59 protein-coding genes, 1 riboswitch and 1 other annotated feature (2 of these 61 cut by a window edge) are annotated in these 57671 nt (G+C 45.7%); of the genes, 7 read left to right on the forward strand and 52 right to left on the reverse strand.

What is annotated here, in order from left to right:
- The 3 genes from BK127_RS01085 to BK127_RS01095 all read right to left on the reverse strand — a co-directional run.
- Nucleotides 1-197: the beginning of a DnaB-like helicase C-terminal domain-containing protein gene (locus BK127_RS01085; RefSeq protein ID WP_076227661.1), read on the reverse strand. The gene continues 1303 nt to the left of window position 1, outside the view; only the first 197 of its 1500 coding nucleotides appear in the window; its start codon is at nt 195-197; the stop codon falls past the left edge of the window.
- A gap of 91 nt (nt 198-288) precedes the next feature.
- Complete coding sequence (locus BK127_RS01090; protein ID WP_076227663.1) at nt 289-891, reverse strand: genetic competence negative regulator; 603 nt, start codon at nt 889-891, stop codon at nt 289-291.
- Between the two features lie 200 nt (nt 892-1091).
- Nucleotides 1092-1397, reverse strand: a complete 306-nt coding sequence (locus tag BK127_RS01095) for a hypothetical protein (protein WP_076227665.1) — start codon at nt 1395-1397, stop codon at nt 1092-1094.
- Between the two features lie 114 nt (nt 1398-1511).
- On the opposite strand from BK127_RS01095, the gene BK127_RS01100 reads away from it, so the two are divergent.
- Complete coding sequence (locus BK127_RS01100) at nt 1512-2429, forward strand: polysaccharide deacetylase family protein (protein ID WP_076227667.1); 918 nt, start codon at nt 1512-1514, stop codon at nt 2427-2429.
- A 53-nt stretch (nt 2430-2482) separates the two neighbouring features.
- Here the strand turns inward: BK127_RS01100 and BK127_RS01105 are convergent, their stop codons facing one another.
- Together BK127_RS01105 and BK127_RS01110 are read right to left on the reverse strand one after the other, a co-directional pair.
- Nucleotides 2483-2704 carry a hypothetical protein gene (locus tag BK127_RS01105; protein ID WP_076227669.1) on the reverse strand — a complete coding sequence of 74 codons (222 nt, stop codon included), beginning with the start codon at nt 2702-2704 and terminating at the stop codon, nt 2483-2485.
- Complete coding sequence (locus tag BK127_RS01110) at nt 2704-3297, reverse strand: CPBP family intramembrane glutamic endopeptidase (RefSeq protein WP_076227671.1); 594 nt, start codon at nt 3295-3297, stop codon at nt 2704-2706. The genes BK127_RS01105 and BK127_RS01110 overlap by 1 nt, the downstream gene beginning before the upstream one ends.
- 66 nt (nt 3298-3363) lie before the next feature.
- Here BK127_RS01110 and BK127_RS01115 point away from each other — a divergent pair, with 66 nt between their 5' ends.
- Both BK127_RS01115 and serA read left to right on the forward strand, forming a co-directional pair.
- Nucleotides 3364-4281, forward strand: coding sequence for a hypothetical protein (locus tag BK127_RS01115; protein ID WP_076227673.1), 918 nt, complete (start codon nt 3364-3366; stop codon nt 4279-4281).
- A 106-nt stretch (nt 4282-4387) separates the two neighbouring features.
- Nucleotides 4388-4648: a binding site (T-box leader), on the forward strand.
- A gap of 66 nt (nt 4649-4714) precedes the next feature.
- Nucleotides 4715-6301, forward strand: a complete 1587-nt coding sequence (serA, locus tag BK127_RS01120) for a phosphoglycerate dehydrogenase (protein WP_076227676.1) — start codon at nt 4715-4717, stop codon at nt 6299-6301.
- A gap of 91 nt (nt 6302-6392) precedes the next feature.
- Here serA and BK127_RS01125 read toward each other — a convergent pair whose 3' ends face one another.
- The 18 genes from BK127_RS01125 to ribD form a co-directional block, all read right to left on the reverse strand.
- Entirely contained in the window at nt 6393-8246 is a 1854-nt protein-coding gene (locus BK127_RS01125; protein ID WP_076227678.1) for an ATP-binding protein, read from the reverse strand.
- A gap of 1 nt (nt 8247) precedes the next feature.
- The gene (locus BK127_RS01130; RefSeq protein ID WP_076227680.1) at nt 8248-8964 is read right to left on the reverse strand and encodes a response regulator transcription factor; all 717 of its coding nucleotides are present in this window, start codon (nt 8962-8964) and stop codon (nt 8248-8250) included.
- 371 nt (nt 8965-9335) lie between these two features.
- Nucleotides 9336-10583 carry a cytochrome c biogenesis protein CcsA gene (gene ccsA / locus BK127_RS01135; RefSeq protein ID WP_076227682.1) on the reverse strand — a complete coding sequence of 416 codons (1248 nt, stop codon included), beginning with the start codon at nt 10581-10583 and terminating at the stop codon, nt 9336-9338.
- Nucleotides 10583-12259, reverse strand: a complete 1677-nt coding sequence (gene resB / locus BK127_RS01140; protein ID WP_076227684.1) for a cytochrome c biogenesis protein ResB — start codon at nt 12257-12259, stop codon at nt 10583-10585. Before resB ends, ccsA begins: the two co-directional genes overlap by 1 nt.
- A gap of 61 nt (nt 12260-12320) precedes the next feature.
- Entirely contained in the window at nt 12321-12863 is a 543-nt protein-coding gene (gene resA, locus BK127_RS01145) for a thiol-disulfide oxidoreductase ResA (protein WP_076227686.1), read from the reverse strand.
- A gap of 71 nt (nt 12864-12934) precedes the next feature.
- On the reverse strand, nt 12935-13681 hold the full coding sequence (locus BK127_RS01150; protein ID WP_076227688.1) for a pseudouridine synthase: 747 nt from the start codon (nt 13679-13681) through the stop codon (nt 12935-12937).
- Nucleotides 13682-13762: 81 nt separating this feature from the next.
- Nucleotides 13763-14296: a spore maturation protein gene (locus tag BK127_RS01155; RefSeq protein WP_076227690.1), complete on the reverse strand. Its 534-nt coding sequence runs from the start codon at nt 14294-14296 to the stop codon at nt 13763-13765.
- Nucleotides 14297-14330: 34 nt separating this feature from the next.
- On the reverse strand, nt 14331-14918 hold the full coding sequence (locus BK127_RS01160; protein WP_076227692.1) for a nucleoside recognition domain-containing protein: 588 nt from the start codon (nt 14916-14918) through the stop codon (nt 14331-14333).
- 51 nt (nt 14919-14969) lie between these two features.
- Nucleotides 14970-16142, reverse strand: a complete 1173-nt coding sequence (locus BK127_RS01165; RefSeq protein WP_076227694.1) for a D-alanyl-D-alanine carboxypeptidase family protein — start codon at nt 16140-16142, stop codon at nt 14970-14972.
- A gap of 190 nt (nt 16143-16332) precedes the next feature.
- Nucleotides 16333-17385: an HD-GYP domain-containing protein gene (locus BK127_RS01170; RefSeq protein WP_305954275.1), complete on the reverse strand. Its 1053-nt coding sequence runs from the start codon at nt 17383-17385 to the stop codon at nt 16333-16335.
- Between the two features lie 227 nt (nt 17386-17612).
- Entirely contained in the window at nt 17613-18113 is a 501-nt protein-coding gene (ytfJ, locus tag BK127_RS01175) for a GerW family sporulation protein (RefSeq protein WP_076228361.1), read from the reverse strand.
- Nucleotides 18114-18221: 108 nt separating this feature from the next.
- Entirely contained in the window at nt 18222-18893 is a 672-nt protein-coding gene (locus BK127_RS01180; protein ID WP_083688959.1) for a DUF2953 domain-containing protein, read from the reverse strand.
- Nucleotides 18894-19028: 135 nt separating this feature from the next.
- A complete protein-coding gene (gene scpB, locus BK127_RS01185; protein WP_076227700.1) occupies nt 19029-19646 on the reverse strand; it encodes an SMC-Scp complex subunit ScpB in 618 nt (205 codons plus the stop codon).
- Complete coding sequence (locus tag BK127_RS01190; protein WP_076227702.1) at nt 19615-20406, reverse strand: segregation and condensation protein A; 792 nt, start codon at nt 20404-20406, stop codon at nt 19615-19617. The genes scpB and BK127_RS01190 overlap by 32 nt, the downstream gene beginning before the upstream one ends.
- A 63-nt stretch (nt 20407-20469) precedes the next feature.
- Nucleotides 20470-20937 carry a 6,7-dimethyl-8-ribityllumazine synthase gene (gene ribH, locus BK127_RS01195; protein ID WP_076227705.1) on the reverse strand — a complete coding sequence of 156 codons (468 nt, stop codon included), beginning with the start codon at nt 20935-20937 and terminating at the stop codon, nt 20470-20472.
- Between the two features lie 34 nt (nt 20938-20971).
- On the reverse strand, nt 20972-22186 hold the full coding sequence (locus BK127_RS01200) for a bifunctional 3,4-dihydroxy-2-butanone-4-phosphate synthase/GTP cyclohydrolase II (RefSeq protein WP_076227708.1): 1215 nt from the start codon (nt 22184-22186) through the stop codon (nt 20972-20974).
- A gap of 27 nt (nt 22187-22213) precedes the next feature.
- Nucleotides 22214-22879, reverse strand: a complete 666-nt coding sequence (gene ribE / locus BK127_RS01205) for a riboflavin synthase (RefSeq protein ID WP_076227710.1) — start codon at nt 22877-22879, stop codon at nt 22214-22216.
- A gap of 1 nt (nt 22880) precedes the next feature.
- Entirely contained in the window at nt 22881-23996 is a 1116-nt protein-coding gene (gene ribD / locus BK127_RS01210; protein ID WP_179097344.1) for a bifunctional diaminohydroxyphosphoribosylaminopyrimidine deaminase/5-amino-6-(5-phosphoribosylamino)uracil reductase RibD, read from the reverse strand.
- 220 nt (nt 23997-24216) lie between these two features.
- Nucleotides 24217-24383, reverse strand: a riboswitch (FMN riboswitch).
- A gap of 234 nt (nt 24384-24617) precedes the next feature.
- On the opposite strand from ribD, the gene BK127_RS01215 reads away from it, so the two are divergent.
- Nucleotides 24618-25487 (forward strand): sugar phosphate isomerase/epimerase family protein, encoded by an 870-nt coding sequence (locus BK127_RS01215; RefSeq protein WP_076227714.1) that lies wholly within the window; start codon nt 24618-24620, stop codon nt 25485-25487.
- Nucleotides 25488-25499: 12 nt separating this feature from the next.
- Nucleotides 25500-26588: a Gfo/Idh/MocA family protein gene (locus tag BK127_RS01220; protein ID WP_076227716.1), complete on the forward strand. Its 1089-nt coding sequence runs from the start codon at nt 25500-25502 to the stop codon at nt 26586-26588.
- A 172-nt stretch (nt 26589-26760) separates the two neighbouring features.
- Here BK127_RS01220 and BK127_RS01225 read toward each other — a convergent pair whose 3' ends face one another.
- From BK127_RS01225 to BK127_RS01300, 16 genes are all read right to left on the reverse strand, one after another.
- Nucleotides 26761-28056 (reverse strand): ABC transporter substrate-binding protein, encoded by a 1296-nt coding sequence (locus tag BK127_RS01225; RefSeq protein ID WP_076227719.1) that lies wholly within the window; start codon nt 28054-28056, stop codon nt 26761-26763.
- A 135-nt stretch (nt 28057-28191) separates the two neighbouring features.
- Entirely contained in the window at nt 28192-29025 is an 834-nt protein-coding gene (locus tag BK127_RS01230) for a carbohydrate ABC transporter permease (RefSeq protein ID WP_076227722.1), read from the reverse strand.
- Nucleotides 29025-29906, reverse strand: a complete 882-nt coding sequence (locus BK127_RS01235) for a carbohydrate ABC transporter permease (protein WP_076227724.1) — start codon at nt 29904-29906, stop codon at nt 29025-29027. Before BK127_RS01235 ends, BK127_RS01230 begins: the two co-directional genes overlap by 1 nt.
- Before the next feature lie 19 nt (nt 29907-29925).
- The gene (gene accC / locus BK127_RS01240) at nt 29926-31266 is read right to left on the reverse strand and encodes an acetyl-CoA carboxylase biotin carboxylase subunit (protein WP_076227727.1); all 1341 of its coding nucleotides are present in this window, start codon (nt 31264-31266) and stop codon (nt 29926-29928) included.
- 4 nt (nt 31267-31270) lie between these two features.
- Entirely contained in the window at nt 31271-31753 is a 483-nt protein-coding gene (gene accB, locus BK127_RS01245; RefSeq protein ID WP_076227730.1) for an acetyl-CoA carboxylase biotin carboxyl carrier protein, read from the reverse strand.
- Between the two features lie 82 nt (nt 31754-31835).
- Entirely contained in the window at nt 31836-32600 is a 765-nt protein-coding gene (locus tag BK127_RS01250; RefSeq protein WP_076227733.1) for a LamB/YcsF family protein, read from the reverse strand.
- A gap of 17 nt (nt 32601-32617) precedes the next feature.
- Nucleotides 32618-33571: a 5-oxoprolinase subunit C family protein gene (locus BK127_RS01255; protein ID WP_076227735.1), complete on the reverse strand. Its 954-nt coding sequence runs from the start codon at nt 33569-33571 to the stop codon at nt 32618-32620.
- Nucleotides 33559-34287 (reverse strand): 5-oxoprolinase subunit PxpB, encoded by a 729-nt coding sequence (gene pxpB, locus BK127_RS01260; protein ID WP_076227738.1) that lies wholly within the window; start codon nt 34285-34287, stop codon nt 33559-33561. The genes BK127_RS01255 and pxpB overlap by 13 nt, the downstream gene beginning before the upstream one ends.
- Before the next feature lie 185 nt (nt 34288-34472).
- Nucleotides 34473-36107, reverse strand: coding sequence for a response regulator (locus BK127_RS01265; protein WP_076227741.1), 1635 nt, complete (start codon nt 36105-36107; stop codon nt 34473-34475).
- Nucleotides 36108-37910 carry a cache domain-containing sensor histidine kinase gene (locus BK127_RS01270; RefSeq protein ID WP_076227744.1) on the reverse strand — a complete coding sequence of 601 codons (1803 nt, stop codon included), beginning with the start codon at nt 37908-37910 and terminating at the stop codon, nt 36108-36110.
- Between the two features lie 263 nt (nt 37911-38173).
- A complete protein-coding gene (locus BK127_RS01275; protein ID WP_076227746.1) occupies nt 38174-38443 on the reverse strand; it encodes a hypothetical protein in 270 nt (89 codons plus the stop codon).
- A gap of 181 nt (nt 38444-38624) precedes the next feature.
- Nucleotides 38625-39056 carry a peptidylprolyl isomerase gene (locus BK127_RS01280; protein ID WP_076227749.1) on the reverse strand — a complete coding sequence of 144 codons (432 nt, stop codon included), beginning with the start codon at nt 39054-39056 and terminating at the stop codon, nt 38625-38627.
- Nucleotides 39057-39137: 81 nt separating this feature from the next.
- Nucleotides 39138-40469, reverse strand: a complete 1332-nt coding sequence (gene lysA / locus BK127_RS01285; protein WP_076227752.1) for a diaminopimelate decarboxylase — start codon at nt 40467-40469, stop codon at nt 39138-39140.
- 85 nt (nt 40470-40554) lie between these two features.
- Nucleotides 40555-42228: a spore germination protein gene (locus tag BK127_RS01290; protein WP_076227754.1), complete on the reverse strand. Its 1674-nt coding sequence runs from the start codon at nt 42226-42228 to the stop codon at nt 40555-40557.
- A gap of 26 nt (nt 42229-42254) precedes the next feature.
- Nucleotides 42255-42680, reverse strand: a complete 426-nt coding sequence (locus BK127_RS01295; RefSeq protein ID WP_076227757.1) for a stage V sporulation protein AB — start codon at nt 42678-42680, stop codon at nt 42255-42257.
- Nucleotides 42677-43315, reverse strand: coding sequence for a stage V sporulation protein AA (locus BK127_RS01300; protein WP_076227760.1), 639 nt, complete (start codon nt 43313-43315; stop codon nt 42677-42679). The genes BK127_RS01295 and BK127_RS01300 overlap by 4 nt, the downstream gene beginning before the upstream one ends.
- Before the next feature lie 170 nt (nt 43316-43485).
- Between BK127_RS01300 and BK127_RS01305 the strand changes: the two genes are divergently transcribed.
- Nucleotides 43486-43698 carry a DUF378 domain-containing protein gene (locus BK127_RS01305; protein ID WP_076227762.1) on the forward strand — a complete coding sequence of 71 codons (213 nt, stop codon included), beginning with the start codon at nt 43486-43488 and terminating at the stop codon, nt 43696-43698.
- 114 nt (nt 43699-43812) lie between these two features.
- Here the strand turns inward: BK127_RS01305 and sigF are convergent, their stop codons facing one another.
- The 8 genes from sigF to BK127_RS01345 all read right to left on the reverse strand — a co-directional run bounded on the left by sigF (nt 43813) and on the right by BK127_RS01345 (nt 51197).
- Nucleotides 43813-44568 (reverse strand): RNA polymerase sporulation sigma factor SigF, encoded by a 756-nt coding sequence (gene sigF / locus BK127_RS01310; RefSeq protein ID WP_076227764.1) that lies wholly within the window; start codon nt 44566-44568, stop codon nt 43813-43815.
- Nucleotides 44569-44581: 13 nt separating this feature from the next.
- Complete coding sequence (spoIIAB, locus tag BK127_RS01315) at nt 44582-45028, reverse strand: anti-sigma F factor (RefSeq protein ID WP_076227766.1); 447 nt, start codon at nt 45026-45028, stop codon at nt 44582-44584.
- On the reverse strand, nt 45025-45378 hold the full coding sequence (gene spoIIAA, locus BK127_RS01320; protein WP_076227768.1) for an anti-sigma F factor antagonist: 354 nt from the start codon (nt 45376-45378) through the stop codon (nt 45025-45027). Before spoIIAA ends, spoIIAB begins: the two co-directional genes overlap by 4 nt.
- A gap of 168 nt (nt 45379-45546) precedes the next feature.
- On the reverse strand, nt 45547-46728 hold the full coding sequence (locus tag BK127_RS01325; protein WP_076227771.1) for a D-alanyl-D-alanine carboxypeptidase family protein: 1182 nt from the start codon (nt 46726-46728) through the stop codon (nt 45547-45549).
- 193 nt (nt 46729-46921) lie between these two features.
- Nucleotides 46922-48253, reverse strand: a complete 1332-nt coding sequence (locus tag BK127_RS01330) for a pyrimidine-nucleoside phosphorylase (RefSeq protein WP_076227773.1) — start codon at nt 48251-48253, stop codon at nt 46922-46924.
- 89 nt (nt 48254-48342) lie between these two features.
- Nucleotides 48343-50106: a methyl-accepting chemotaxis protein gene (locus BK127_RS01335; protein ID WP_256711132.1), complete on the reverse strand. Its 1764-nt coding sequence runs from the start codon at nt 50104-50106 to the stop codon at nt 48343-48345.
- An 87-nt stretch (nt 50107-50193) separates the two neighbouring features.
- Nucleotides 50194-50571 carry a cupredoxin domain-containing protein gene (locus BK127_RS01340; protein WP_076227776.1) on the reverse strand — a complete coding sequence of 126 codons (378 nt, stop codon included), beginning with the start codon at nt 50569-50571 and terminating at the stop codon, nt 50194-50196.
- A 221-nt stretch (nt 50572-50792) separates the two neighbouring features.
- Nucleotides 50793-51197: a flagellar protein gene (locus tag BK127_RS01345; RefSeq protein WP_076227778.1), complete on the reverse strand. Its 405-nt coding sequence runs from the start codon at nt 51195-51197 to the stop codon at nt 50793-50795.
- Between the two features lie 217 nt (nt 51198-51414).
- On the opposite strand from BK127_RS01345, the gene BK127_RS01350 reads away from it, so the two are divergent.
- The gene (locus BK127_RS01350) at nt 51415-52644 is read left to right on the forward strand and encodes an MFS transporter (protein ID WP_076227780.1); all 1230 of its coding nucleotides are present in this window, start codon (nt 51415-51417) and stop codon (nt 52642-52644) included.
- Nucleotides 52645-52749: 105 nt separating this feature from the next.
- On the opposite strand, the gene BK127_RS01355 is transcribed toward BK127_RS01350, so the two are convergent.
- From BK127_RS01355 to xerD, 5 genes are all read right to left on the reverse strand, one after another.
- Nucleotides 52750-53598 carry a purine-nucleoside phosphorylase gene (locus BK127_RS01355; RefSeq protein WP_076227782.1) on the reverse strand — a complete coding sequence of 283 codons (849 nt, stop codon included), beginning with the start codon at nt 53596-53598 and terminating at the stop codon, nt 52750-52752.
- Between the two features lie 42 nt (nt 53599-53640).
- On the reverse strand, nt 53641-54471 hold the full coding sequence (locus BK127_RS01360) for a purine-nucleoside phosphorylase (RefSeq protein WP_076227784.1): 831 nt from the start codon (nt 54469-54471) through the stop codon (nt 53641-53643).
- A gap of 61 nt (nt 54472-54532) precedes the next feature.
- Nucleotides 54533-55717: a phosphopentomutase gene (gene deoB / locus BK127_RS01365; RefSeq protein ID WP_076228366.1), complete on the reverse strand. Its 1185-nt coding sequence runs from the start codon at nt 55715-55717 to the stop codon at nt 54533-54535.
- A gap of 73 nt (nt 55718-55790) precedes the next feature.
- On the reverse strand, nt 55791-56873 hold the full coding sequence (locus BK127_RS01370; protein ID WP_076227787.1) for a GTPase domain-containing protein: 1083 nt from the start codon (nt 56871-56873) through the stop codon (nt 55791-55793).
- A 145-nt stretch (nt 56874-57018) separates the two neighbouring features.
- Nucleotides 57019-57671: the 3' portion of a site-specific tyrosine recombinase XerD gene (xerD, locus tag BK127_RS01375; protein WP_076227789.1), read on the reverse strand. Its footprint extends 259 nt past the window's final position; 653 of the gene's 912 nt are visible here — the last part of the coding sequence; its start codon lies off the right edge, out of view; its stop codon occupies nt 57019-57021.

Below are 57671 nucleotides of genomic sequence, written 5' to 3' on the forward strand. Positions count from 1 at the left end.
CCCCACTGATTGGGACTTACATAAAAGCCTATTTTGCCAGGATCAAAACCGATCCGAAACATTTCAATCGTTTCCTGCTCGATTCCTCTTTTGCCAAGATAATATAACGCATCCTCACGAAGCTGCTTTTGATAATACACGACCATTTCTTCCAGATTCAAGGTAGATTTGGACGTCCCCATTTGATTGATAGACATGTTGCCCTCCTGTGTTGTAAGCAATAAAAAAAGCACTCACAAAAACAATACTGTTTTTGAGAATGCCGCGTACAGCTTTAATACTTTGACACTATTTGAAATGCGTGCACAGCACATTGATGGCATCGGCCGCTATCACCGTTTTGCCATAAACCTCAAGAACAGATCGGGTTACCGAAGCAGCATCGCCATATTCGGACAAGACGGCGATAATGGATTGATACCCACTCTCTTCCATATCGACAGCATCAAGCTGCAAATACCATTTCTCTTTATAAGAAAATAAAATGCCTCCATCAGTGAGCAAGGGTTGAATAACCTTTGCCATACGCAGCAAATCTTCAAAATCGTGAAACACATAAGAGATCTGATCCGTTTGTTCAAGAGTCACTTCAAGCTCATACATTTCTTCTACTTCTTCATCAAACGATTCCGAAGTATGATGAAATTCCATCTTGCCGCGTGTCACAATGACGACCATCCCTTGAGCGGGTAGGGCAAGCACTTCAACAGCTAATGGCCCTGTAGGGTCAAAGCCCAGTTCAGCGTATGCTTGATCCATCATGTCACTGAACAACTCATGAACTCTGGGAATTTCTCTCCACATGTCGTCCTTTTGAATACCTCGCTCCGTCAAGTCGTCGAAAGTGAGAAAAATCCGTATCTTGTCCTGACTCAAACGCTCCATTTTCATACAGGATTCCTCCCTTGCCGCCACTATTAATAACAGCTTATGAAGTAAGCTTAAAAAGGTGAATAAGCTTCAAGCTTGTATTCAATTATATGAGTATTATATCACAACATAACAATAAATCTATTGTGGCTATAAAAAAAGAAAGGCATGAACAGGAAAATCCCCGTTCATGCCTTACAATCCCTTATTTAACGCCTGTTTTACTGCGTCTGATACTGCTCTTTATGCTTGCTATCGCGCAAAATTTCATCAACAGTTGCCTTCAAAGCAGGCTCTTTGTTAATGATTTCCTCAACGCGTCCTAACCCGGACCTCTCCGTGCTCCCGGATTTATTCGCATTATGACCGGCAGACTGATGGTTGCTGCCATTTTTATTTACGTTATTGCCTATAGACTGGTTATTGCTGCTAAAGGAGGACATCAACATCGACCTGCTCTTGCCGCTCAAATAGACAACTGCCGCTGCACCTACAAGTCCGCCAAGTAAAAAAGACCCTACTCTCATAGTCATCCCTCCATCTATTTAGTTACGATACTTATTTTTCACTATGTACTTGCGTTCCATGCATGATAAAATCAGGAAACACCCAAATTCACATAGAACAGGAGTACTTCTACCATGATAAAAAAAACGCTGATGGGCCTCACGGCAGCAGCACTACTGGCTTCAGCCACAGCTTGTCAGTCCACTACGCAGCCTGCTGCATCAGCCACCCCGCCAACCAGCAGTGTCAGCCCAGCCCCCACAACTCCCAAGCCTGCTGAGAATAGCAATACGCCACCAGTCACGCCAGCAGAGCCTGCTAAACCTATACAAACAGCACCAGGAGGCACGACGCCAGCACCACAGACACCTTCCACACCGCCTGCGGCAGTATTACCACAAGCAACTGCCAAGCTGTACAAATTAAATCCCAAATCCTATGATATTGTGCCGATTGATTCTGCCGCGGCAAATAAAAACGTTGTATTGTTAACCTTTGATGATGGCCCCAAGGACAAGGACATGCTTGAACCCTTGCTTGAAACATTGGACAAGCATCATGCCAAGGCGATTTTTTTTGTAAATGGATATAGGGTCAAGCAAAAGCCCGAGTTGATCAAGCTCATCACAGACCACGGACATATGATAGGCAATCATTCCTGGGATCATATTGATTTGAAAAAAGAAAATAAAGACAAGATCGATCAGCAAATCGGAGATGTGCAAAAGCAGATTACGGAGCTGACCGGAAACGCACCCCAATTTTTCCGACCCCCTTTTGGATCAGGTGGAGATCTGGTCCGGGAAAAGGTGAAGCAGGAGAATATGCTGTTCATGACATGGTCCAACGGCTCATTGGACTGGGAAATGACCACCAAGAACAACAATCCGGACAAAGTAGTCAGCAACGTGCTTGAGCAGCTGCGGCCAGGCAGCAATATTCTGATGCACGAGCTGCAATGGACCGTCCAAGCCATGGATAACCTGCTGACACAGCTGGAACAAAAAAATTATGGCTTTGTAGACCCCGCAACGATCGATACAACGTTATAAGCTTAACAAAAAGGTGAACCCTCAGCATCATCGCTGCTCGGTTCACCTTTTTGTTAAGACTCTCCTTTTACACGCTGCCAGCCCCATAACAATAAACCGGCTACTAACAATATAAACACCCACAACAATGACAAGTAAAAAATTCGCAGCCATCTGTCGCTTTCCGCCGGGTGAACCACTTTTCTAGGGGGCAGAAACGTTTCATCCTCGTCTGTCTCTGTTAGAGGTGTTGTATCCTCTTGGGCTTGCTGATTCGGTTTTATGCTGGAACTCATTATTTCTCTCTCCTATAACGAATGATACAACCCATAATCAAATCGATCATAAAATGCGCAATAATCGGCGTCCATAGCGAACCTGTTTGTATGTAAATCCATCCAAGTCCGTAGCTGATCCCGAATACCAGACCCGTCATCAGCCAGTGCTGCAGGTACCGTATATGAATCGCGGCAAATAAAATACTGGTCCAATAGGGCCCCCACGACGCTTGAATCGCACCCCTGAATAACCATTCTTCACAAAAAGCGACAACAAATGACAGCACGATAATATGCCACAAGGGTCGATTTTTAAATATCAGCTCATTGATGCCCCCATCATCCGTAACCTCCGGAGGAACCCAATTCGAAATCAGCACATCAACGATCAGGACAACAACAGCAAATGCAACCCCCCATACAAGCAAAAGCATTCCCTGATTTAGTGAAAACATTTGCTGAAACCAAGGTTTTTGAAAAAGCATGATGATACAACCCGCCGCAAATACGAGAAACTGCGTGATATATACATTGAGTACGACGGTACGTTCATCAATAGTCGTTATATCCAGCTTCTGAAACTTAAATTGCCTAAAATTAAATTTTTTCATCTATTATTCCCTTTTTCGACATTATCACCTATACTATCATTAGAAAATAAACGAGGTGCCTTGGCTATGAACAAACGATTGTCACGTTATGATTACTTGTTTGCATTAACCTTTATTTTTATGCTTGTTTTAGCTTTAGGGACTTTTTTCTTCGGTCTTCGAATGGGACAAGAACGTGCCACAGCCAAGTATGAGGAGCTTCTATTCAAAAAAACAGAAGTCCAGAATGGGTATTCCGCTTATCATCAACAGTATCTGGTGTCCTACTATCATACCATTTATCAGCCTTACAGGGAATTTCACATGAAATGGTTTGAAAAAATGAACGAGCTTGAGACCAACCGCTCTTCAGACGCTTCAGCAATTCTCAAGGACCTCGGCTTGCTTGCCAAAGAAAAGTATAGCGAGCTCAGCAATAAGTCAATGCCAGATTCTTCCCCACTATTGCAAGAAGGACTGCAAAATTATTTGAAAAGCTTAAAACTGTTCAGTGAGGCGCTGGGTAACATCCAAGGAAAAGCCAACAGTACTCCCAGTTATGATCTTGTTGCCGAAATGAATAAAGATGCTTATTTGGTTGAAGCCAAAAAATTCTCACTGTCTGCTCAAAAAGATTATTACGATTCCATCATCAAATGGAATTTGGCTGATAATCCGCAGCTGAAGCAGGTCGATGTTAGTAAACCTTTGTCTCTCAAGGATTGGACCCCTCTGAGTTTAAGCATGAAGAATGAATACATATCCAATGCATTATTGAATGGCAAGTTGTTCAAACTATATACACCTCAGGACCTTTCAAGCCGAATTGATGAAATGGTAAGCTCGGGCCAATCGAGCAAATTAAACCTGGCAGATGTTCAGCAGGTTATTGATCTCCTGAATGCTACAGATGCCGTCCGCTCTGGAGATTTTATTCGCAATAAAAACCGGTTATATCCGAATGAAACCTTACCGCAGCTCCCGTTCTTTTTTACACAAAATTAAAAAAAAGGACACCGATCTGAAAGCTTTTGAACAAGCTGTGACAACCCCATTACCCCTATTGACATCGCCTTTGGGGTCATGTTACGCTTATGAAAATTCAATTTGTTACAAAACGTTGACGGAGAACCTGTAACACCTTTAATGCACAGAGAGCCGATGAACAGGTGCAAATCGGACATTAGGGTTTACAAGAGAGCACTCCAGAGTTGCTGTTCTGAATGCCGCCTGAATCTCGTGATTCCAGACGTCTGTAGGTGCAGCCGGTTAGAAACCGTTACATTTCTGAGTCCTTGCGGCTCATGAGGCTGTTTGTGCAATCAGACAGTGAATTAGGGTGGTACCACGAAAGTAACTCTTCGTCCCTTGTATACGTTTAACGTACGAGGATGGAGAGTTTTTTAGTTTGTCTAGAAAAAAGTGGAGGTTGGCGTACATGTACAAAGTATTAGTAATGGATGGAATCAGTGATTTGGGAATTCAACTGCTTAATGATGCAGCAGACGTGACAGTGGACAAAAAAATCGGCTTATCGGAAAGCGAATTAATCGAGATTATTGCTGATTATGACGCATTGATGGTAAGAAGCCAAACCAAAGTGACCGATAACATTATGGCTGCTGCTCCTAAGCTGAAGGTTGTAGGACGCGCAGGCGTTGGTGTAGATAACATCGATCTTCAAGCAGCTACCAGCCGTGGTATTGTGGTCATCAATGCTCCTGATGGAAATACAATTGCAACTTGTGAATTGACATTTGCTATGATGATGTCTGTAGCACGCTCCATTCCACAAGCCTACAGAAAAACCGTCAGCGGTGAGTGGGATCGCAAAACTTTCGTTGGTGTTGAACTGCGTAATAAAACGCTGGGTATTCTTGGCATGGGCCGTATCGGAAGTGAAGTGGCCAAGCGCGCCAAAGTTTTTGGTATGAACGTGATTGGCTATGATCCTTTCCTGACTGAAGAACGTGCTGAACAAATGGGTGTTAAGCTCGGAAGCGTGAATGAAATCGCGGCGCAAGCTGATTTTATTACGGTGCATACACCATTGACTCCAGAGACGCGTCATATCATTGCCCGTCCTCAATTCGAACTGATGAGAAAAGGCGTACGCATTATTAACTGTGCGCGCGGCGGCATTATCGATGAAGCTGCTTTGGTTGAAGCTATTGATGCCGGTATCGTTGCTGGAGCTGCTTTTGACGTATATGAGCAAGAGCCGCCTCAAGCCGATCACCCATTCCTCAACAATCCCAAAATCATCGTGACCCCGCATTTGGGTGCATCTACAGTTGAAGCTCAAGAAAATGTAGCTATTGACGTATCCGAAGAAGTGCTTCATATTTTACGTGATGAGCCTTTCAAAAATGCTGTTAACATGTCTCCGGTTCCACCAGCGGTGTTAAGCAAACTACAGCCTTACTTCAACCTTGGTGACAAGCTTGGTAAATTTATCGGTCAAACTACAGAAGTTGCGATCAGAGAGATCGTGGTTAATTACTCCGGAGATTTGGCTGATGTAGACACAGCACCGTTAACTCGTTATATCGTACGCGGTATCCTGGCTAACCAACTGGAAGGTGTTAATATCGTCAATGCGATGCACCTTGCCAAAACTCGTGATGTGAATATCGTGATTCAAAAATCAGCAGCTACACAAACCTTCACTAATCTGGTTTCGGTTACGCTGAAAGCCAAAAACGAGGTGCGTGTTGTTGCTGGAACCCTGTTAGCCGGATATGGCGAACGAATCGTACAAATTGACCAGTACCCGGTCGATATCGCACCAAGCGGCAATTTGCTGCTCATTTCTCATAACGACAAACCCGGCATCATCGGTAAAGTAGGAACCCTGCTTGGCAGCAATGATGTCAACATCGCTACGATGCAGGTTGGCCGTAAGGTTATTGGTGGCTCGGCCATTATGGTCCTGTCAACGGATAAAAAGACGCCTAAGGAAGTTCTTCAACAGCTTATCCAATTGCCTGAGCTGACCCATGTGAATGAGCTCACACTGGATTAAGATCCTGTTCGACTGTTTCACGAACAACAAGAATAATCTTGTTCGTTCAACATAAAAAGAGAGCTTCCGATACGTTATCGGAGCTCTCTTTTTATGTTGTTATCATTTTAACGGGAAGCAGCACAGAAAATGTCGTTCCTTGCCCCACAGTGCTTTTAACCGCGACAGCGCCTTGATGCGCCTCTACCAGGTTACGAACAATCGATAAACCGAGTCCGGTTCCCCCTGTTGCACCGCGTGTACGGGCCTTGTCTGCTTTGTAAAAGCGTTCAAATACATAAGGCAGATCACCCGCAGGAATTCCGATACCTTGATCGATAATTTCGATCAGAACCGCAGCTTCATCCTTGTAAGTGTGCCGCTCAGCACGCATGACGATTTCTGCTTGAGCAGGCGTATGCCGTATGGCATTATCCAATAAATTCGTCAGCACCTGCTCTAACCGATCTTCATCGGCTTGGTACAGAATCAGCTCTTCTTCTGGCAGCTCATAGCTCATCAGAATGCCTTGTTCCTTTGATAACGCGGCAAACTTGCGATGCATGCGCTTGATAAAGCTCCGTACCTCCACCACCCGAAAATGCAGCTCGATATTACCGGTCTCCATCCGTGCCAAATCCAATAGGTCTCTGACCAGTCTGCCCATTCGAAGCGATTCCTCATGGATGACCTGAGCCAGCTCCTGTCGTTCTTCAGCGGAACCTGCGATATCATCAAGCAGCGCCTCGCTGTAGCCCTGCAGCATCGATAATGGCGTACGAAGCTCGTGAGATACATTGGCTACAAAATCCTTGCGCAGCTTGTCCAGCCTGAATTCCTCTGTAACATCCCGCAAAACCGCAACCACGCCGCGCACGGCTGCACGAGCATACAACGGGGTCATGACAACGGACCATACCTCGTTTTGAACATGCAGCTTGGAAGTAATTTCTTTGGCTCCTGTAATGACTTCGTCAAACAGCATTCTCATCGGCTCGGGAATGACCGAGCTGTGCTGTTGAAGCACAGGTAGCATGGATTGCTCTGATTCGCCATCGATCCAGTGGATCTGATTCCAGTCATTGACGATTTTATCGCCCTGAGGATTAGCCAGAATCACACTTCCATCCGAATCAAACGTAATAACAGCATCTGTCATACTGCGTAATATACTGGATAAATGCTCTTTTTCATGGCTGAGCGCCTTAATCGTATCCGATAATTCCTCACCCATGCGATTAAATGTTTTACCCAGCTCACCGATTTCATCTGATGAGGTGATAGGTACCCGGGTCCCATATTCCCCAAGCGAAATTAAATCGGCTGCTTTTTTGAGCTTAAGTAAAGGCTGAGTAATCTTCGTCAGCAGAAAAAAAGCAAAAAAAGTAGTCATTAAAAAACCGATCAAGGATACGTATGCAAATAATCGAATGACATAAGCCTGTGTCGCTTCTACTGATTGAGCCGCCTGATACAGAATCGCTGCTCCGATAATTTTTTGCTGTGTCGAGTCCATCAAGGGAACTGCTACAGCTGAGTATTGGCTATTCATCTGCTGTCTGCTTCCGGTACTGTTAACGGTTTGATTATCAATCGTTTCTCCAGCAAATACCCGCTTCAGCATGACAGCCGAAAAAAAATCATCATATTGCAAATTCATGGAGTTCGGCTTCTGGGACGATAACTTCATCGGCTTCAAGTCAACATCAACGACAAACACCGTTGCATCCTGGGCACTTAACAGGTCATTGACCAAATCGATATAACGCTCATCCTCATTGTGTAAAGCAATGCCGCTGGTCACCTTCTGGCCCAGCTTTCGTAAATTCTCGATCTGATCCTGAGATTTGGGAAAAGACGTTTCCAAATATTGACTGAGAAACAAACCAAGCACGAGCAGAACAACAGCAACAAGTCCGATTATAGTCAGCCATAGCTTACCTACGATACCTTTTAAGCTAAACACGTTACTTTGGCACCTCAAGCTTGTATCCGACGCCCCACACGGTTGTAATCATGGAAGCAGCTTCCGGCGACACTTTATTCAACTTTTCACGCAGCCTCTTGACATGCGTGTCCACCGTTCTCAGATCCCCAAAAAATTCATAATTCCATACGTCCTTCAACAACTCTTCCCGTGAAAATACTTTGTCTGGCGATACCGCCAAGTAATGAAGGAGCTCGTACTCCTTGGGAGTCAGTGCAACCTCTTGTCCACCCGCGCTTACCCGATGCGCATCATGCTCAATGATGAGGTTAGGAAATACAATATTGTTGCTCGAATTAACTTCCTTGGATAAATAAGCCGTCACCGAGGATCTTCTCAGGATCGCTTTGACCCGATAAATCACCTCACGAGGACTAAACGGTTTCACGACATAGTCGTCTGCACCCATCTCAAAGCCTTGTACCCGGTTCGTTTCCTCACCCTTGGCCGTAAGCATAATGACCGGAGTTGATTTAACTTGCCGCAGTCTTGCACACACCTCGTTACCATCAATACCCGGCAGCATGACATCAAGCAATATTAAATCGTAATCGGTTTCAAGTGCTTTTTTCAAAGCCGTTTCGCCATCTTCCGCTTCATCGATAATGAAATTTTCTTTCTCCAGATACATGCGCAGCAAGCGGCGAATCCGCTCTTCATCGTCGACTACCAAAATTGTCATTTTAACATCAGACATCGGCTTTTCAACCCTCTCTGTTCTATTGTTATATGTCCTTAATTGCGCGTCCTTCGCGGCTTGATTAATATTCTTTTTACTATGAAATGAGTTTACAAACATAGAGTTTTTTGAAGTTGGTTTACGTGAATTTTATTCATGCAGGTGTATGTAGGGAAAGGGAATGGTATGGAAAGTGTAACGGCCGCCTTTGAAGTTCAATTGGTTACCTCATAAAATAATATGCCTTTCACGGGGTCCCCGCAAAGTATTCGGAATTCGCTTCGAAGGCTTTTCTTCACTTTGTGGGGTGGAGCCGCGGTGGAATACCATCCCTTTCTCGGAATAACCGATAGCCTGAATGAAATCCACGGGTACTTTCAGAAAAACTTTTATGCTCCCGAATACGAATGCAATCCTGCGATAACCAGATTAACCCCAACCAGCGTGAACATAACGACCATAAAACCGATCACGGCGAGCCAGGCTGAACGTTTACCCTGCCATCCTTTTGAAAACCGTAAATGCAAATATGCAGCGTAATACAAGAAGACGATCAGCGCCCATACTTCCTTGGGATCCCAGCCCCAGAATCGGCCCCATGCCTCAGCCGCCCAGATCATAGCAAAAATCAAAGCACCCAGTGTGAAAATCGGATAACCTATCGCAATCGCCCGATAGCTGATTTCATCAATGTCTTCAAGATCAATGCCTTTCAGCAATGGACTGATTGCAGCCCCTAACGGCTTACGGGCAATCAGACGAAGTAATCCATAAAGAATCAAGCCTCCAGCAATGGACCAAACCACAGTATTGAGCTTGCGGCCGGCGTTCGATCCCTTCATCCATGATGGAGCCTCGAATGGCGCCTCAGTCATGCCAAGAAATGGCTTCATCTCCACCTGTTCCCCTTCAAAAGGCTTGAAGATCGGTGGCAGCACATAATCAACATTTTGCTTAATGGTCTGCTCCACGCCATCCTTACCCATGTATAGCACATCGTTAGCGAATCTGGCATGATAGCCGGATGCATTAAAACCAAATATGGAAATGACAAAAGCAATGATCATGACCAAGGAAAATATCGTAACCTCAACTCCACGCTGCTCCTTGCGATCACCTTTCTCCTTGCTATCAAAATTAACACAGCGCAGCAGATACATCAAACCAGCAGCAAAACCGACTGCAAAAAATGCTTCTCCAAATGCCGCTGTCGTGACATGAATCTTCAGCCAGTAGCTTTGCAGAGCCGGGATAAGCGGTTGTACGTCCTTGGGAAATACAGATGCGTAACCAATGATAATGATTCCGATCGGCACTGCAAATACCCCGAGCACAGGCGCACGATATATAAAGTACACCACGATAAAAGCAACAATGATCATCATTCCAAGAAATGTCATAAACTCATACATGTTGCTTGTAGGTATATGTCCCGCTTCATACCATCTTGTAAAGAAGAATCCCGCATGACCGGCAAGTCCGATAATAGTGGCTCCTATCGCATAATTACCCCATTTTCGCGTATGCTCGATAGGATTATCCTGAGCCCACTTCCTGCCGAGGATGGCAATAACGAACATCAGAAAAGCCAGGTTATAGACGATGAAACCGATTAGTAAAAACGAACTGCTTGTCATTATGTGACCACTCCTGTTTCCAACGATTTGGGATCGGCTTCAATTCCCGATTTATGAAGAACCTGGGCGACTTCCTGACGAATGCCAAACCAGTTTTTGTTTGTATGAGCGCCAAGAGACAGCCGTCCGTCATCGATTCGAAGCCAGATACGACGATGATGCCAGTAAAAGCCCATAACCAGCCCTATCATGGAAATCGCAGCCCCCACCCAAATATATGGCATTGCACGATCCACACGAATATTCAAATAACTGATGTATTCTGAAAACTGCACATCGGCCATAGAATTAACAGAAAGCTCCAGCTTGTTTCCAATTTCGCCATTGATGTCATCCTGACGGAATGTAACCTTGTCTACCTGTCTTGGAAAGTAAAGGTAGGGCACACCCTCCGCTGCTACTTCCGGACCTGTAATCGAGAATATAAATGCCGGCATCTTGGGGTCCTTGGACTTGGTCATCGGAACCCCTTTTTCATCCAGTCCAAAATCCGGGAAATATGCTTTTACCTTTAAAGTATAAGGTCCAACCTGATAGCTGTCTTGAGGCCTTGTCATCGACAAGTCCAGGCTGCCGTATGCAGTACCGGTTTGTTTGTCCTTGAGCGTAGGCTTTACGGAAATCAGCATCGGTGATTCCTTGAAGTCAAATTGGTAAGCCATTAATCCTTTATACTCAAGCGGTTCATTCACAATAATATTTTGACGGTGAACCTCCTCAAGCACAGGCTGCTTGAAAGGATCATCACAATCGGCTTTACATGTGTATAAGACCGCGTTCGTTTCGTATATTTTGGGTACTGCCTGATCCTTGGCACGAAATCCTTCAGACATCTCATTCGCATCATAATATTCCAATGTGAATTTTTCATTTTTCAGGTAATACGACGTTTCAGGAATTTTGACAACTTGTCCCTCAGGAAAAGCGACATGCTGGTCCATATGCCAGCCTGGTATACTTCTCATCAGAATGGCCAGCAAAAAAATAATGAGTCCGATATGGTTGATATAAGGTCCCCAGCGGCTAAACCGATTCTTTTCCGCCAGCAGTGCGGTACCTTCTGTATGTACTCGATAGTGCTTTTTCTTCAATTGCTCGGCAGCTTGTTGAACCCAGGCTTGCTCCTCTGCCTCTGAAGATGCGACCTTGTGAGGAAGATCACCGCTATAGGAAACCTTTTGACGTAAAATGAATTTAAGATGCTTTCGGATTTGCTGCTTGGATAGAGCTCTGTAAAGCGGCAGTACCCTATCTAGGCTGCAAACGACAAGCGAGGTTCCTATCATTAATAGGAGCCCGATAAACCACCAGGATTCAAAGGTATGCGACAATCCCAGTAAATAATAAATCTTCCCTAACGTCCCGTACGTATCTTCATAATAGGTCGAAGGGTCAAAATTAAGAAATGAATTTTCCTGCGGATAAATCGTGCCTACTGCTGAGCCCAGCAACGTAATGATGATCATATAGATTGCGATCTTAACGGAAGAGAAGAAATTCCATACCTTGTCAATTACATCCGGATTGGCTTTTTGGGAGCGTCTCGCCACTCCATCATAACGCATTTCAAGTGGCTCCGTGCCAGCCTCTTCATAGAGAGGCTTTCCACAGGCTTCGCAAAGTACGGTCCCGACATGATTCAGGTGACCGCATTCACATTTTGTGTTTTGAATCATGGGGCGCCTCCTGAGCTTTCTTTCTTACTGTCTAGCAATGGGTTCTCATTGTAATGATCAATTATTTGGGAGCAGCTTGGGTTGAAGCTTTGATCGATTCAAGTGTCTTTTCAATAAAAGCCTCACTCATCTCCCCGACCATAATCTTGGCAATCTTGCCGTCTGGAGAGATAAAGAACGTTGTCGGATAATTGCTGACACCGTATCGCTTGCGCGTTGCTTCGTTGTCATCCAACAAAATCGGAAATGTGATTTTATATTGGTCAACAAAGCTTTGCACGGTTATTTTACTTTCACCGAGATTTAAAGCAAGAAACTCTACATTTTGTGTGTCCCGCTTGTCAAATTGATGTTGAATGGCAGGCATTTCTTCCTTACAAGGCGGACAGAAGGTGCCCCAAAAGTTAACCATCACCGTTTTCCCTTTATAATCAGACAGTGTATGTTTCTTACCATCCAATCCAGACAAAGTAAATTCAGGCGCCTTGGAGCCTTCGACCGGTCGTTTATCCGTGGCATACAAATTATTGAACAGCGTCAATGCACCGATCACTATGGCAATGGCAAAAATCGCCAACTGTATCCATCTTTTATTTTTGCCCATTGATGTTCACTCCAAACGGAAGCTAGTCAGTTTAGCTTTATTTTCATTATAGCTAACTTTAATGCCAACGCTTATTTGTCTTTTTGAATTTTATGTGTCCTTAGTGCTTCCTCGGTCAACTCTTTAATTTCTTTGGCTTCGAGATGGCGGAATTTTCCCCGTGGAACTCCAGTCAAAGCTATAGGTCCGAATTGTACACGCTTGAGCTTGATTAAAGGAAATTGGATGGCATCGAACATACGGCGAACCTGGCGGTTACGTCCTTCATAAATAGTAATGGAAACAATAGTTTCCTTTTTAGCCGGATCAATATCGTAATAATCCACTTCTGCAGGAGCCGTCATCCCATCTTCGAGCTCGATTCCATCACGCAGCTTGTCCAATAACGAACCATGTGGAACCCCTTTTACCGTGGCATGGTAAGTACGCGGCACATGATGCCTTGGATGCGTAAGCAAATTGGCAAATTCTCCATCATTGGTCAGCAGCAGCAAGCCCTCAGTATCATAGTCAAGCCGACCTACCGGGTAAATCCGTTCCTTGATATCCTCCAGAAAGTCGGTTACGATTTTCCGTCCGCCCGGGTCCGAAGCACTCGTAATAACCCCTTTTGGCTTATTAAATAGCACGTATACTTTTTTCTCCTGTCTGATCTTGCGGCCATCTACGGTAATCACATCTTTGCTGGCGTCAACCTTAACTCCAAGCGTTGTCACAACCTCATCGTTAACCTGAACACGTCCAGCCGATATCAATTCCTCACACTTACGACGGGAGGCTACTCCCGCTTCTGCCAATACTTTTTGTAATCGTTCCATTAGTCTCCATTCACCTCAAACCTAATGATACTCATCCTACAGAGAAATCACAAGTTGCTCAGGCGAAAATCTGTGTCAGTTCTAAGCAAATACCAGATAACAAATAAAAATGGAAGCAGCGAAACCGACTGCATCCGAGATCAATCCCACTTTTAGCGCATAGCTTGCCTTACGGATGCCTATCGCTCCAAAGTAGACAGTAATCACATACATCGTAGTATCGGTGCTCCCCTGAATCGTGGATGCTATACGTCCGACCATGGAATCGGGGCCAAACTGCTGCAGCAGATCGGTGGTAAAGGCGAGTGATCCTGCCCCCGTAATCGGACGTAAAATAGCCAGCGGCAGCACCTCGCTTGGAATACCTATCATTTCGCAAAAGGGTTTCACCCAATTGGTCATCAGCTCCATGGCACCCGAAGCTCTGAATATGCTGATTGCTACCATCATGCCTACCAAATGCGGGATGATTCTGATCGCGGTATCAAAGCCATCCTTAGCCCCGTCCACAAAGGATTCGTAAACGGGTACCTTACGATACAAGGCATAGAGGGGTATAAAAACAATGATCATTGGAATCGCCCAGGCTGATATCAGATTAACGAAGGCGTACATAACGGAATCATCCCTTCCCTATCGGTTGTTAACATTAGTGCTGTATAGAGTTACGTGCGCGGTACCATCTATCTACAAAAATAGCCGCGAGGGTTGACACAAAAGTAGCCATTAAGGTTGTCCCGACAATCTCGGCCGGGTTTAAGGAATTGAAGTTCATTCTGATCGCGATCAGTGTTGTCGGGATCAAGGTAATGCTCGCCGTATTCAGAGCCAGTAGTGTGCACATAGCCGGACTCGCTGTCTCTTTATTGCTGTTCAGCAGCTGCAGCTCTTGCATCGCTTTGATCCCCATGGGAGTTGCCGCATTACCCAAGCCCAAAATATTTGCCCCCATATTGGACATGATGTAGCCCAGAGCCGGATGGTCCTTAGGTACACTTGGAAACAGGAACCGAACGATCGGACGCAGCAAAGAAGCCAGCAGCTTCAGTAATCCCGCATCCTCGGCAATACGCATGATCCCAAGCCAGAATACCATGATACTAATCAAACCAAAGCATACGGTGACCCCGCTTTTCGCGCCATCAAAGGTCGCCTGTGTAACCAGTTCGATATTCCCTTGCGCCGCGGCGACGCCAACACCAGCAACAATAAAAAATAACCAGATAAAATTTACCATAGGTCAACTCCCATCTCGGATGATTATCCAACAGTATCCGTTAGACAATGATTACCCAACACGTCCCGTAAATAGGGTACGGACTATAAATTGAACGATAAACAGCCATTTATCTGCGTATGAGGCTGTATCCGACTGCGACTGATCAAACGAAAATGCAGAACGTTCCTTCAGCTTCAATCTCGGGCTATCCTTCGGGAACAATGGAACACCTCCGATTTCCTGTCCGTTTAATGTATAAACCAGCCTGCCCACATCACCCAGACGGAAGCTTGCCGAATTGGCATCATTTAACTCCACCCGATACGAATAATGTCCCTGCTCTGATTCCTGTGTTGGATACAGGAACTCTTTACCTGCTACCCACTCTGTCCCTTCGATCCCATCACCCTTATTAACTAAAGGCAGCAGCGGATAGTTGGCGAAGCCGTAGTCCAGCAGCTTGGCATGATCAGCCCAATCATCCCCATCATTCAAGGTGACCACTGCCAGCTGCTGTCCGCCGCGTGTTGCCGAAGAAACCAAACACCGCATAGCCAGCTTGGTATAGCCTGTTTTCACCCCATCGGCACCATCGTAGAGCTGCAGCATTTTGTTTTTATTCAACCATGTGTAATCCCATGCTTCATTTGGATTGGGCGCTTTCTTAAGCTTGGTTTTTACAATTTCCTGAAATTGCGGATTGCGCAGGGAATATGCGGCCAATTTGGCCATATCATTTGCGGTTGAATAGTGCCCAGCCTCATCCAATCCAGATGGATTCTTGAACGAAGAATGCTCCATCCCGATCATTCGTGCTTTCTCATTCATCAAATACGCAAAGCCCTCAACAGTACCTCCAACATGCTCGGCAATCGCCGTTGCCGCATCGTTGCCTGAACGCAGCATCATCCCATACAACAAATGGTGCAGGCTCATTTCTTCATTAAGCTTCAAATAAATCGAAGAACCTTCCTTTCCAAAAGCATTCTTGCCCACCTTCACTGAATCCGACAGCTTCCCCTGTTCCACAGCTACAATCGCCGTCATGATTTTAGTCAAACTGGCGATACGCATCTGCTTGTCGCCCTGTTTGCTGTACAATACCCGCCCCGAGCGTACATCAATTAAGGCAGCCGTTTCCGCATGGGTTGAAATCGCTGGAGCGGCTTGCAGCACTGGTGATGGGGCCCATATCGTTACTAGCAGCACCGGCAACAATAAGAGCACAACGTTTTTTTTCATAAAAGGGTCCTCCTGCCAACATAGGTTCAATTATGGACATACCGATCTTGTACATGTATATGCGGGTCCTGTCCCATTATATGTCCTCTTCGAAAGCCACAACTCCCTGTCATTTGCGGAGCGCAAAAAAGACCCTCAGGACTTTGCAGGTCCTTAAGGATCTTAGTTGACTACGGAATAATAGCAGTATTCATGGCATCTCTACTTCACTAACAAATACGGTTAGCTGCTTCGATAAATCTACCTCATAGGGCTGTGTAATCTTCTCTCCATCCGCACCCTCCATGATGCGAATAGTAGGTCGCTGCGGGATTGCAGGATTAATAACAACAACAACCCCCTTCTCGCCTGTGCTCAGCTTGACACTGAGTCCAAGCGGATAAATAGCCACGTTATCCCGAAATAAGGCAACCTTCTTATAATCATATAAAGTCTCCACACCCGAGAACAAAATTTCCATCGCCTGATGCGGCAGCATAGCCAATCGATACGGACGATGTGTGGTCATGGCATCATAGCTGTCTATGATGGCGATCAGCTTGGCGTAATCATGAATCTCATTGCCTTTAATTCCTCTTGGATAACCACTGCCATTCTCCCGCTCATGGTGCTGGAACGCACAGTGAGCAGCCAGTAAAGGCATGTTGGGCTCGTCTTTTAGAAGCCGATATCCGAGCTCCGCATGCATCTTGACCGCGGCAAATTCCTCTGGTGACAGCTTACCCGGCTTTTTAATAATATCCTGATTAATTTGCGTTTTACCGATATCATGAAGTAGTGCACCCATACCAAGTACAGCAATTTCTTCACGATTGTAACCGTTAGCCATTCCAAGCATCGTCGCGTAAATACATACGTTAAGCGAATGGTTGAATACATAATTATTCAGAACATTCATATTTAACAGCATGATGTGCGTACCTTCACGCGAATCCAAATCCTGCATGATCATTTTGATCACATTGCCAAATGCTCTGCCCATAAACGCATTTTTCGAAAATTTACTTTTGCTGTTCTCTTCCATGGCTTTTCTGAATTGGGTTTTGATTTCGGCCAAGGCCTTCATTTTCGTTTCTTGACTTATCGCGTCTTCAACTTCGATATCATCGGTATCCCTGTCTTGAATGTAAACAAAGTCGACTCCAAATTGCTGCAGCCGATTAATTAAAGCTTGGGTCAGCTCAACACGTTCATTTAATAAAACAAGCCCGTCTTCATTATAAATACATTTAGCAAGCTTCATTCCCGGACTACAAGACCGTGTAGGCAATAACCGCACCAAGAAAACCTCTTTCATCAAATTCTCTCAAAATTTTCATTAAATCCAGATAAAATAAATATAAAAGAAACCTGCAAAAAGAGCAATCTATTTTCCTTAATAAATAGGTAAAGCTGCCCATCATTACGATGAGCAGCTCTTTATAGATCTTGGTATAAGGCTGTGGACCTGCTAAATTAATAAAGCAAACTTTAGACAATATAATTTGGATTGTCTGATGGATTCGTTACACTTATCGTTCCGCTTCCAGCTTGATTATGGGTAGTGGAATTCAGTCCACCTTTCATCATGCTTTGAATACGATCGACAACACTCGGTGCTGCATCAATCAGTCTTTCCAGCAAATGCGTTTGATTGTCCAATGGAACAATCTTGACACCTTGTTTACCTACGACCAGAAAAGCAATAGGTGTGATTGATACGCCTCCACCGCTACCTCCGCCAAAAGGAAGTGAAACCTGAGCATTCGCTCCATCGTGACGGCCCGCTCCTGAAGAATTACCCGATGCGGAATCTTCTTGACCGAATTCGCTGCCACCTGCCGCGAAGCCAAAACCGACTTTTGAAATCGGCATAATCACACTACCATCGGGAGTTTCCACCGGATCCCCCACGATTGTGTTGACATCGACCATTTCCTTGATGTTTTCCATTGCCGTCTTCATAAGACCTTGTATGGGATGCTCTGTCATCATTGGTTGTGCCTCCTTGTTGTGTACTGGATTCCTCAAACATAAGGAAATCAACGCAAGTATAGCTTAACCGAAAAGCGGTATTACTATGTAAAGCAAACTTGCCCTTCACGCTTTAAACAACACTCTTCGCCAAGTCTTCAAACCGCCTTTTATTTTGAGAATCCTTGTCAATAAACGTATCCCGGCAATAAGGATGAACCACATACTAATTTGAAGCTTTACCAGTACCTCGGTCGAAAATCGGGTCTGGTTATACTGCGGAATGACTTGCAGCTTCGGTCGTGCATCCAGCTTGATATAACGGGACAAAAAACCGAGCATCGTCGATTTCAAACCCCATATCATGCCGGTTGCCATAGCGGTTTCAGGAGCATCACCAATACCGACAGAGGTTTTCCAGTCAAATTGAATGCACCTGACGTGGGTTAGCGTAACCGTCAGCCATTCGTGAAAATGAAAGCAGTTCCTCAACAGCTCTAATGCATTATCAAAACTTTCTTTAATACTGCGCTTGGTGATTTTCTCTTCTTTTACGCTGATCACCTGATGTTCCTTCTTATCAATATACGCAGCCTCAACATTAACTCCCTCGACAAAATTTTTAAACTGGATAAAAGGAACCGCGATTCGTTTCTTGAGCATCCCGTACAGCCCATGAATATCAAACGTGATATCATCATCCTGTGCTTCTCTTACAATCGTTAACCGGCATCTAATGGGACTTGAGAGAAGCGCCACTACCGCAACGATCACAGCAGCTATAATCCAATAATTCAATATCGCTCACCCCTCATTTTTAATATTCAAGCCTGAAAAAACAAAAAACCCCTTATCACAGAAGCTTAAGCTTCTTTTCAGGAGTTAGTATAGCCCTATTTGATTAAATCATTCCAGGAGCGTCGTCGATCAACATTATTCACTTTCGGTTACATCGTCAAAGGAGATTTGATGCCTTTCCCCATTATCCAGTTTACTGAACAACAGGCGAGTCTCCTCTTCCAAATTGTCATCATTCTGGAACAGCGAAGATTCCGGTAGCTCCTCAATCGTACCCAGTGCAAAGTAATCCAGAAACGGCTTTGTGGTTCCATATAATATCGGCCGACCAGGAGCATCTGCACGATCGACTTCCCTGATTAAATCCTTGGCCACGAGTGTATGCAAGGCTCGTTCAGCCTTGACACCACGAATCTCTTCGATCTCCACCCGGGTTATCGGTTGTTTGTAAGCGACTATTGCCAAGGTTTCCAAAGCAGCCTGTGACAAAGATGAGCGTGAAGGGGAATAGGCAAGCCGTTCAAAATATGGCGCATGGGCTGGAAGCGTCGTTAATTGGTAGGTTCCGGCGAGTTCAACAATTTGCAAACCTCGCTTGCTGTTCCGTAAGTCTCCTTGTAGATCCCCTATCAAATTACGCACAACATCCGTACTAAGTTCCAACACCTCAGCAAGCTGCTTGGTATCCAGACCCTCGTCTCCAGCAACAAATAGCAAGCCTTCAATAACTGATTTCATCTGTTGAAAATCCATCCGCCTTTCCTTCCTCTCTTGCCTGTATGACGATATCCTCGAAAAATCGGTGCTGATAGCACACGATCATTTTCATCTTCATCAACTCAAGTAATGCCAAAAAGGTAGTGACAATACTTTCCCGTGAATAATCACCATCGGTTAATTTGGAAAACAATATTTTGCCATCTGCTTCCTTTAACCACCTTACTACATCTTTCATTCGATCTTTTACCGATATTTCATCCTTGCGTATTTTGGTAACCATGTTTCTGCTGGCCATACGCTGCATAGCCCTCTGAAAAGCGTATACAAGATCAGTAACACCGAGTCCTTTAACCGGATTCTCGACGATTTGATGAATATATGGTGATAAGTCCTCAGGCTCACGGGTATAGATAAGCTTGCGTTCAAGTTCTTTGTCACGCAAATGGTCGGCAATCGCTTTATATTTGCGATATTCGATCAGCTTTTCAACCAGCTCGGAGCGCGGATCGTAATCCTCGTCGAACAAGTAATCGTCATAATCGTCCATCTCTATGATAGGAGGCTTTGGCAATAGCATCTTGCTTTTGATAGACAGGAGTGTAGCAGCCATTAATAAGAACTCACTCGTCAGCTCCATCTCCAGCTCCTGCATCGTATCGAGATAGCTCATATATTGGTCGGTAATCTCTTTAATAGGTATATTATAGATATCAACTTCGGATCGATCAATCAAGTGCAGCAACAAATCAAGGGGGCCCTCAAACTTGTCAAGCTTATACGTAACCTTGTCCAACCGTCGTTCCCCCTTAAAATGTTAGCAGCCGTTCATTCGTTAAGGCTCGTATTGAATTGTATATTAGGAGAACTGTTTGGTCAAATTCGCCATCTCAATTGCACTTACAGCTGCTTCCCAGCCCTTGTTGCCAGCCTTGGTACCCGCGCGCTCAATCGCCTGTTCAATCGAATCGGTAGTCAATACACCAAAAATCGTCGGTACACCGGTTTTGAGATTGATTGCGGCAACGCCTTTGGCCGCTTCACTGCACACATAATCAAAATGCGGTGTGGACCCACGAATAACTGCACCCAGGGTGATGACGGCATCGTATTTACCGCTTTCGGCCATTTTTTGGGCAATCAGAGCGATTTCGAAAGCACCTGGTACCCATGCAACCTCAACCTCGTCTTCAGTCGCTCCATGGCGTTTGAATGCATCTAAAGCGCCACTCAGCAGCTTGCCTGTAATAAATTCATTGAAACGGGCAACAACAACTCCGTATTTTAAACCCTCTGAAACTAAATGTCCCTCGTAAATTTTCGTCATGATGATTAACATCCTTTCAATTTATCATTTTTTATTAGATTTGAAAATCAAGCAAGTGTCCTAATTTTTCATGTTTCGTGTGTAAATAGCTCGCATTGGACTCATTTTCCTGCATTTGAATCGGTACTCGTTCTACAACTTCCAGACCATAGCCCTCTAATCCTTTGATTTTACGAGGATTGTTCGTCAGCAAGCGAATCTTTTGCAAGCCCAGATCCTTCAAAATTTGGGCTCCAATGCCGTATTCTCGCAAATCAGGCGCAAAGCCCAATTTAATATTCGCGTCCACGGTGTCCAAGCCCTCTTCTTGCAGGACATAAGCCTTCAGTTTGTTAATCAAGCCGATGCCGCGACCTTCCTGACGCATATACAGCAGCACACCGGAACCCGCTTCATCGATCTGTTTAAGCGCCGCGTTCAGCTGAGGTCCGCAATCGCATCGGTGAGAATGGAACACATCGCCCGTCAAGCACTCCGAGTGAACACGAACCAGAGTTGGCACCGAGCCATCGATCTTACCTTTGACAAGCGCTACATGCTCTTTTTGATCGACAGCGTTGGAATACGCTATGGCTTTATACACACCGTAATCCGTTGGCAGCTTGACCTCAACCTCACGATTTACCAATTTCTCCTTGTGATTGCGGTAGTGAATCATATCTTTGATCGTGATGATCTTAATATCATGCTTTTGGCTAAATTCCATTAATTCCGGAACACGGGCCATTTCCCCATCTTCTTTAATGATTTCGCAAATGACTGCTGCCGGATAGGAACCGCACATACGAGCCAGATCGATAGCTGCCTCGGTATGACCGGTGCGGCGCAAAACGCCACCTGCTTTGGCAATCAAAGGGAAGATATGTCCAGGCCGACGAAAGCTATGCGGCTTTGAGCTTGGATCGATAAGTGCTTTTACGGTCATGGAGCGCTCGGTAGCGGAAATTCCCGTTGTCGTATCGGCCCCGTCTACTGAGACAGTAAATGCTGTTCCATGATAGTCGGTATTTCTCGAAACCATTGGTGGCAGCTCCAGCTCCTGCGCACGCTCCTCGGTAATGGGCACGCACACCAATCCGCGTCCTTCCTTGATCATAAAATTAATAATCTCGGGAGTCGCCTTGTCCGCTAGAGCAATGAAATCACCTTCGTTCTCACGGTCCTCATCGTCAACAGCGATAATGACCTTACCCAACATCAAATCGTAGATAGCTTCCTCGATAGTATTAAATTGAATAGGTACTGTCATTTCCCACTCCCACCTCTCTATGTTTGCTTACATGAATCCATTCTCCGCCAAAAATGCGGCTGTTAGCTTACTAGATTTACTCTCTGATCCTCCGCCATGTGTACGAAAGCCCAGCAGCTTCTCCATATATTTGCCCAATACATCAGCCTCCAGATTCACTTCATCACCAGGTTTCTTATGCTGGAGCACCGTCTGGGCTAGTGTATGTGGAATGATGGAGACCGTAAATCGTTGATCGGTTACTTGCACTAGCGTTAGGCTAATACCATCAATGGTGATCGAACCATGGGGAATCATATATTTTAAAATAGCTGTATCCTCCGGCTCGATTTCGTAGACAACCGCATTTTGATCGGTCGTTCTGCTAGTAATCGTTCCTATGGAGTCCACATGTCCTTGAACAATATGACCACCAAAACGTCCTCCCACCGTCATCGCACGCTCCAGATTCACTGGATCACCGGTATGAAGCTTGCTAAGTGTTGTTCGTCGGAACGTTTCTGGCATGACATCGACGGTGATCGATGAGCCATCATATTTCACGACGGTCAAACAAACACCATTGACAGAAATACTGTCTCCCAGATGAACATCCTCCAGGATGCGGCTGGCACCAATGCTCAATATCATCGCCTGCCCCTGCCGTGAAATACTTCTCATATTTCCAATTTCTTCAATAATACCCGTAAACATCTTACCTCACCTCGCTACTGTAGCGTGGATATCCAGTCACGCAAACATCCTCACCAAACTGTTGAACCGTGGTACGTTCCAAGCGGATAGCTTCCTCCATACGATCGAATCCTGCAAAAGGCATCGTATCCAGTGATTGACGGCCGCCTCCAATAATTTTGGGTGCAAAGAACAAATGAATCTTGTTAACCAGACGCTGCTCCAGCATCGCACCATTCAGTGTGCCGCCGCCTTCGAGTAAAATCGATGCGATATCGCGTCCACCCAAAAGCTCCATTGCCTTGCTCAGGTCCACTTGAGGCCCACTGCCACATGAAATGACGGTCACACCAGCCGCTTCAAGCCGCTGTTTGGATGACTCTGAAGCATTCTCTGTTGTCAGAACAAGTGTCTCTGCGGTACGATCCGTCACTACCTTGGACTCAAGCGGCAGCCGCAAGGTCGAATCGATAATGAGTCGAATCGGGTGTAGCGCAGGTACATCCAATCGTGTCGTCAACAAGGGATCATCTGCAAGAACGGTTCCTATTCCGACCATAATCGCATGGTGACGGTGACGTAAATTATGGACATAAGTGCGAGATTCTGCATTCGTGATCCATTTACTATCCCCCGTCCTGGAGGCAATCTTTCCATCCAGTGTGCTTGCTGTCTTCATCGTGACGAACGGGCGTTTGGAACCGATGAAATGATTGAACGTCTCGTTTAGCTCCCGGCACGCTTCGGCTAACACACCCGTTACGACCTCCAAACCATGCTGTCTCAAACGTTCAATCCCGGTTCCAGCTACCAGCGGATTGGGATCCTCGCTGCCAACAACGACACGTTTCACCTTTTCTTTAATGAGTCGGTCGCTGCAGGGCGGCGTGATACCAAAGTGGCTGCAGGGCTCTAAGGTAACATAGGCTGTGCTCCCTTCTGCTTCAGCCCCGGCCATCTGCAAGGCGTGAATTTCAGCATGAGCCGTTCCCCGTTTGAGATGAGCACCCATTCCAACGATCCTGCCGTCCTTGACGAGTACACAGCCTACGACCGGATTAATTCCCGTCTGGCCTGCTGCACCCACAGCAAGCTGAATAGCAAGCCTCATGTAATATTCATCATTCAACAGCTCCATCAAAGTCACTTCCCTGCCAAATTGCTATTGGGTTAACAAAAAAAGCCCTCTTCTCTACAGAAGGGGCTTGTGAAAGAATTACGAAAAAAACGCAGAGTGATAGCGCATCTACGCGATTGAATGTTCCAAGGCAACACAAATTGAACAGGCCCTAAACCTATTTTTCTTATCATGCTGCAGTTGGTTTCATAACAACCCACGACAAATACCAGTGTCCACGTTTTCCCTTCTCCCATCCAGACTATACTGTCGGTCTCGGAATTTCACCAAGTCCACCGGTGACTGCAGCAATAAAGCTGAAGCCCACGGGTCACGGACTGAACAAAACGCTGTTAAGCGTCTCATATCACCGCCGGTGGGGAATTTCACCCCGCCCCGAAGGAAAACATCCTATTATGTTGTTTGAAATTCCTACTAAGTAGGTTGGAAAATACTTTGACAGAATTTTAACATCATTTTCGTGAAATTGCAACAGTTAGTATTCGAAAACGATTGCACGCTGGTTCACTAAGCAATTTCATCCACCTCAATAGTCAAACCTATGAGTGTCCGGCACATTTGGTGCTGACTTATAATTAATAGGAACCTCAAAACGAACACCAAATAAGGGAGGCGCCACAATTGAGTTTGTCACTTGGACTTCAACTCTATTCCGTAAGAAATGAACTGCAGAAAGATCCTTTGGGTGCATTGGAAAAGGTAGCTGCGATTGGATATAAGGATCTCGAATTGGCCATCCATTACTCCGATGCTGCAGGTCATGGTGGTTATTCGGTTGCCGGCATGAAGGCAGCAGAATTCAAAAGCAATCTGGATCGCCTAGGGATGAGAGCATTAAATGCTCAAATGTTCCCGATCGAAAATGTCCATTGGGAGCGTCTGATTCCCTTTGTTCAGGAAATTGAAATGCCTGCTGTCTCCATCTCCATGTCCATGTTCAAAAATAAGCAGGCCGCTTTCGATTTCAGTGCAACACTGAACAAATGCGGAGAAATATGCCGTAAAAATGGTCTTGATTTTTACTATCATAATCATTTTCAGGAATTCCAAAAATTTGAAGGTCAAACCGTCATGGAGATTATCCTGGCCAATACGGATAAGGATCTGGTAAAAATCGAGTTCGATACGTACTGGGCCCTCAGAGGAGGCGTTGACCCTTCTGAGTATTTGCATACGCTTGGTGAGCGTTGTGATCTGGTTCATCAAAAGGATATGCCTGCCACTGCCAAGCCGGTTAATTGGTTTGATTTCTTTGGCGAGGATGCGGACATTACACTTGATAAAAAGCTGGGTACTTCAACAACAGATCAATTCACCGAGATCGGTGAAGGCGTCATGGATATTCCCGCTATTATTGCTACCATCCGCGAAATGGGTATTGTGAAAACCATTTTTGTCGAACAGGATTTTACAGCCCGCAATCAATTGGACAGTGTTGAATTCAGTTACAAGCGTATGGTTGAACTGATGAATCTGTCTCAAACAACATAGGAGGACACCACTATGACAGATAAATTAAGGATTGGCATTATAGGTTTGGGGGGGATTGGTACATCCAAGCATTTGCCCAGCTTATCCAAGCTTGCTCACATTGAGGTTATCGCATTCTGCGATATTATCGAGGAGAAAGCCCTTAAAGCAGCCAAGGATTATGGCAGCGAATCGTCTACTGTGTACACGGATTACAGAAAGATGCTGGAGGATCGCTCAATTGATGTCGTTCATGTGTGTACGCCCAACAGCTCCCATGCGGAAATCACGATAGCTGCGCTTGAAGCCGGCAAGCATGTCATGTGCGAGAAGCCAATGGCCATCACCTCTACCGATGCACGGAGTATGCTCGAAGCGTCCAAACGGACAGGCAAGAAATTGACAATTGGCTATCAAAACAGATATCGTCCGGATAGCTTATTTTTGAAAAATCTGTGCAGTATCGGCAATCTGGGCGAAATTTATTTGGCCAAGGCGCTGGCCATTCGTAGGCGGGCTGTACCCACCTGGGGCGTGTTTCTTGAAAAAGAACTGCAGGGTGGCGGACCTTTGATTGATATCGGAACGCACGCATTGGACCTGACCTTGTGGATGATGGACAACTATAAGCCAGTCAGTGTAACAGGCTCTGTATTTCACAAGCTTGCAGGCCGTGAAAATGCAGCCAACCTGTGGGGTCCCTGGGACACTAAAAAATTTACCGTAGAGGATTCTGCGATTGGTTTTATTAAAATGGAGAATGGCGCGACGATTACTCTGGAATCCAGCTGGGCGCTTAACACTATGGATGTGCGCGAAGCGAAAACAGTCCTCTGCGGCACCGAAGGCGGAGCGGATATGGACGATGGACTGCGGATCAACGGGGAACAAATGGGTCGATTGTACGAACATAAAGTGAGCTTTGAGCGTGGTGCGGTCGTATTCTATGCGGCTGCTGCGGACGAAAGCCCGGCCGATTTGGAAGCTCGGTTATGGATTGAATGCATACTAAATGATACAGAGCCACTCGTAAAGCCTGAACAAGCACTTGTTGTCAGTGAGATTCTCGAAGCCGTTTACCAATCTGCTGCAACCGGAAAAACGATTTACTTCAATCGTTAGGTCCTGAGCACGCACCAGATATGTAGTTGGCCTGACCGCTTGAAATCGGAACAACCGATTCAAGCGGTTTTTTTCGACCAGCGGATTAAGATTGATAAACAGAAGAGGCATCAAAGCCTCTCCGTTTGGAGATACCTTGACACCTCTTCATTACTGCTTGTGAACATCCCTATTATTTGGTTTTCATCTTATCCCATGTACCCTGGAATTCGGCTAACAATTGATCGCGGTTTACTTTGCCTGCGATGTACTTCTGTAAAGAGGCTGCCATTTCCTGTGGACTGCCATCAGGGTATTTCGGCCAGTGCCAGCCAAGCACCTTGTTCTCCTTGAGGTACTTAGCGATATCCTCGCCAGGTGTACCTACAGAGGCCGCATCAGCAGGAATTGTCTTTAAAGCGGGGATGAATTTGAATTCCTTTGTCAAATAGTTTTTACCAATATCCGAGGTGACCAGCCAGTTCAAGAACTCTTTGGCTTCCGGCTTCACCTGAGAATCTTTATGGATTACCCAGTTATTCGGTACACCTACAAACAGCTTGTCATTCAAAGCAGCATCCTCGTTGATCGGAATTGGCATTAAGCCAACATTAATCTTCGGATCGATTTTTTGAATCAAAGGTAGTGTCCAGTTCCCACTTTGCATGATTGCAGCCTGACCACTGCCAAATGTAGCGATAAAGCTGTTATAATCGGTCGTCAGCTGGTTTTTGTTGCCGTACTTTACAATGAGATCAAGCATGTTCAAGGAGTCGGCAAAAATCGGATTACCGGCAAATTTTGCCTTCCCATCATTCAAATCCTTAATAAACGCATCGGTGTTGGACTGCTTGGCCATCGGATTATTGAAGAAATGCCGCCCAAGTGATGACCATACCTGAAACATATTCACAAAAGGCGTCACACCATTGGCCTGCAGCTTCTTGCTGACATCCTCTAGTTGTGAAAGTGTTTTGGGAAGCTCTGTAATGTTCGCTTTGGCAAACAAATCTTTATTGTAAACGAAGCCATAACCTTCAAGCGAGACTGGCATCCCATAAAGCTTGCCGTTGATTGTAGTAGGCTCCTTGGCAAAATCGAATACATCCTTTGCCCACGGCTGATCGGATAAATCCTCTACACGATCCTTCCACGTTTCCAGCTGCTGAAAGCCCTCATTGTTAAAAATATCCGGCATTTCACCTGCGGCAAATTTGGTCTTGAGGATTGTATTGTAGTCGGTGCCAATGACGGTCTCGATTTGGACCTTGACGCCTGGATGCGTCTTTTCATACTCATCCTTCAGCTTATTCAATTGCTCGGAAATCTCAACCTTAGCCTGAAAGATTTTAAGTGTAACTTCTTTCTTTGGCTTCGCATTGTTATTCGCCGTTTTCGTATCAGCGGACTTGTCTCCATTCGTTGCACAACCAGTCAAAAAGGACATTAACAATACAAGCGCACTGCCAGCAGTAAGCGATCGTTTCATCGTTCAAACTCCCCTTCGTTCTATTATTGTTTACCATTTTATTATAATTCAGCCTTTAAGTGGCGGACACTCATAGGTTTGACTATTGAGGTGGATGAAATTGCTCCTGACCTATGAGGTCAGGTTTGTAACATTTTACCCCTTAATAGCTCCGGAGGTAATCCCTTCGATAATATGCCTCTGGAGAGCAAGGAAGAAGATCAGGATCGGTACCACACTCATCACAAGCGCTGCTAACGCAAGATCCCACTGATTCGTATATTCGCCAAATAAGGAGTTAATAGCGACCTGGATGGTTCGCAAGTCTTTTTGCTGCAAAATGATAGATGGGAGCAGAAAATCATTCCACATCCACAGGCTGTTTAGCAAGACAACTGTAACTGTCATTGGTTTAAGCAACGGAAATATGATTTTCCAAAACACACCGTATGGGCTACAGCCATCGACTTTAGCGGATTCTTCTATTTCGAACGGGATGGAGCGAACAAAACCCTGATACAAAAAAATGGTAAACGAAACACAGAGACCGAAATAACAGACAACAATGCCCGGAATACTGTTAATCAGATGAAACCAGGATGCGACCTTTACCAATGGTATCATGATCGCCTGGAACGGAATGACCATAGCTGCCACAAATACGGCGAGCAGCATCCGATTGAACCTGCTCGGCCTGCGTGCCAGTCTGTAAGCCGCCATTGATGATATAATGACTAAGCCAATGTTGCTGAATACTGTAATTAACAAGGAATTTTTAAGTGTAGTAGCAAATTGCAGCACCTTCCATGCATGTACATAGTTATCCCATCGCAACACCTTAGGCAAGCTTGCCGCATTGATCAGAATCTCGGCAAAATTTTTCACCGAGTTGGCCAATACAAAATAAAACGGTGCCAGAAACAGGAGCGCAAGAACAATTAACGCAATCTCAAAGAGCAGCAGTCTGGCATTGTACGCATCGGTTTTCATTACAGATCCACCTCACGCTTCTTCGTCATGGACACCTGAATCGCCGTAATGATGGACACTGCCATAAAGAAAATAAGTGCCTTGGCGGTTCCCAGTCCATATCGGTTATTGACAAATGCCTCGGTGTAAATATTCATTGCGACCGACTCCGAAGAGTTATAAGGCCCACCCTTGGTGAGTGAAAAGTTCAAATCGAACATTTTAAAAGCCCAGGCGATCGTTAAAAAGAGACAAATCGTGATGACAGGCATAATGAGCGGAATGATAATGCTGCGTAAGATTTGGGCACTGTTCGCACCATCGATCGTGGCCGCTTCTATTAAGTCCTTCGGCACATTGGTCAACCCTGCTATATAAATAACCATAATATAACCAGCTCCATGCCACACAAATACGATAATGAGCGCCCAAAAGGCCGTATCCTCCGTTCCAAGCCAGGGTAAATTGAAAAACCCCAAATTCGTCAGCTTCCCAATGGCAGCAAATCCTTGAACAAATATAAATTGCCATATAAAGCCAAGCAGCAAGCCGCCCAATACGTTCGGGATAAAATAAACCGTTCTTAACAGATTGCGCGTCTTCAGCGATTTGGACAAAAAGTAAGCGAGTGCAAACCCGAGCAGATTTGTCAGGATGACAGCTACAAAAGTAAACCGAGCCGTAAACCAGAACGAATGAATAAAATTGGTGTCCTTGGTAAGCACCGTTTGATAATTGCTTAAGCCAACCCAACGAATACTGTCAGCAACCCCGTTCCAATCGGTAAATGAATAATACACGCCAAGAAAAAAAGGAAGCATAATAATGATGGTATAGAACAAAACGGCAGGACTCAGAAACACCGTTTGCTGCATCCATTCCGACGACATGGACTTTCTCATGGTATCCCCTCCCTCTCCTCTATTGGAACTCGGTTTCGATGAATTTGGTGTTGCAGTCACCCGCTTTAAAAAAGTCATGCTGCAGAACTTTCAGATGGAAGGGAATCGTTGTCCGAACACCCTCGATGTGAAATTCTTGGAGAGCTCTCTTCATACGTTGAATCGCCTCAGGACGATCCCGGCCCCACACGATCAACTTAGCTATCATAGAATCGTAAAAAGGAGGAATTTCATAGCCGGCAAAGGCTGAGCTGTCGATCCTCACCCCGAAACCGCCAGGAAGCCGGTAACCCGTTATTGTACCTGGAGACGGCCTGAACTGATTGTCAGAATCCTCGGCATTTATACGGCATTCGATCGCCCACCCCTTCAGTTCAACCTCATTCTGGGTGAATGAGAGCGGGTACCCGGCAGCGACAGCAATTTGCTCTTTAACAAGATCAATACCTGTCACAAGCTCCGTTACCGTGTGCTCTACCTGGATTCTTGTGTTCATTTCCATAAAATAAAACTGCCCATGCTTATCGAGCAAAAATTCAAGTGTACCTACCCCCAAATAATCAACAGCCCTGCTGGCAGCGACAGCCGCCTGACCCATGGCCTGCCTTAACTCGGGTGAGACTGCCGGAGAGGGCGCTTCCTCCACAAGCTTTTGATGTCTGCGTTGTATAGAACAGTCCCTTTCACCGAGATGAACGATATGGTTATGGGCATCTGCAATGAGCTGAATTTCAATATGCCGGGGCTCCTCAATATACTTTTCCATATAAACGCCTGGATTACCAAAGGACGCCTCCGCCTCCTTTTGAGCCTGTCGAAACATAGAGTCCATCTCCACCTCGCTTTGGACGACTCGCATTCCTTTTCCCCCGCCACCAGCTGTAGCTTTAATAATGACAGGATAGCCGATTTCATCAGCAAGAATCACAGCAGCATCTACAGCTTCTATTAGCTCCTCTGAACCTGGAACCACGGGTACGTTTGCCAGCTTCATCGTTCGTCGCGCCTGGGCTTTATCCCCCATCCTGTGAATCGCATCAGGCTTGGGACCTATGAACGTAATACCACACGTTCCGCACAGCTCTGCAAAATCGGCATTTTCAGCAAGAAACCCATATCCTGGATGAATCGCATCCACCCCAACTGCAGAAGCCAAGGTCAGGATGGCCTGAATGTTGAGATAGCTTTGCTTGGAGCTGACAGGCCCGATGCAATATGCTTCATCAGCCATTTGCACATGCAAGGCATCTCTGTCAGCCTTTGAATAAATCGCAACGGTAGGGATGTCCAATTCCTGACAAGCTCTAATAATTCGAACCGCAATTTCGCCTCTGTTGGCAATCATTATTTTTTTGAACATACGACTACACTCCTACAGGCTTTACGAGAAATAAAGGCTGATCATATTGGACCAGCTGTCCACTTTCGATCAAAATTTCTGTGATGACACCATTGATCCCGGCTTGTATCTCGTTAAACAATTTCATTGCTTCTACAATACCTACAACGGTAGTTTCTGTTACGCTGTCACCTACTCGGATAAGAGGGTCCTCTCCCGGCTCTGCAGATGAATAAAAGATACCTACTGTAGGCGAAGCTATTTCAATTGGAGCCGCACTTTCAGGCTCCGCTGCAATAGTACCGACCTGGGTGTCCCGTTCCAAATGATGAGGAACCATCAACGGCTTCGAATGATAACCGGATTCTGATGGCAGATTTTCCTCGGATGATACAGGGAGGCTGCGCTTAGAAATGGACAGCTTGACCGTTTCATATTCAAGTGAAAATTGCTCAATCGGAGCCTGAATGACGATTTGGATGATTTCTTTTAATTCTGATGCATTCATTGGGTATGACCTCACTTCTGTATGTCTCTATGATTATTTTGAATAGTGCCGATGTAAGGATCCGCTTCCGCTTCTCCTGTTATTAGCGCTTAAATGAAGATATACCAACACCATTTTCTTTCAGCAATAAACGAATTTTACTAATCATATTTAACGCTGTAGGGGTGTCACCATGTACACAGATCGTCTGGCCATTGATATCAACCTCGTTCCCAGTAATCGTAGTTACTTTTCCATCAGCGATCATTTTTAAAGTGCGCTTGGCTGCCAAATCCGGATCAGTAATCACTGCGCCAGTCAATTTTCTTGATACGAGGGTCAGATCGTCATTATAGGCACGGTCTGCATAGAATTCCAGAATCGGGTACAGATTTTTTTCCAGCAGAACCTTATGCATCAGTGAATTCGGGTTAACGAAAACAGGCAGCTCGGGATTGAATGCAAGTACTGCATCTGCAGCGTAATTCGCAAGTGCTTCATCTATATCCACTCGATTTGCTAATGCACCGTGCAGCTTCACATGCTGCAGTCGGACCTTATGCTTGTTACAAAAAGCCTGCAGCGCGCCAATCTGATATACGATCATATTGATCACTTCATTGCGTTCCATATCCACAAATCTTCTTCCGAAACCGTTTAAATCGGGGTACCCCGGATGGGCACCCACCCCTACATCAAAGCTTCGCGCCAACTCCACTGTACGGTTCATCACATCGGGATCTCCACCGTGAAATCCACAAGCCACATTGGCTGAGGAAATCAGCTGGATGACCGCTTCGTCCATACCAAGCTTGTAGGCACCGAAGCTCTCACCCATATCACAATTCAAATCGACAGTTGTAAGCATCGATTCCCCTTCCTTCTTTATCTATTGTTGATATCAAGCAGAGTAAACAGTTGCTCCTGTTCTCTCCATAATGCTTGAGCCTGTTCGATATTTATGATTTCAAAAAACACTTGATCTCCTGGCTTACGCTGTGCGAGAAAAGGCAAATCCACACCTGCAACGACACCTATTTTCGTATAACCCCCTGTTACCTGACAATCCGACATCAGCACAATAGGCTGACCGTCCCCCGGTACCTGAATCGAGCCCATTGTTATATAATCGGATATGATATCTGCCCCCGACGTATGGACGAGCTTCGGGCCCATAAGACGAAAGCCCATTCGATCCGAATCATGAGATAGAGTATAGGGTTGCGTTGTCAAGATATCCATCGATTCTTGAGTAAAGGAATCTGCCTGTGGACCCGTGATAAATCGGACAGGACGGTTTCCATCACAAACGGGTCGGTATTTCGAAGGCAATACTCTACACAGTGTTGATGCTGTGTACACACGCTGAGCAGTCTTTACTGCAAGCACATCTCCAGTTCGCAGGCTTCTTCCCTGGAAGCCCCCATACCCTCCCCGCACAAAGGTCGAGCTGCTGCCCATAACTAAAGGAACGTCAATGCCGCCACTGACTGCCATATAGGAGCGGCACCCATGTCTGGCAGAACCGCATTGAAGAATGTCATCGGGCATAACCCGAACCGTCTTCCATAAAGCAAGTGGACGGCCGTTTAATGTGAAAGAGAGATCCGCTCCCGTTATAGCGATCACTCCCTCATGAAGAAATTTCACTTTGGGGCCAACCAGCGTAAATTCAACAGCAGCTTCATTTTGCCGATTGCCTACCAGCAGGTTGGCTGCCCTGAATGAGAACGCATCCATAGCTCCACTCTGTGGAATTCCATATTGGCGGAAATCGAATCTACCCAAATCTTGCACGGTGCTGAACATCCCTGGCTTGATGATTTCTATAAATTCCATTGTTCATTCCACTCTCTTTGTTTATGTTCGTTCCAACCCTCCGCTTCCGCTGAAGTTATCGCTTCAAACTTAATGCTGTCACCTGCAGCAAAACAGCTCGGCGGTGTTTTATAAGGATCGAATGTATCCATGGGCGTTCTTCCTATCAGATGCCAGCCACCTGGAGACGTTATCGGATATATACATGTTTGACGGTTGGCAATGCCGATCGAGCCCTTCTCGACCTTGACACGAGGACTTGTACGACGAGGTAAAGCCAATCTGCTATCCAAATCACCACAATACGGAAAGCTGGCTATAAAACCGAGCATATAAATTAGATAGGCAGAGGAAGAATGGATTTGCACGACTTCATTAGCTCTGATGTTGTTCTCGGCAGCCACATAGTCCAGATCAGGCCCATAGCTATCGCCGTAAACAACAGGAATATGAACCGTTCTGCCTTTACTATTCGCCAGATCAGCGTCTGACAGATGGATTTGCTGCAAGGCATTCAACAACTGGCTGTAGCTTATTCGTACAGGATCGTAGCATACCGAAAGACTGGAGAAGGCAGGCATCCATTGTTTGACGCCCAGGATGTTCGCTTCCTTGATTTTGTCAGCCCATGCATGGACACGACGATTCACTAGAGTAGAAATGACTGGTTCAAATTGAATGATGAGTACCTGCTCTCCTAAAGGGAGATATTGAGGAACAAGCGTTGAGGATACCACTAGGATCCAACCTCCTTACTTCACGCTGATTCTTATTGAGAAGATCCGGCCATAACAGCTTCTCTATAAAAAAATTATAGCGATAAAAAGGGCTGAGTCCCACACAGAAAATTGTGGACATAAGTGGACAATCTTGATTTTTGCTGGGTCGATTGAGAGGATAAGTGGGGGAATCTCCCAACACTTCACATAGATAGTGGAGATTCCCGATTCATTTGTACACGAAAATCTTTGGGCGTTTGTCCCTCCAATTTTTTAAAAACCCTACTGAAATACTTTTCATCCTGATAACCTACCTTGCCCGCCACATCGACTATTTTGATTTGAGGGTTCAATAGCAGTACCTTGGATTTCTCGATACGTATTCTGTTCAGGTAGTCAATAACGTTTTCCTTGAGTTCCAGCTTGAATTTGCGAGAAATGTATTCCCGGTTCAAATGGAATTTGGTGGATATATCCTGAAGCGTAATGTTGCGGTAGTAATTTAATTCAATATATTTGGCAATTTCATTCATCGTATGTCCGCTTTGGACCTTTTTGCTCAAGAACAACCGCATCAATTCGGTCAAGTGATTAGTAAATTCCTGCTGAAATAAAGCTGATGAAAACTGACCATTATGATCCATTGGAATGATGAAATCCGTATCTTCCGTCGGCAATAGCTGATCCGGCTCGGCCCCTTCGTAAAATTCCTCCATCCAGCGCGCCTTCAACACCTTGTAGGCGTCCAGCCATAGATCAAGCTGATCCATCGATATTTTGTCCAGCTTGTCCATACCATCAAACCATTTTTGTATGACCGCTTGTAATTGCTCCGGCCTGCCACTCTTCATCGCAAGACTGATAGCCTCCTCGTAATCACCGAATCTCAATGAGCCGATACGCAATACAACACCTACCTGATAGCTATGTTTCCGGGTCGAAGTATCGAGCAGATTTCGCTGGCCTAGCGCCTGCCTGGCTTGATTATAGGCTTCCTGTAGGTTGTCTGGAAAGGCTAGCTCGGAACTGATACCGATATCGAATGAAGCCTTAAGCACCCTTGCGATTCCGTGCTGAATACGCTCCAGGACAGCTTCCGCCTTCACTAATTGTTCCCATGCCAGAATGACAATTTCATGATTGCTATTCAAATTACGAAAGGCAATACCCATTTGAGCTTTGTGTAGAAATTCATTACAAATATTAAGCAGAGAAAATATGAGCAGGCCCATATTGGAAGCATACTTTTCTTGAAGATCACGCTGGACGTCCTGCAAATTGATAACGGCAACCATGCAGGAATGAACACTGGCTAGCTGTGGAAACTCTTTGATTAACAGCTGTAATTCATTGCGATATCCGACAGGCTCCATAATGACATTGGACAGAAGCTTGTCCCTGTAGATCGATTTGAGCTCAATAACTTCCCTGCTTTGATACTGATGGCGCACCCGCTCCTGATGGGCTTCCTTCCAGCTGTCGACTGCCTTTTGAATAGCATCATGCAATTGCTTGGCGACAATTGGCTTAAGTAAATAATCCGTAGCCCCATATTTAACCGTATGGCGCATGAGCTCAAAATCATTATGCCCGCTAATCACAATCTTTTTACAAGTAACCGCATGAGAATCCATCCATTCCATCAGCCCGATCCCCGTCATTAACGGCATCATCATATCCGTGATGACAAGCTGCGGCTGTTCTCTCTCCATGATTTCTATCGCTTCCAGACCGTCTTCCGCTTCCAGAACAGTCTCAATATCCAGAGCACTCCAATCTGTGAGCAGGCGGATGGTGCTCCGTACATGCTTTTCATCATCGACAATAAGTACTTTCATCTATAATGCCCCCTTGTCTATTCCCATGATTGGAATGCTCAGTATGACCTGTAGTCCATAAGGATGAATGCTGCCAAGCTCCAGGTTGGCCTGCTCTCCATAATAAAGGCGCAGCCTGAACATAATATTCATCAATCCGATGCTTTCCCCAAGCCTTTCTCCGCTTTCATCCAGATGGGTTAACTTGTGGCGCAGCTGTTGAAGTCTCTCGTCCGAAACACCGATCCCGTTGTCCTCCACTATGATAAGCAGCCTAGCTTTCTCTATCCTGGTTCTTACTTTGACCACGCCGACTCTTTTATTCGTAATATAAAATCCATGCTTGAAAAAGTTTTCGACAATGGGCTGTACGATCATTTTGGGTACCTGAAAAGAACTCGTCTGCTCACAAATATCAAATTCAAAGGAAAGCTTATCCTCGAACCGCTGCTGCTGAAGCATGCAATAATAGTTGACATAGTCAATCTCCATGGATAGTGGAACGATCGTTTCTTTGGTGTTCATGCTGTAATGCATCATTTGTCCCAATGAAGATATGAGGGTATAGACCTGAGGTGCCTGGCTTTCCAAAGCCAGATTACCGATGGATTGCAGCGCATTATTCATAAAATGGGGGTTAATTTGAGCCTGAAGCATCTCCAATTGAATCGTTTTGTTCGCTAAATTCAGCTTGTATTCCCTTAAAATCAAGTCATTGATTGTGTGCATCATCGTCCGGAAACGCTTGGCCAGAATTCCAATTTCATCCGTACGGTTAATAACGATTGTTTCCTCCAGTTGGCCGGCCTGGATGTTATTGATATGCGAAATCAACTGCTTCAGCGGTCTAGTTAATCGTAATGAAACCATTAATACCGCTATCATCGCAATTGTGAGAAAGATTGCCGCTACAATTGTGTTGATAAAGGTCAAATTTCGAGCATATTCGTATAGATGCGAATAGGGTATGCGCTTGACAAGCGTCCAATTCAGATAAGACGTGGATAGCTTGGTGTAAATCATAATGCCCGAAAATTCACGTTGATTCCATTCCATATATCCGGCATCATCAGGGTTGTCCAAAAGCTGCTTGATCCATGCTTCGGTAGGCGCTGCGCCAAGGTAGGTCTCTTTCCCTGCATAAATGATTGTTCCGGTTTCGTCAAGAATGTATAAATCCTCATTACTTTTCTCATACAATTGAGCAGTCAGTTTGCTTAACGCTTCCAACTTTACGTCTATGGACAACAGCCCGATCTGCTCATTGCTCGGAACCCGATAAAATGGCCGATGGATCGTAAATACCATTTCAGGAACCCCCATTGGAACCTGAATGATCCCGTAATCGTGACTCCTGTGCGTTCTTTCTGTGTAAACCGCATAAGGCGCTAAGACCCTGTTTGCTAGCGGCTCATACTGAATCGGTCCCCGTTTAAAATTATTTTGATATAACACATAAGAGCTCTGATTATCGCTGATGTTCAGATAGACCTGGTAAATATCATTCGCCGAGCGGGAAACGATCTGCATAATCGTAAAAATATAAGACTCACTCTGGTAATCGGCAAATCCTTTTGTCAAAATACTGTCCAGGGTTGCGTTCGAGTAAATGGTCAAGGAAGCATTTTTCACCGTATCCAAATAATTAATGATGTTGGTCTTTCCTTCGGAAATGAGGTGAGTATTTTCTTCGATGGCACGCTCTTTTAACGATTCCTTGGTATATGAATCCGTAATAAAAATTGAAGAGGTGATGGGAACAATCGTCGAGATCAAGAGCAAAACAGTTAGTTTGTGACGGATGCTTTTTTGAAAAAAACGCATAGTTTCGCCCCGTTTGCAAGGTGATTTTTAACATTATCTTAACAAGAAGAACCTAAATTGTCTAGAAAACAACTTACCAACAACGTTATTTAATGTAACATAAACATAACATTATTATGATCTCGATTAGCTTTTTTACGAATTTGGAATGATCCTGTGACTCGTACAGGGTTGTTGGACAACGGAGATTGAGGAGTTGCGGTACGGGTTACCAAACGCGCCAAAAAACCTTAATTAATAAGGTTTTTCCCATGGCAACGTCTTTATTTTCTTTTATTTACGTGGTACGTCAAATCCTTGAAAGTTCGAATAATACGAATCGATACATGATCATTGCTGGCTCGGTCCACAGGAACAAACACCATATTGATATAATCCTTAAGCTCCATATCCATGCCCTGCTCCTTGAATGCCTGAATAAAATCTCCAACATTCGGTGATGTGGATGGATCACAAAATATTGAAATCTCTTTAATGGTCTTGACCGTACCGTCCACATGTTCAATTGAAGCTATGTATTTCGCTTTATCCATGTGATTGACCTCACCTTCTCAACTACTACTAACAATCCTTGTCAATATAGCATATATGGAAGTCATTTACATGATAGAATAGGATCATTTATTCAAATAGTTTCCAAACAAGAAAAGCCGAGCCCCTTCTAGGTTGAGGGGACTCGGCTATAGCTTCAAATAAGCGATGCTTGGTCAGCAATTAAACTTCTACTACTTTGACGGATTCCATTTGGTCTCTGCCTTTGAATTGGTCAACAAGCTCCATACCTGAAGTCACTTTACCGAATACGGTATGTTGACCATCCAGATGCGGTTGTGGACCATAACAGATGTAGAACTGACTTCCACCTGTATTACGGCCTGCATGCGCCATAGCCAGTGTTCCACGCTCATGTTTGTTTGGATTGATTTCACAGTTGATCTTGTAGCCTGGGCCGCCAGTACCTGTACCTGTAGGACAACCACCTTGTGCCATAAAACCAGGAATTACACGATGAAATACGAGGCCATCATAAAAACCATCATTTGCTAATTTTTCAAAGTTCGCTACTGTGTTAGGTGCATCTTTTTCAAATAAATCGATAACGACTTCGCCGCCATTGGCAAGTTTGATTTGTGCTTGTTTTGACATGTAAAATGTACACTCCTTTGTGATCTTCCTGTTCAATGTGTTTTATTGTACTACATCCTGCAGCTCTGCACAAATGCTAGACTACAAGGACTTTGTGGTTTGCTTCATTCTCGCCGGGATACGGTCATTGCCGACAATGTTTTCATACGACTCACGTTCAACCACAACCTCGGCTTCGCCATTATTCACAAATACGACCGCGGGACGGCGAATCCGGTTATAATTGCTGGCCATTGCGTAATTGTAAGCACCCGTGCAGGATACAGCCAAGATATCTCCAGACTGAACCTCAGGAAGCGTAACATCCCAAATCAACATATCTCCGCTCTCACAACATTTGCCGGCTATCGATACAAGCTCTTCTTCCTTCTCAGTAGCCCGATTCGCAAGCATGGCCTCGTAACGGGATTGATACAAGGCAGGACGCGGGTTATCGGTCATACCACCATCAACAGCTACATATTTACGGACGCCCGGGATATCCTTGTGCGTACCTACCGTGTATAAGGTTGTACCTGAATCTCCAACGATGCTGCGGCCTGGCTCCACCCAGATTTCCGGTGTTGGGTAATCATAACGGCTAAAGTTGCTGCTAATCGATTCAGCGATCGCTTTGACATATTGAGAAATCGGCAGCGGCGTATCGCCCTCGACATAGCGGATACCGAACCCGCCTCCCAAATTAATTACGGAGAATACAACGTTCAGTTCATCGCGAACCTTAGCCGCGAAGCCGATAACTTTATCAACAGCCATTTGAAATCCTTGTACCTCAAAAATTTGCGACCCGATATGTGAATGGACGCCCAACAGCTTAATATAAGGGAGCTTGGTGGCTTCCTCAATGGCATGGTAGGCAGAGCCATTATCCAAATCCAATCCAAATTTCGAATCCGTTTGACCTGTAGAAATATATTCATGCGTATGAGCCTCAACGCCAGGTGTAATACGGAATAAAATATTCACTCTCTGACGCTTCTGCCCCGCAATGGCATTCAACATATGAAGCTCCACCAAATTATCGACCACGAAGCAGCCAATCCCTGCATCAATGGCCATTTCAATTTCCATAGGCGTCTTGTTATTTCCATGAAAATGTATCCGTTCAGCTGGGAATCCGGCCTGTAATGCTGTATACAGCTCCCCATCAGACACAATATCCAAAGACATTCCCTCTTCTTCTACTAAGCGGCACATGGCCATCACACAAAATGCTTTACTTGCATAGGCAACCTGAAATTTCAAGCCTGTTTCGCGAAAAGCTTCTACATATTCACGGCATCTTTGACGGATCAATGCTTCATCCATAACATACAGCGGAGTACCAAAGCGCTCTACAAGCTCCGTTGTATCGCATCCACCAACTTGCAAATGCCCATAATCGTTAATTGTACTCGTTCCATGCAAATACATATTTAATTTCCCTCTCCCCGTTGACATTATATCTAAAATACCATAATGGGGCATGAGCTGACAATATGTATTGAGCCCACCTCGCTTATGGCTGTCTGGTGCTATCCGCAGGCTTGGTTAAACTCATTCTGGTTTTGACAGCAAGGAATGGCCTACGAAGAACAATTTCCCGCATTGCCTTTACATTAAACGGTATGAACGGCCACAAATAGGGGGCATTATACGATCTTCGTGTCGCCAGATAGATGACCCAAACCGTAGAAACGATGACGAAACCCGGAACTTTCCATATTGCAGAAGCAATCAGCAGCATCAGTCGAGTCAATCGGTTGGCGAGCCCAAGTTCATAGCTCGGTGTAGCGAACGTGCCTACGGCGGCAACAGCCAGATATAAGATCACCTCATTTACGAACAGCCCGGTCTTAACCGCTACTTCTCCTACCAGTACCGCAGCCACCAAGCCCATTGCTGTTGTGAGCGGCGCAGGAGTATGCACAGCAGCCATTCGCATCAGATCTATTCCGAGCTCGGCTATTAAAAATTGCACCAACAGCGGCAGCTTTACGGCTTCCTGCGGACCGATAAAGTCCATTCCGACTGGCTTCAGCTCAGGTGAGCTCACAAGCAAAAACCAGAGGGGCAGTAAAAACAGCGAGGCGGCGATTCCAAGAAATCGAACCCAACGCAGGTATGTTCCTGCCATAGGCGTTTGGCGATACTCCTCTGCATGCTGCACATGATGGAAAAAGGTTGCCGGCAATATAATGACACTTGGCGAAGTATCCACAAACAAAGTAACATGCCCCTCAAGCAGATGAACCGCAATGACATCTGGACGTTCCGAATACCGAACCATCGGATACGGATTCCAGCTTTTGCCCACAAGGGCTTCTTCCAGCTGTTTTTCAGCCAGCGGCAGACCTTCAACCTGGATTTGATTGATTTTATCACGAATCGCTTCAACCAAAGCCGGGTCGCAAATATCATCAATGTAGGCCAGACACACATCCGTATGAGTTCGACGCCCGACACGCAGCATTTCAAGCTTGAGACGCGGATCACGAATCCGGCGTCTGACCAACGTAACATTGGTGAGCAGCGTTTCCACGAAGCCATCGCGTGATCCCCGTACAACCCGTTCCAAATCAGGCTCCTCTGTCGAGCGAACAGGGAAGCTTTTGGCATCAACAACAATAGCGGCCGCGGACCCTTCAAAGAAAAATCCGGTAGCTCCCATCGCCACCTGATCGATAACTTCATTCAATTTGTCAGTCTGCTTCACCTGAATATGGGGTATCAAAGCGTCCATGAAGAGCTGAATCGTGTCCTGTCCCGCAGAGTGACCAACCTCATGCTGAATCGGGATATCTGTAATCGCTACATCCTTGGCATGATCACTAACATGCTCCGCCGTAGACAAACGGTCCAGCACCATCGTAAGCACGTTATCCTTGGCAAAACCGTTATAATAAAATATCCCTGCTTTTTTTCCGCCAAACACCATCTCACGAAATACAACATCAAAGCTGGTATGCAGCCCAACCCTATGCTCCAGTATCTTTTTTAAAGCATCAAATTCGGTAGCTATGCTGTCCTCTTTCGCCGAGTTTTGGGTCTGTTTGACTACGGATTGCTTATTGTTCTCTGATTCAGTAATATTGCCTTCGGCATCAATGACAAGAGGCTCATCATCAGTCCGATCCGAATCTTCTCCGACAGAGCCTTGCATTTGCTTTGGACGCGTCCACAATTTTTTCATAACACTCCCACCTCACATGTTGTTAGTTAACCCAGGACGTGCAGCCAATCCAGCAATGACCCCAGCACTTTTCCGAATACCATGGCCATCAGCAGCCACAGCATGTAGGAGGCCATCCCCACCCGTTTGGCGAGAATGGGCAGCACGTTCATTACCTCCGTCAATGCCCCTGCCAGCATGCCAACAAACCCTCCCGCCAACAAGCCGAGCAAGACTGCTGTCAACGGGTGTAATGAAAAGGACCACACGAAAAAATCTGACAGTGTAAAAAACACCGAACCGCCTATGACGGACCATTCATAAGCACGAATGAGCCGGTAGGAACGAGTTATTTGAGCCAGCCGCGGAATGATATCCAGCACAACGAGAAAGGCAACCATCCCGCTGCCCACAGCGATTCCACCCGCCAATCCAATAAACAGCTGTACGGGGATTAGCCACCACTGATTCATTTGGGTTCATCCTCCGCTTCATGGATTCTGCAATACTCCTCGGTAATGACGTAATGATTTACATTTTCCTGATACATAAACATTTCCACCTCGAGAGGACTGGGTTCCTCATTGAATTTCTTTTTGAACAGGTGGTTAAAAAATATGATCATTCCCACACCAATTCCGACTGAATACGGAATTTGCAGTAAGAGCGGGTATTCTGCCCATTCCCCTGTAAGCAGCCTGTAAATACGTTGATGGACAACCCCCATACTGACATCTGCATGGAAGTTCATAATGGCTAAGCCCGATCCGACGAACAAAAGCAGCCACACAAGAGCAATCCAAATCAACCTCGGCGGCTTACGCTCATCCTTGATTTCGATCAGACAATGCGGTTCACCAAAATGCTCAATTTGCATAAAAGGGTACAGTTTTTTAATTTTACTCACAATGAGCATCATATCGATCAACAGCATGCTGCCTTCATGCTCCCGCGGACGATGCAGCAGCAGCATTTGCAAGGAGGGTTCGTATTCAGCATCAACCAGCATTTGCGCGACAGCACCGAGTACAACCGGGTCCCCCCGACGTATACACATTCTTTTGCGTAAACGGATATACAAAGTTGCACCGGTAGTACCGATTATCATGCCCCATCACTTCCCTTGCGTATTTATCCCATAGTATGAAAAAAAAGCTCCTCTCCTAATCGCCAACGGTCATGGCAATAATTCTCTTGATGCTTGTATAAGTTATCGCTCTTTATGGGAAAGTAATCGTAAGGTCGTAAATCCTGCTAGAAGGAAGGGAGTTATGAATTATGGGAAAATTCGCATTGACGCTCGTTATTATAGGGGCTTTGAACTGGCTGCTTATCGGTTTATTTCAATGGGACCTTGTTACAGCGATATTCGGTGGAGAGGTTCATCGCGCATCCTCCGGCTTCAGCCGTATCGTGTATGCAATCGTAGGCTTGTGCGGTCTGTACTGCCTGAAATATTTATTTTCGGATGAGACCAAAAAAGCCAGATAGATCGAGGGTGTAAATCGAAGTGCGGCTATGCAGTATTGCACAATCCATAAAAAGTGGCCCTCAAACCATTAGTTTGAAGGCCATTTTTTTCTGTTCGAACTACAAGGTATTCACTTATTGGGCAATCTGATCCTTGATCGACTGGAGGATTTTTTTCTCCAGCCTGGACACTTGAACCTGCGAAATGCCTAATCGGTTCGCTACCTCGGACTGGGTCTGATCGCGATAATATCTCAGATAGACAATCAGCCGCTCCCGTTCGTTTAAGGTTCCAATCGCTTCATTCAAGGCGAGTTTTTCAAACCATTTATCCTGGCCTTCATCGGCAATTTGATCAATCAACGTAATGGGATCTCCGTCGTTTTCGAACACCGTTTCGTGAATCGAAGCCAGCGGCTTATTCGCTTCCTGAGCAAATACCACTTCCTCTGGTGTGATTTGCAGTTCGTCAGCAACTTCCTTAATTGTGGGCAGACGACCATTATTTTTCGATAGTTCGTCCTTCGTTTTGCGGATTTTATTAGCAAGCTCCTTCAGTGAGCGGCTCACCTTGAGTGTACCGTCATCTCTAAGAAAGCGTTGGATCTCACCAATAATCATAGGCACCGCATAAGTAGAAAATTTCACATCGTAAGATAAATCGAATTTATCGACCGATTTGAGCAATCCGATGCAGCCAATCTGGAACAGATCATCGGCCTCATAGCCCCGGTTCAAAAATCGCTGCACAACCGACCAAACCAGACGGATATTACAATTGACCAGCGTTTCTCTGGCAAGTGAATCACCGGATTGACTTAATGCAATTAAGCGCTTGACTTCGCTATCATCCAGGTATCGGTGAGAAGCATGTTTCAAATCGACATCCATATAGAATCGACCCCTAATTGAACAAAGCTTTTTTAGATTCAATTCGCTTTTTCATTTTGATTTTTGTACCGACGCCGATGGCTGTTGTCACTTCGATCTCATCCATAAAATTTTCCATGATCGTAAAGCCCATTCCTGAGCGTTCAAGCTCTGGCTTGGTCGTATACAGCGGCTGCTTGGCCTGCTCTAAATCGGCAATGCCTGCACCCTGATCCTCAATCGTTAAATATAACGTGTCATCCTCGATCTCGGCTTCAATCGTGACCACACAGTCAGGATGATTGTCGTAACCATGAATAATCGCATTGGTAACCGCCTCAGATACGACGGTTTTCATATCCGTTAATTCCTCCAGAGTCGGATCAAGCTGCGTTACAAAAGCTGCCACCGTCACCCGTGCAAAGGATTCATTTTCGGAGCGACTGGCAAACTGGAGGGTCATAAAATTCCGTTCACTCATGATACGGCCTCCAAACTGCCAAGAGCCTGTTTTTCGTTATCATAAGTGGACACAATTTTGAATAGCCCTGACATCTCCAGCAATCGATGTACAGCCGGGTTCAGATCGCAAACAACCAGCCTTCCATCCCTGGCTTTAATCTGCTTATAGCGTCCCAGAATGACCCCAAGACCAGAGCTGTCCATGAAGGACAATTCCTTAAAGCTCAGAATCATATGGTTAACATTACTCTTATTCAGAGCCTCTTCCATACGCAACTTAACCGTCTCGGCCGTGTGATGATCCAACTCACCCTTCAGCCTGACAATGATTGCTGTACGATGGTGCTCGATTTCAATATGCAGACTCACGCTGCTCACTCCTTCCCTTTCATGCACACCATTTCTACACAGGAATTCCCTTTTCCTGCCACTCGACAAAACTAGAAGAAATGTGCCAGAAAGCAAAGAAATGCGACATGATCGGGAAGCAGCCAGCCTATATGAGCAGTTGGTCGTTCTTTTGTCAAGGTTACTACATTAGTCTATAAAAAATAATTGTTTGGCGCTTCGTTTCATCAGCACCCACCAGCCAGCCTTGCTGACTTCAATCGATGACTCCAGCGGAAATTCAGAAAGCACCTGATCCCCTTTGTACACAACGATTTTACCTATGGGCTGACCAATCGCGATCGGCGCCTTTAAATCTGGCAGCAGCTGTACCTCATGACGAATGTCACTACCGGCTTCGCCCTTCTTCAGCAGCATACTGTAAGAATGCTTGGCCGTCAGCGGCACGACCGACTGCTCGCCCTTGCTGATCTTAAGCTCACCGATCGAATCGCCGGTTTTGTAAATCGGATAGCTCATATATTGTGAAAAAGCATAGTCAAACAGATTCGATACTTCGGCATTACGAGTCTTGGTATTGGGTTCACCCATAACGACGGTAATAATTCGAAAATTATCTCTTTTGGCAGTAGCGGACAGGCAAAATTTAGCCTCACTTGTGTAGCCCGTCTTCAAGCCGTCTGCTCCGCTATAAAAACGGACCAATTTATTCGTATTCACAAGCCAAAAGGGCTTGGCAGTATCCTTCCGCAAATAGTCCTGATAGGTTCCGGTGAATTGCGTGATTTCCTCATGCTTCAACAGCTCGCGAGACATCAAAGCGATATCGTTAGCAGAGGAGTAATGGTTATCTGCAGGAAGTCCGTTACAGTTGACAAAATGAGTATTCTTCATTCCCAGCTGGCCTGCACGGTCATTCATCATCTGTACAAAGGCTTGCTCTGAGCCGGCAAGCTTCTCAGCCATTGCGACGGAGGCATCATTGCCTGACGCCATTGCGATCCCCTTCATCATATCCTGAACCGTCATTTCCTCACCCGGCTCCAGAAAGATCTGCGAGCCTCCCATCGATGCCGCATATTCACTTGTGCGGACCTTATCTGTCATCTTGATCTTACCTTGATCCAAGGCCTCCATCACGAGCAGCATCGTCATGATTTTGGTAATACTCGCTGGCGGCAGCTTCGCATCCTTGTTTTTTTCAAATATGACTGTACCTGTGTCCACATCCATCGTAACCGCTGAAGATGCGTTTGGAGCCAAATCTACAGTTTGATTGGGTGACTGCTTTTCTTCAGCCCAAGCAATGGGTAAACTACAAGCCACAAGTAAATGAATGCATAGCAACAGCTTGATTGTTTTCGTAAACATACCTTTTCTATCCCTCCATTCTAAAGGTTAAACTACTTCTATTCATTGTTGACGAAATTCTCCTTAAATATTCCAAACGTTGGAAAATGAAAACAGGATGATAACCTGCCCGCAGCATGCACAAAAAAACACCCTCTTGCATCGAAGCAAAGGGTGCTCAGTCCAGCTTATAGGGTGTGTAGGGTCATGCCGTTCAAATCATCTCAACGCCGTTCCTGGAAACAATCGCATAAATAAGCGGAGATCTGGCAGCACTGCCTGTAACCAGGGTAAATGCTGAACGCGTACGTTGAGTCATATCTTCTGTAAACATCGGTTCATTGTTATTCATATATAGCTCCGCTAACATCTCGCCAGACCTAACAGAGTCACCGACCTTCTTACGAAGTACCATACCGACTGCAAGATCGATCTGGTCCTCTTTGGTCGCTCTACCGGCTCCAAGCAGCATGGCGGTAACACCCAGTGCCTCAGCATCAATCCGAGAGACAGTGCCATCCTCTGCAGCCATGACAGGCACCTGATAGGGCGCGGATACTAATAGCTCCGTATTGTCGATGATCGCCTCATTCCCGCCCTGAGCGCCTACAAGCTGCTTCAGCTTGGCTAATGCGGACCCATTGTGCAGCAGTTCGGTCACCTTCACCTTGGCTTCTTCGTAAGTTGCCGCTTTGCCTCCCAGCACGACCATGTGAGCCGCCAGTACGATACAAAGCTCGGTCAAATCAGCAGGGCCTCGGCCCTGCAGCGTTTCTATAGCCTCACGAACTTCAAGTGCGTTACCGATCGCTTCACCCAACGGTTCATCCATATTAGTAATAACGGCTACGGTTTCTCTGCCAACCTCTTCACCGATTTCTACCATAGCCTGAGCCAGCTTAATCGAATCCTCCAATGACTTCATAAAAGCGCCACTGCCGGTTTTTACATCCAGCACAATCGCATCAGCGCCCGAAGCAATCTTCTTGCTCATGATCGAACTTGCAATTAAAGGAATCGATTCAATCGTGGCTGTAACGTCACGCAGTCCATACAACTTTTTGTCCGCGGGTGTCATATTGCCGGATTGGCCGATCACCGCAACTCCGATATCGGTTACCTGCTGCAAAAACTGCTCCTTGCCCAGTTCAACCTTAAAGCCTGCAATAGCTTCCAGCTTGTCGATCGTTCCGCCTGTATGACCAAGCCCGCGACCTGACATCTTGGCTACAGGCACACCTGCCGCTGCCACTAGAGGAGCCAGAATCAATGTCGTCGTATCGCCAACACCACCTGTGCTGTGTTTATCCACTTTGACTCCGGGAATGGAACCGAGCTCCGCCTGATCACCGGATCGTGCCATAGCCAGAGTCAAATCTGCTGTTTCTTTAGCGGTCATACCGTTGAAATATATGGCCATCGCCCAGGCCGACATCTGGTAATCGGGAATGTCCCCTTTTGTGTAGCCTTGAATCATATAATCGATTTCCGCTGTCGTTAACTGCTCAGCATCACGTTTTTTTTGAATCAGTTCAACCGTTCTCATCGCCAGCCACCTCATCGCTATTTTATGAATGGATGGTTAAATTTTATCATACATAGGGACAGACTCCTAGTTTTACTCCATATGCACAGCTATACTTTAACCTGCTGTACAGCTTGTATCATATCATGAGTCATTACGCTCAAGATGGAAGAGGCATCCGCAACGTGGCGCATTTTATCAAGCTGTTGATTCGTTAAATCATGAATATGATCGGTCTGCTCCGATACTTCCTTGGCAATATAGGCAATACCGTTGACGGATGCCGCAACCTCCTCGGATCCGGCCGACATCTGTTGTGCAGCAGCGGATACCTCCTGAATTTGCATCGTGACCAAACGAAACACTTCCACAACACGTTCGAAAGACTGCTCAGCCATCTCGGACAAAGCAACCCCTTCCCTGATCTCATTCGCTGCATCATCCATTTTGTCGCCAATTCGTTGAGATTCCTGCTCAATGTTGTGCAGCAAGGACGCAATGGACTGCACAGAGGCAGAGGATGCTTCAGCAAGCTTCCGTACTTCTCCAGCTACAACCGCGAACCCGCTACCATGCTCACCTGCACGGGCAGCTTCAATGGAAGCATTCAGGGCAAGCAGCTTCGTTTGACTCGAAAATTCAGTGATAGCGCTTAAGACACCTTCGATTTTGGCCGAATATTGTTTGAGAACCTCCACTCTGGTAACAGCTTCTTCAGCCTTTGAAAAAATACTATCAATTTGATGCTTCATCTTAATACTCGTTTCCTTACCTGCTGCTGCAACCTCAAGCGCAATGACCGCAGCATCGGACACCGTCATCGACGATTCCGCAATACGCTGGATGCCGACTGCAATCTCCTCCATCGCCTGAGCGCTGTCATCCGCACTCAGCTTTTGGGAATGGGCACCATCCATAATTTGCTGAATCGTTTCTTTGATAATAACATTCATATCCAGCATAACGACGGCATCCTCGTTAAACTTTGCAGACGAGTTAACCATTTGATCGGACGTTTCGGCAATCCGGGATATGATCGTACGAATAATTTCATTCAAATTTCCGGACATCATAACCATAGCTTGGTAGGCAGTTCCGATTTCGTCTTCCGACTTGACTGGATTTGATGATAAAATCACCTTGGCCTGAGCCAAATCACCTGTTGCCATACTTTCGGCACTAGAGGTAATGACTCTTAGAGGACGCAGTGCGCGAACAACGAACCAAACAATGAATCCAAGACTAGCCAGTGTCACAACTAGCATCAGTATATAAAAGAAAATGCTTTTTCCCAGAACGTTCATGGTAATACTATCGACTACAGCTGCCGCGGTATCTATCCCCAATACCCCGACTAATTTACCATTTGCATCCTTAACCGGTGCATAGGCAGATATGTATTTACCATATTTGGCATCCTCAATTAAATCCGAACTCGCATTCTCTCCCTTCATCAGCAAAACCACGGCATCCTTGGGGATATCAGTTACTTCATTAATCGGTGATGCGGTTTGCGAGCTCCGCGGCTGGCCATCAATCATGAGTAAAGGCTTTTGCTGCTCATCAATTCTGACAAAATACACATACATGGCACCAATCTGAGTACGATAACGGTCAAGCTCTGATCGCAGCTTCCAGTAAAGCTCATTTTCCTGCGGATTCGTCAAGAAATCCTCATATTGTCGGGTATCCAGCTGTGCTGCATAGCTGTAAGCTGTTCTCATACCGTTATCGGTAATAACCTCCTGAGCCGCACTCTTCGTGTTCAGAATTTGCAACAAGATGTATCCACCGGACAGCAAAAGAATGACAATCGTGATCGCTGCTACAATTCGAAGCACTAAATGTTTTTTGAATGATGTAATCAAACTCATAATTACCCGCCTCTCACAACCAACATATAGGTAAAGATACTATTTTTCGCAGAAAAAAAGAAGCCTTTACGGCTTCTTTTTATAATCCTATGACACAATTAATGTCGATTTCATGTTAGCATGTCCGGTACCGCAAGGCAGAATGCAATGCACCTCATAAGTGCCCGGTTTGTCAAAGGTAACTTCAGCCGATTTGGTTGTGCCGTCCAATTTCACGTTCAGACCTACGATTTCCATCGCATGCAGACCTTCCTTGTTCAAAAGGGAAACCGTAACTTTTTCGCCAGCTTTCACTTTATATTCAGCCTGATCAAATTGAAAGTTCGAAGCAATGAATTTCAATTGAGGTCCGGCATGAGCTTGTGAAGCCATTTCTGACTGACGTACCGAAATATCCTGGAACAACACACCCGCTCCAAGCAAACAGGCAACAATAATACAACTAAACATAATCCACTTTGTCATCAATAAATCCCCCTAAATGTTTTGCGTAAAAAATCCTTCTTCAAATTCGTATACTATCATTGTACCTAATGAACCCAGCTTTACCTATTCCCTTTTGGGTGGTTCCGGTGAAAAGTTTGTGACAATTTGCAATCCGTTCACAGCTACCTTTGACATTCTATCATATTTACACAAAAAAACAAAAAAACCTCCACCTGTTGGCGAAAGTTTAACAAGCCTATCTAGAATCGACCACCTACACGACTTCTGAAACCAAAGCCCTGCTGGACCCTGCTCGCATCCTTGTCCTGCATTTCACGAATATCCTTGGTTAAACGACTGCGGCAGGGATAGCACATCTCTTGTTGTCTAATCGGTTCTCTGCAGCTATTACAAGGGTATGTTAAGTTAGGATAATCAGTAACAGGCAAACGCTTATCCTTAATCCATATTATGATTTGTTTAACAGAAACTCCAACCGCCTCACTCAGTTGCTCCGTAGTGACTTTGCGGTTACTACGCAGATAACGATAACAGGCGTCGAATTCATTCTGGAGATTACTTACGCAATCCTGACACAGATTACGCAGGTTTTTTTGAAATACTTTACCGCAACCGGGACAATTGGCTACCATCAAAATACTCATGATTGTCACTTCCTACCCCAAAATGATGTAGTTCCATTGCACCAATTATAGCACGATTGTAGGTACTAATACATATAAATCAAGATTATTTTATAAATTATTTTCCTGAGACTGTTACTTCAGGTAATATATTTGGGTTACTAACAGATTGTTAAACAAAAGCAGTTCATCTTATGCTATAATTTCCAAAATTAATTATCGTGAGGAGGGCTGCCCTATGCAGGTGAAAACGAATAAAACGGTGTTTGGTATTTTGATCGCTGTCAGCATGGTTCATTTGTTAAATGACACCATACAATCTATCGTTCCCGCTATATTTCCAATTATTAAAGAATCGTTGTCCTTGTCATATTCACAGCTTGGACTGATCGCTTTCGCCTTAAATTTAACGGCATCGGTTCTTCAGCCTGCTGTCGGTTTATACAGCGACAGGAAGCCACAGCCTTATCTGCTGCCGCTTGGCGTAGTGGCTACCTTAATCGGAGTCATCGGGATGGCCTTTGCGTTCGGATTCTGGACAATGCTGGGTTCAGCCATCCTCGTCGGGATCGGCTCATCCATATTTCATCCGGAATCAGCCAAGGTTGCTTATTTGGCAGCTGGCGCAAGAAGAGGGCTAGCTCAAAGCATATTTCAAGTAGGAGGCAATGCGGGGCAGGCACTGGCACCGATAATGACCGCGCTTATCTTCGTGCCTCTCGGCCAGTTTGGAATTATTTGGTTCACTCTACTAGCAGCACTTGCTCTGGGTATTCAAATATTTACAGCTAAGTGGTACAGCAGCATGCTGCGCGTGAATACGGTTAAAAAGCGGGATCATTCTTCTAAAGGAAAAGCCGTTACAAATCGCGGTAAAGTGACTGCGGCCATTTCCATCTTGGTGCTGATTCTCACCTCCAAGATGGCTTATCTGGCAGGGTTCACCAGCTTCTATTCCTTTTATCTCATCGAACGCTTTCAGCTTTCTGTTCAAGAAGCGCAATGGTGTGTGTTTGCTTTTTTGGCAGCAGGTGCGGCCGGGACCTTTTTCGGCGGTCCATTATCCGACAGATGGGGACGTCGCAATGTAATCTGGTTTTCCATCCTCGGGGCACTGCCGTTTGCATTCCTACTTCCATACGTTAATTTCCAAATCAGTATCGTTTTTTGCATCATTATCGGTTTTACGATCATGTCCAGCGGTTCGGTTAACGTTGTTTACGCCCAAGAGTTGCTTCCTGGCAACATCGGAACCGTATCCGGCCTCTTTTTCGGCCTTGCTTTCGGAGCCGGAGGTCTTGGCGCTGCTCTGCTTGGCATGCTGGCAGACTCCACAAGCATTGACTATGTGATCAAGCTGTGCGCCTTCCTTCCACTCCTCGGACTGCTTGCTATATTCCTGCCCTCTGACCGTAAGCTTGCCGAGTGGGCTAAAGAAGCAGATGACCGGCAGTCAGCTCCCAATTAACCGCAGATTCATGAACAGTACCTCAATCCTGCTTCAACACAAATATCCCGTTCCACCTTATCAGTGGTCCGGGATATTTGTGTTTGCAGATGCAGCTAACTTATACTACACGTTCACCTGAGCGACGAACCTTCTCACCAGCTCAATAAACATCGGCTTCGTCCGATTCGCCACGGCTACCACCTGCTCATGCGTCAAGGGCTCAAGCTCCTCGCCAATCGCCATATCAGTGATGCAGGAAATACCAAGCACCTTTAAACCGCAATGACGTGCAGCAGCCACCTCGCCTACCGTGGACATGCCAACCGCATCACCGCCCAAACGGGCTAGCATGGTCAGCTCTGCTGGCGGCAAGTAACTCGGACCGCTAATTCCGCTGTAGACACCTTCCTGCAATCGAATAGCGCTTTGCTCCTGGCGCATACTCTCAGCTATTCCTTTAGCTATTGCGCGGTACTCACGGTTATAGGCTTCTGACATATCCGGAAAGCGAACTCCCAGTTCCGGATGATTAAACCCGATTAATGGATTATCTCCCGTCATATTCAAATGGTCGGAAATTAGCATCAGATCGCCCGCCTGAAATTCACGGTTCATGCCGCCTGCGGCATTCGTAATCACAAGCGATTGAACGCCCAGTTGCTTCATCACGTATATAGGAAAAACTACTTTTTTCATCGAGTAGCCCTCATAATAATGAAAACGTCCCTGCATCACGATAACCGACTTGCCTTCTAACGTTCCTATAACAAACTGTCCCGCATGACCTTCAACCGTGGATACAGGAAAATGTGGAATTTCATTGTAGGCAATCGTTAAAGGTACTTCGACCTGATTAGCCATATCACCCAAGCCCGAGCCCAGAACGAGACCGATTTGCGGGACAAGACCATCCAGACGTTCACGAATCCATTCCGCCGCCTCTTGTATTTGTTGTAAGTAATTCGTTTCCAAATTCGTTCAATCCCTTTCCTTGTATCTATCCGTTACTCATAGCTAGCCAAGCTTGGCAACAATACCGAGAATCAATTGCAGAAACTTCGGTTTGACACGCTCGGTCGTTTCCATGACCTCCTGATGCGATAAAGGCTGATCCAGTATACCAGCAGCCATATTGCTAATGCAGGAAAACCCTAATACTTCAATCCCGGCATGTCGCGCTACTATAACCTCAGCTACGGTGGACATGCCAACCGCGTCAGCCCCCAGCGTGCGCAGCATACGGATTTCTGCTGGGGTTTCATAGGTAGGTCCGGTTAATCCTGCATACACGCCTTCCGGCAGCTTCAGACCCTGCTCTGAGGCGACCTCATGAGCTGTTTGCCGAAGACGGCGGCTATAAGCTTCCGACATATCGGGAAAGCGAACTCCCAGTTCATTGAAATTAGGTCCGATGAGCGGATTGCGGAATGTAAAGTTGATATGATCCTTAATCACCATCAGATCGCCGACCTCATACGAGGTGTTAACCCCGCCTGCTGCATTTGTCACGATCAGGGTTTGCACACCCAACTCCTTCATCACCCTGACCGGGAATGAAACCACATCAACCCCGTAGCCCTCATACAGATGAAAACGTCCCTTCATCAAGAGCACGTGTTTACCGTGAATGGTTCCGAGCAGCAGTTCACCTGCATGCCCTTCGACAGTTGACACCGGAAAATGCGGAATATCATGATAAGCAATCACCGTTGCATTCTCTACCAATTCAGCTATTACACCCAGGCCTGACCCAAGGATCAGACCGATTTGCGGTGCAGTTGGATATTGGGTACGAATATATTGTGCGGCTTCCTTAATGCTCCCGAGCAATGCTTGATCTCCCATCGCTTTAAGCCTCCTCTATAATTAATCTGTTCTCGCACGTCCAGCCTGTATGTAAGGACGACTATTCGTCCGTCTTCAATTCCTGTAAAAAGCTTACCCCGTTACCAGTCGATGCAGTACCAAAATTGTCCGCTACCGTCGCTCCTAAATCGGCAAAGGTTTGGCGTATGCCAAGCGATCCTCCGTGTTTAAAGCTCGGGCTGTACGCAAGCAGCGGCACGTATTCACGAGTGTGATCTGTTCCTGCATGAATCGGATCGTTGCCATGATCAGCGGTCAAAATAAGCAGGTCATCTGGTCCGATCTGCTCCATAATGCGCGGCAGCCATTCGTCAAATTCCCGGAGTGCGTCTGCATAACCAACAGGATCGCGTCGATGACCGTATAAAGAATCAAAATCAACCAGATTCGTAAACAGCAAGCCATGAAATGGCTGCTTGAGCTGCTCGATTGTTGCTTGTATACCATCCAGATTGCTTTTGGTCGGACGGGAATGCGTGATGCCTTCCCCGGAAAAGATGTCATTGATTTTACCTACAGCGATACAATCCAGTCCTGCCTCCTGCAAATAATTAAGAACAGTGGACTGTGGCGGCTTTACCGCGTAGTCATGCCGATTCGGTGTCCGCTTGAAGGCTCCAGGCTTGCCGATGTAGGGCCGCGCAATCACACGTCCCACAGCGTAAGGCTCCTCCAAGGTCAATCTGCGTGCAATCTCGCATGCTCGGTACAGCTCGTCAAGCGGAATGATCTCTTCATGCGCAGCAAGCTGAAACACACTGTCCGCAGAGGTGTAGACGATCCAATCTCCGGTTGCCATCTGCTGTTCCCCAAGCTCATCCAATATCTCTGTCCCCGAAGCGGGTTTATTACCAAGTACCTTGCGACCGGTTTCCTGTTCAAAGCGCTCAAGCAATTCATCAGGAAATCCATCCGGGAATACATTGAATGGAATGCTCACACGAAGTCCAGTAATTTCCCAATGTCCTGTCATAGTGTCCTTACCGACTGAAGCTTCAGCCATCTTGCCAAAGTAAGCAAGGGGTTGATCTACGGCGGCTATGCCTTGAATCGGCGCTATGCGGCCAAGTCCCAATTGCTCCAGATGAGGCAAGGCAAAGCCTTGATTACGATCTGCGATATGTCCTAACGTATGGGCTCCCACATCTCCAAAGGCCACTGCATCTGGAAGCTCTCCTATACCAACACTGTCCAATACGATGATGCAAATACGTTGAAAACTCAATCCAGCCACCTCCAATAGTGAAAATCCCACCTTTTTGCTATTATCGCAAAACGGTGGGTCGTTTGCAAAGCACTTATTCAGATATGGAATAATGCAAATCTTCCTTAAGCATAGCTTCCGCGACTTCATAGCAGTTATCCAGATAGGATTTGCCTGCCATATAGGTGATACCAAAACCTGCCGTTGCGGAAATAGCTTGTCCGATAAATGGAATATATTTGGACAGCTGCTGTGCTGCTACGTGGCCGGCCTGCTTTTCCAGTAAATGAATAACCCCTTGGGTCGAAACGGATTTGAGAATATTATTGGCTACATTCGCAAGATGCGGATATAGATGCAGCCTCGACTTCAGCTTATCTTCGGACAGATCGAAATTTTTTCTGATCTGCATAAACATCTTCTGCAAAATGCCGATGTCGATCGCTATATTCAGCCCCGGAATCGGGTTCAGGCCATTTGCAGCGGCTGCAGCGGCCGTCAAGGATATGAACTTTTTACAAGCTTCTTTTTTTTTCTTCAAAAAATCCAGCGAGTACGCTTTTGCATTGCGTTCCCATTTGGCTCTTTTGGAAGCGGACAGCCTATTCTCAATTTCCTCAATCAGTTCCCCGACCCCTTCACCGGTAACACAGCTCGTAAAAATAAGCCTCGTATCCACTCCATAGCGCTGAGCCACCGCTTCGCGAATTTCAGCTTTCAAGTCGTCTTTTGTTTTGAGTCTCTTCGTATCAAACAGCGTGTCCGAGTAATTTCTCACAAAAATGCACGGCTTTCCTTTTTCTATAATTTTATTAAATAGCTCATCATCAGCCTGATGAAATTTGCCCGAAAATACGCAAATAAAGAGATCATATTTATCCAGTGTAAATCGCTGCCAATATTCATTAGCCGGGAACTGACTCGTTCCAAAACCCGGAAGATCAGTCAATAGCAGCGAATCATCCTCACCCCACACGACGCTTCCTTCTTCAGTTGTTGTATCTGTACGGGTCGACACCTCGGCCACATTCTCACCGATAATGGCATTGATCAAAGATGATTTGCCGGAGCCTGGCTGACCGAATAAAGCGATGTTGATTTTCGTGTTTTTTTCCTTGCCCAGCTCATTTATGATTTCTTGTATATTGTTGAACGATGCAGGATTCAGCTCTGTCAATTGAAATCACCTCATTCTCATTATGTAGGTTCATTACCCAATCCTTTAAGATTCGACGTTACACGCTTATATCCTTCGAGTCTGCCGCCAAGATTATACAAAAGGCCACCTAATGGAATAGGCAGCCTGCTTTATCAATTATACATTATTGCATCTGTTCCTTGCTTTTGGCTCTCGGATGAGCGCGATCGTACACTTCCTTCATTTTATTACGGTTGACCTGCATGTAAATCTGGGTTGTTGATATATCCGCATGGCCCAGCATCTCCTGAACAGAACGCAAATCCGCTCCATTTTCCAATAAATGCACCGCAAACGAATGTCTCAAGGTATGAGGTGTAATTTCCTTGACGATTTTGGTTTCTGCGGCATACCGCTTAATAATTTTCCAGAAGCCCTGGCGTGTAATTCTCGTACCCAGATGACTAACAAACAAGGCTTGCTCTTCTTTGGATTGCTTGAGCATCTTCGGTCTCATGATCTTGATAAAAGAGCCAACGAATTCTGCCGCGATGCCTCCAAGCGGAATAATCCGTTCCTTGGATGCTTTTCCTACACAGCGGATAAAGCCCACGTCGAGATTCACATTGTCCACATCCAGAGAAATCAGCTCCGAGACCCGAATTCCGGTTGCATACAGCAGCTCCAGCATCGCTTTATCGCGCATCCCGTTAGGTGTATTCGTCAGTGGGGAGTCCAGCAACGACTCCATCTCCCCAATCGTCAGTACGTTCGGCGCACGCTTCTCCAGCTTGGGAATTTCCAGCTGCATCGTAGGATCTTGATCAACGATACGCT

The organism is Paenibacillus sp. FSL H7-0331, assembly GCF_001956045.1.

What these genes read in the sequence shown, in the direction of transcription:
- BK127_RS01290 (WP_076227754.1), bottom strand. Translation starts at nt 42,228, where the DNA reads ATGAAAAAATTGTGGACGCGTCCAAAGCAAATGCAAGGCTCTGTCGGA.
- accC (WP_076227727.1), bottom strand. Translation starts at nt 31,266, where the DNA reads ATGTTCAAAAAAATAATGATTGCCAACAGAGGCGAAATTGCGGTTCGA.
- BK127_RS01095 (WP_076227665.1), bottom strand. Translation starts at nt 1,397, where the DNA reads ATGAGAGTAGGGTCTTTTTTACTTGGCGGACTTGTAGGTGCAGCGGCA.
- ribE (WP_076227710.1), bottom strand. Translation starts at nt 22,879, where the DNA reads ATGTTTACGGGTATTATTGAAGAAATTGGAAATATGAGAAGTATTTCA.
- resA (WP_076227686.1), bottom strand. Translation starts at nt 12,863, where the DNA reads ATGGGCAAAAATAAAAGATGGATACAGTTGGCGATTTTTGCCATTGCC.
- BK127_RS01350 (WP_076227780.1), top strand. Translation starts at nt 51,415, where the DNA reads ATGCAGGTGAAAACGAATAAAACGGTGTTTGGTATTTTGATCGCTGTC.
- BK127_RS01330 (WP_076227773.1), bottom strand. Translation starts at nt 48,253, where the DNA reads ATGAGAACGGTTGAACTGATTCAAAAAAAACGTGATGCTGAGCAGTTA.
- BK127_RS01325 (WP_076227771.1), bottom strand. Translation starts at nt 46,728, where the DNA reads ATGTTTACGAAAACAATCAAGCTGTTGCTATGCATTCATTTACTTGTG.
- BK127_RS01155 (WP_076227690.1), bottom strand. Translation starts at nt 14,296, where the DNA reads ATGTACGCCTTCGTTAATCTGATATCAGCCTGGGCGATTCCAATGATC.
- BK127_RS01200 (WP_076227708.1), bottom strand. Translation starts at nt 22,186, where the DNA reads ATGACAGTACCTATTCAATTTAATACTATCGAGGAAGCTATCTACGAT.
- BK127_RS01150 (WP_076227688.1), bottom strand. Translation starts at nt 13,681, where the DNA reads ATGGAACGATTACAAAAAGTATTGGCAGAAGCGGGAGTAGCCTCCCGT.
- BK127_RS01110 (WP_076227671.1), bottom strand. Translation starts at nt 3,297, where the DNA reads ATGAAAAAATTTAATTTTAGGCAATTTAAGTTTCAGAAGCTGGATATA.
- BK127_RS01335 (WP_256711132.1), bottom strand. Translation starts at nt 50,106, where the DNA reads ATGAGTTTGATTACATCATTCAAAAAACATTTAGTGCTTCGAATTGTA.
- ytfJ (WP_076228361.1), bottom strand. Translation starts at nt 18,113, where the DNA reads ATGACAGAGCATCCCATACAAGGTCTTATGAAGACGGCAATGGAAAAC.
- BK127_RS01235 (WP_076227724.1), bottom strand. Translation starts at nt 29,906, where the DNA reads ATGAGAAAGTCCATGTCGTCGGAATGGATGCAGCAAACGGTGTTTCTG.
- accB (WP_076227730.1), bottom strand. Translation starts at nt 31,753, where the DNA reads ATGAATGCATCAGAATTAAAAGAAATCATCCAAATCGTCATTCAGGCT.
- serA (WP_076227676.1), top strand. Translation starts at nt 4,715, where the DNA reads ATGTACAAAGTATTAGTAATGGATGGAATCAGTGATTTGGGAATTCAA.
- BK127_RS01225 (WP_076227719.1), bottom strand. Translation starts at nt 28,056, where the DNA reads ATGAAACGATCGCTTACTGCTGGCAGTGCGCTTGTATTGTTAATGTCC.
- spoIIAB (WP_076227766.1), bottom strand. Translation starts at nt 45,028, where the DNA reads ATGAGTGAACGGAATTTTATGACCCTCCAGTTTGCCAGTCGCTCCGAA.
- sigF (WP_076227764.1), bottom strand. Translation starts at nt 44,568, where the DNA reads ATGGATGTCGATTTGAAACATGCTTCTCACCGATACCTGGATGATAGC.
- BK127_RS01345 (WP_076227778.1), bottom strand. Translation starts at nt 51,197, where the DNA reads ATGAGTATTTTGATGGTAGCCAATTGTCCCGGTTGCGGTAAAGTATTT.
- lysA (WP_076227752.1), bottom strand. Translation starts at nt 40,469, where the DNA reads ATGTATTTGCATGGAACGAGTACAATTAACGATTATGGGCATTTGCAA.
- ccsA (WP_076227682.1), bottom strand. Translation starts at nt 10,583, where the DNA reads ATGACAAGCAGTTCGTTTTTACTAATCGGTTTCATCGTCTATAACCTG.
- ribD (WP_179097344.1), bottom strand. Translation starts at nt 23,996, where the DNA reads ATGGAGCTGTTGAATGATGAATATTACATGAGGCTTGCTATTCAGCTT.
- BK127_RS01270 (WP_076227744.1), bottom strand. Translation starts at nt 37,910, where the DNA reads ATGCGTTTTTTTCAAAAAAGCATCCGTCACAAACTAACTGTTTTGCTC.
- BK127_RS01275 (WP_076227746.1), bottom strand. Translation starts at nt 38,443, where the DNA reads ATGGATAAAGCGAAATACATAGCTTCAATTGAACATGTGGACGGTACG.
- BK127_RS01265 (WP_076227741.1), bottom strand. Translation starts at nt 36,107, where the DNA reads ATGAAAGTACTTATTGTCGATGATGAAAAGCATGTACGGAGCACCATC.
- BK127_RS01220 (WP_076227716.1), top strand. Translation starts at nt 25,500, where the DNA reads ATGACAGATAAATTAAGGATTGGCATTATAGGTTTGGGGGGGATTGGT.
- BK127_RS01160 (WP_076227692.1), bottom strand. Translation starts at nt 14,918, where the DNA reads ATGGTAAATTTTATCTGGTTATTTTTTATTGTTGCTGGTGTTGGCGTC.
- BK127_RS01255 (WP_076227735.1), bottom strand. Translation starts at nt 33,571, where the DNA reads ATGGAATTTATAGAAATCATCAAGCCAGGGATGTTCAGCACCGTGCAA.
- BK127_RS01170 (WP_305954275.1), bottom strand. Translation starts at nt 17,385, where the DNA reads ATGAAGCTTGCTAAATGTATTTATAATGAAGACGGGCTTGTTTTATTA.
- BK127_RS01090 (WP_076227663.1), bottom strand. Translation starts at nt 891, where the DNA reads ATGAAAATGGAGCGTTTGAGTCAGGACAAGATACGGATTTTTCTCACT.
- BK127_RS01360 (WP_076227784.1), bottom strand. Translation starts at nt 54,471, where the DNA reads ATGGGAGATCAAGCATTGCTCGGGAGCATTAAGGAAGCCGCACAATAT.
- resB (WP_076227684.1), bottom strand. Translation starts at nt 12,259, where the DNA reads ATGATTCAAAACACAAAATGTGAATGCGGTCACCTGAATCATGTCGGG.
- BK127_RS01280 (WP_076227749.1), bottom strand. Translation starts at nt 39,056, where the DNA reads ATGTCAAAACAAGCACAAATCAAACTTGCCAATGGCGGCGAAGTCGTT.
- BK127_RS01165 (WP_076227694.1), bottom strand. Translation starts at nt 16,142, where the DNA reads ATGAAAAAAAACGTTGTGCTCTTATTGTTGCCGGTGCTGCTAGTAACG.
- scpB (WP_076227700.1), bottom strand. Translation starts at nt 19,646, where the DNA reads ATGGATTTTCAACAGATGAAATCAGTTATTGAAGGCTTGCTATTTGTT.
- BK127_RS01230 (WP_076227722.1), bottom strand. Translation starts at nt 29,025, where the DNA reads ATGAAAACCGATGCGTACAATGCCAGACTGCTGCTCTTTGAGATTGCG.
- BK127_RS01340 (WP_076227776.1), bottom strand. Translation starts at nt 50,571, where the DNA reads ATGACAAAGTGGATTATGTTTAGTTGTATTATTGTTGCCTGTTTGCTT.
- BK127_RS01130 (WP_076227680.1), bottom strand. Translation starts at nt 8,964, where the DNA reads ATGTCTGATGTTAAAATGACAATTTTGGTAGTCGACGATGAAGAGCGG.
- BK127_RS01100 (WP_076227667.1), top strand. Translation starts at nt 1,512, where the DNA reads ATGATAAAAAAAACGCTGATGGGCCTCACGGCAGCAGCACTACTGGCT.
- BK127_RS01300 (WP_076227760.1), bottom strand. Translation starts at nt 43,315, where the DNA reads ATGATAATCGGTACTACCGGTGCAACTTTGTATATCCGTTTACGCAAA.
- BK127_RS01115 (WP_076227673.1), top strand. Translation starts at nt 3,364, where the DNA reads ATGAACAAACGATTGTCACGTTATGATTACTTGTTTGCATTAACCTTT.
- ribH (WP_076227705.1), bottom strand. Translation starts at nt 20,937, where the DNA reads ATGACGAAAATTTACGAGGGACATTTAGTTTCAGAGGGTTTAAAATAC.
- BK127_RS01250 (WP_076227733.1), bottom strand. Translation starts at nt 32,600, where the DNA reads ATGCTTACAACTGTCGATTTGAATTGTGATATGGGTGAGAGCTTCGGT.
- BK127_RS01105 (WP_076227669.1), bottom strand. Translation starts at nt 2,704, where the DNA reads ATGAGTTCCAGCATAAAACCGAATCAGCAAGCCCAAGAGGATACAACA.
- BK127_RS01295 (WP_076227757.1), bottom strand. Translation starts at nt 42,680, where the DNA reads ATGAATCAGTGGTGGCTAATCCCCGTACAGCTGTTTATTGGATTGGCG.
- BK127_RS01305 (WP_076227762.1), top strand. Translation starts at nt 43,486, where the DNA reads ATGGGAAAATTCGCATTGACGCTCGTTATTATAGGGGCTTTGAACTGG.